Annotated in this window: 34 protein-coding genes and 1 tRNA gene (1 of these 35 only partly in view); 12 read left to right on the top strand and 23 right to left on the bottom strand. The window is 63.4% G+C overall.

Features of this window, described 5'->3' with window-relative positions; genetic code table 11:
- Positions 1–349: 349 nt before the first annotated feature.
- From AABB87_RS19210 to polA, 11 genes are all read right to left on the bottom strand, one after another.
- Entirely contained in the window at positions 350–1,858 is a 1,509-nt protein-coding gene (locus tag AABB87_RS19210; protein WP_341972888.1) for a tripartite tricarboxylate transporter permease, read from the bottom strand.
- Between the two features lie 10 nt (positions 1,859–1,868).
- Positions 1,869–2,333 carry a tripartite tricarboxylate transporter TctB family protein gene (locus AABB87_RS19205; protein ID WP_341972887.1) on the bottom strand — a complete coding sequence of 155 codons (465 nt, stop codon included), beginning with the start codon at positions 2,331–2,333 and terminating at the stop codon, positions 1,869–1,871.
- A 91-nt stretch (positions 2,334–2,424) separates the two neighbouring features.
- A complete protein-coding gene (locus tag AABB87_RS19200; protein WP_341972886.1) occupies positions 2,425–4,215 on the bottom strand; it encodes a GspE/PulE family protein in 1,791 nt (596 codons plus the stop codon).
- Complete coding sequence (locus AABB87_RS19195; protein WP_341972885.1) at positions 4,212–5,024, bottom strand: spermine/spermidine synthase domain-containing protein; 813 nt, start codon at positions 5,022–5,024, stop codon at positions 4,212–4,214. The genes AABB87_RS19200 and AABB87_RS19195 overlap by 4 nt, the downstream gene beginning before the upstream one ends.
- Before the next feature lies 1 nt (position 5,025).
- Positions 5,026–5,592, bottom strand: a complete 567-nt coding sequence (locus tag AABB87_RS19190; protein ID WP_341972884.1) for a DNA-deoxyinosine glycosylase — start codon at positions 5,590–5,592, stop codon at positions 5,026–5,028.
- Between the two features lie 22 nt (positions 5,593–5,614).
- A complete protein-coding gene (locus tag AABB87_RS19185) occupies positions 5,615–6,451 on the bottom strand; it encodes a TatD family hydrolase (protein WP_341972883.1) in 837 nt (278 codons plus the stop codon).
- A 17-nt stretch (positions 6,452–6,468) separates the two neighbouring features.
- Positions 6,469–7,347: a formyltetrahydrofolate deformylase gene (purU, locus tag AABB87_RS19180; RefSeq protein ID WP_341972882.1), complete on the bottom strand. Its 879-nt coding sequence runs from the start codon at positions 7,345–7,347 to the stop codon at positions 6,469–6,471.
- Positions 7,348–7,381: 34 nt separating this feature from the next.
- Positions 7,382–8,083 (bottom strand): lipoprotein-releasing ABC transporter ATP-binding protein LolD, encoded by a 702-nt coding sequence (gene lolD / locus AABB87_RS19175; RefSeq protein WP_341972881.1) that lies wholly within the window; start codon positions 8,081–8,083, stop codon positions 7,382–7,384.
- Complete coding sequence (locus AABB87_RS19170; protein ID WP_341972880.1) at positions 8,076–9,332, bottom strand: lipoprotein-releasing ABC transporter permease subunit; 1,257 nt, start codon at positions 9,330–9,332, stop codon at positions 8,076–8,078. Before AABB87_RS19170 ends, lolD begins: the two co-directional genes overlap by 8 nt.
- A gap of 137 nt (positions 9,333–9,469) precedes the next feature.
- A complete protein-coding gene (locus tag AABB87_RS19165) occupies positions 9,470–10,114 on the bottom strand; it encodes a PEP-CTERM sorting domain-containing protein (protein ID WP_341972879.1) in 645 nt (214 codons plus the stop codon).
- 136 nt (positions 10,115–10,250) lie between these two features.
- Positions 10,251–13,076 carry a DNA polymerase I gene (gene polA, locus AABB87_RS19160; protein WP_445944888.1) on the bottom strand — a complete coding sequence of 942 codons (2,826 nt, stop codon included), beginning with the start codon at positions 13,074–13,076 and terminating at the stop codon, positions 10,251–10,253.
- An 87-nt stretch (positions 13,077–13,163) separates the two neighbouring features.
- Here polA and AABB87_RS19155 point away from each other — a divergent pair, with 87 nt between their 5' ends.
- The 5 genes from AABB87_RS19155 (at position 13,164) to AABB87_RS19135 (ending at position 18,941) form a co-directional block, all read left to right on the top strand.
- The gene (locus AABB87_RS19155; RefSeq protein ID WP_341972877.1) at positions 13,164–13,565 is read left to right on the top strand and encodes a hypothetical protein; all 402 of its coding nucleotides are present in this window, start codon (positions 13,164–13,166) and stop codon (positions 13,563–13,565) included.
- A gap of 143 nt (positions 13,566–13,708) precedes the next feature.
- Positions 13,709–14,683, top strand: coding sequence for a homoserine kinase (locus AABB87_RS19150; RefSeq protein WP_341972876.1), 975 nt, complete (start codon positions 13,709–13,711; stop codon positions 14,681–14,683).
- Positions 14,684–14,762: 79 nt separating this feature from the next.
- Positions 14,763–15,596 (top strand): BPSS1780 family membrane protein, encoded by an 834-nt coding sequence (locus AABB87_RS19145; protein WP_341972875.1) that lies wholly within the window; start codon positions 14,763–14,765, stop codon positions 15,594–15,596.
- Between the two features lie 211 nt (positions 15,597–15,807).
- Positions 15,808–17,814 (top strand): PhoX family protein, encoded by a 2,007-nt coding sequence (locus tag AABB87_RS19140; RefSeq protein ID WP_341972894.1) that lies wholly within the window; start codon positions 15,808–15,810, stop codon positions 17,812–17,814.
- A 161-nt stretch (positions 17,815–17,975) separates the two neighbouring features.
- Complete coding sequence (locus AABB87_RS19135) at positions 17,976–18,941, top strand: class I SAM-dependent methyltransferase (RefSeq protein WP_341972874.1); 966 nt, start codon at positions 17,976–17,978, stop codon at positions 18,939–18,941.
- Between the two features lie 25 nt (positions 18,942–18,966).
- Here the strand turns inward: AABB87_RS19135 and AABB87_RS19130 are convergent, their stop codons facing one another.
- The 7 genes from AABB87_RS19130 to AABB87_RS19100 all read right to left on the bottom strand — a co-directional run bounded on the left by AABB87_RS19130 (position 18,967) and on the right by AABB87_RS19100 (position 28,263).
- The gene (locus AABB87_RS19130; protein ID WP_341972873.1) at positions 18,967–20,529 is read right to left on the bottom strand and encodes an FGGY-family carbohydrate kinase; all 1,563 of its coding nucleotides are present in this window, start codon (positions 20,527–20,529) and stop codon (positions 18,967–18,969) included.
- Positions 20,530–20,583: 54 nt separating this feature from the next.
- Positions 20,584–22,140: a glycerol-3-phosphate dehydrogenase/oxidase gene (locus AABB87_RS19125; RefSeq protein WP_341972872.1), complete on the bottom strand. Its 1,557-nt coding sequence runs from the start codon at positions 22,138–22,140 to the stop codon at positions 20,584–20,586.
- The gene (locus AABB87_RS19120; RefSeq protein WP_341972870.1) at positions 22,124–23,722 is read right to left on the bottom strand and encodes an FAD-binding oxidoreductase; all 1,599 of its coding nucleotides are present in this window, start codon (positions 23,720–23,722) and stop codon (positions 22,124–22,126) included. Before AABB87_RS19120 ends, AABB87_RS19125 begins: the two co-directional genes overlap by 17 nt.
- Before the next feature lie 177 nt (positions 23,723–23,899).
- Positions 23,900–24,952, bottom strand: coding sequence for an AraC family transcriptional regulator (locus AABB87_RS19115; protein WP_341972869.1), 1,053 nt, complete (start codon positions 24,950–24,952; stop codon positions 23,900–23,902).
- Positions 24,953–25,095: 143 nt separating this feature from the next.
- A complete protein-coding gene (locus AABB87_RS19110; protein WP_341972867.1) occupies positions 25,096–25,857 on the bottom strand; it encodes a peptidoglycan-binding domain-containing protein in 762 nt (253 codons plus the stop codon).
- A gap of 234 nt (positions 25,858–26,091) precedes the next feature.
- Positions 26,092–27,597: an ankyrin repeat domain-containing protein gene (locus AABB87_RS19105; RefSeq protein ID WP_341972866.1), complete on the bottom strand. Its 1,506-nt coding sequence runs from the start codon at positions 27,595–27,597 to the stop codon at positions 26,092–26,094.
- A gap of 192 nt (positions 27,598–27,789) precedes the next feature.
- Positions 27,790–28,263 carry a DUF2798 domain-containing protein gene (locus tag AABB87_RS19100; RefSeq protein WP_341972864.1) on the bottom strand — a complete coding sequence of 158 codons (474 nt, stop codon included), beginning with the start codon at positions 28,261–28,263 and terminating at the stop codon, positions 27,790–27,792.
- 89 nt (positions 28,264–28,352) lie between these two features.
- On the opposite strand from AABB87_RS19100, the gene AABB87_RS19095 reads away from it, so the two are divergent.
- The 3 genes from AABB87_RS19095 to AABB87_RS19085 all read left to right on the top strand — a co-directional run bounded on the left by AABB87_RS19095 (position 28,353) and on the right by AABB87_RS19085 (position 30,647).
- Positions 28,353–28,811, top strand: coding sequence for a MarR family winged helix-turn-helix transcriptional regulator (locus AABB87_RS19095; protein ID WP_341972862.1), 459 nt, complete (start codon positions 28,353–28,355; stop codon positions 28,809–28,811).
- Between the two features lie 302 nt (positions 28,812–29,113).
- A complete protein-coding gene (locus tag AABB87_RS19090) occupies positions 29,114–30,403 on the top strand; it encodes a sensor domain-containing diguanylate cyclase (protein ID WP_341972861.1) in 1,290 nt (429 codons plus the stop codon).
- Between the two features lie 168 nt (positions 30,404–30,571).
- Positions 30,572–30,647 (top strand) — tRNA-His (locus AABB87_RS19085).
- Between the two features lie 148 nt (positions 30,648–30,795).
- On the opposite strand, the gene AABB87_RS19080 is transcribed toward AABB87_RS19085, so the two are convergent.
- Positions 30,796–33,225: a UvrD-helicase domain-containing protein gene (locus tag AABB87_RS19080; protein WP_341972860.1), complete on the bottom strand. Its 2,430-nt coding sequence runs from the start codon at positions 33,223–33,225 to the stop codon at positions 30,796–30,798.
- Between the two features lie 45 nt (positions 33,226–33,270).
- On the opposite strand from AABB87_RS19080, the gene AABB87_RS19075 reads away from it, so the two are divergent.
- Complete coding sequence (locus AABB87_RS19075) at positions 33,271–33,687, top strand: YchJ family protein (RefSeq protein ID WP_341972858.1); 417 nt, start codon at positions 33,271–33,273, stop codon at positions 33,685–33,687.
- 39 nt (positions 33,688–33,726) lie between these two features.
- Here AABB87_RS19075 and AABB87_RS19070 read toward each other — a convergent pair whose 3' ends face one another.
- Positions 33,727–34,122 (bottom strand): hypothetical protein, encoded by a 396-nt coding sequence (locus tag AABB87_RS19070; RefSeq protein WP_341972857.1) that lies wholly within the window; start codon positions 34,120–34,122, stop codon positions 33,727–33,729.
- Positions 34,123–34,331: 209 nt separating this feature from the next.
- Here AABB87_RS19070 and AABB87_RS19065 point away from each other — a divergent pair, with 209 nt between their 5' ends.
- Together AABB87_RS19065 and rarD are read left to right on the top strand one after the other, a co-directional pair.
- Positions 34,332–35,042: a pseudouridine synthase gene (locus AABB87_RS19065; protein WP_341972856.1), complete on the top strand. Its 711-nt coding sequence runs from the start codon at positions 34,332–34,334 to the stop codon at positions 35,040–35,042.
- An 87-nt stretch (positions 35,043–35,129) separates the two neighbouring features.
- Entirely contained in the window at positions 35,130–36,020 is an 891-nt protein-coding gene (rarD, locus tag AABB87_RS19060) for an EamA family transporter RarD (protein ID WP_341972854.1), read from the top strand.
- Between the two features lie 4 nt (positions 36,021–36,024).
- On the opposite strand, the gene ahpF is transcribed toward rarD, so the two are convergent.
- The 3 genes from ahpF to lysA all read right to left on the bottom strand — a co-directional run bounded on the left by ahpF (position 36,025) and on the right by lysA (position 39,729).
- Positions 36,025–37,578, bottom strand: coding sequence for an alkyl hydroperoxide reductase subunit F (ahpF, locus tag AABB87_RS19055; RefSeq protein ID WP_341972853.1), 1,554 nt, complete (start codon positions 37,576–37,578; stop codon positions 36,025–36,027).
- 217 nt (positions 37,579–37,795) lie between these two features.
- Positions 37,796–38,359 (bottom strand): alkyl hydroperoxide reductase subunit C, encoded by a 564-nt coding sequence (gene ahpC, locus AABB87_RS19050; RefSeq protein WP_341972852.1) that lies wholly within the window; start codon positions 38,357–38,359, stop codon positions 37,796–37,798.
- 119 nt (positions 38,360–38,478) lie between these two features.
- A complete protein-coding gene (gene lysA, locus AABB87_RS19045; RefSeq protein ID WP_341972850.1) occupies positions 38,479–39,729 on the bottom strand; it encodes a diaminopimelate decarboxylase in 1,251 nt (416 codons plus the stop codon).
- Between the two features lie 108 nt (positions 39,730–39,837).
- Here lysA and AABB87_RS19040 point away from each other — a divergent pair, with 108 nt between their 5' ends.
- Positions 39,838–40,574, top strand: partial view of a LysR family transcriptional regulator gene (locus AABB87_RS19040; protein WP_341972849.1) — the 5' portion only. Its footprint extends 190 nt past the window's final position; 737 of the gene's 927 nt are visible here — the first part of the coding sequence; its start codon is at positions 39,838–39,840; its stop codon lies beyond the right edge, outside the window.

The following is a 40,574-nucleotide window of genomic DNA, read 5'->3' as shown; positions in this document are numbered from 1 at the left end:
TTATTAAAGAGCTCAAGCAACTCCGGCCTCAGCCTTCGTTAACTTGTTCGCTACCGACTTGACGTCAGCAGCACAGAAGCGAGATTATGACCTATTTTCTTTAAACCGGTCAAGCGTTTTAAAAACTTCTTTCGATATGTTTTTCAACGCTCTCACTTCACGCTACAAAACCGAATTCTCATTCAGTGCTGTCTCGTTGCCGAAACAAGCTTCTCTGTAGCGAAGCCCTCTACTGTAGCACAGGAATTTTGAGGGCCGCCGGAATTTCGGTAGAAAGTTGTGATGCGTGAGCAAGGCGAGGAAGGCCAGCCCTGCACTCACCTGGGAGCAGATCAGAAGGCACAGCGAATCAATCCTCCTGAAACGCTTCCTCACGTTTGCTCTTGATGGTCGGGAGCATGACCACCACGACCATCAGTAGAGCCGCAATCAACAAGCCTGCAGACAAGGGGCGAGACATGAAGGTGCTCCAGTCACCCCGCGAGAGCAGCAGCGCACGGCGCAGGTTTTCTTCCATCATTGGCCCCAGGATGAAGCCGAGCAGCAAAGGTGCAGGCTCACAGCTGAGCTTGTAGAGCACATACCCAACCAGAGCGAACAGCGCAGTCATATAGACATCGAAGCTATTGTTATTGAGCGAATAAGTGCCGATGCAGCAAAAGACCACGATGGCCGGGAACAAAAAGCGGTAGGGCACCGTGAGCAGTTTGATCCAGATGCCGATCAGCGGCAGGTTCAAGACGACCAGCATCAAGTTGCCAATCCACATCGACACAATCAGCCCCCAAAACAATTCCGGGTTGCTCGTCATGACCTGCGGCCCGGGCTGAATGCCTTTGATGGTCATGGCACCCACCATCAAGGCCATGACCGCATTCGGCGGAATGCCCAGGGTCAGCATGGGAATGAAACTGGTCTGCGCGCCCGCGTTATTGGCAGACTCCGGGCCGGCCACGCCCTGAATTGCGCCTTTGCCAAAAGGAATGCGTGGCCGTTTGGCGATTTTCTTTTCAAGCGTGTAGGCAGCGAACGAGGCCAGCAAGGCTCCTCCTCCTGGCAAGACGCCGAGCACCGAGCCAAGGGCCGTGCCTCTAAGCACCGAGGGCCAGGCCTCCTGAAAGTCCTGACGCGTGGGCCAGAGCCCCTTCACATCATTGGTAAAGACTTCGCGATCCTCTTCCGGCTGGCCGAGATTGGCAATGATCTCACCAAAGCCAAATACGCCCATCGCGATGACAACGAAGCCAATGCCATCGGTGAGTTCGGGAATGTCGAAGGAAAAGCGGGGCGTGCCAGAAATGACATCGGTATTGATCTGCCCCAGCAGCAAGCCCAGCAGAATCATCGCGATAGCTTTGATCAGTGAGCCTGAGGCCAACACCACGGCGCCCACCAAGCCCAGAACCATGAGCGAGAAGTACTCCGCCGGGCCAAAGCTCGACGCCATGACGATCAAGGGCTGCGAAAAGGCGGCAATGAACAAGGTGCCGACGCAACCCGCGAAGAATGAGCCCAACGCGGCCGCAGACAAAGCTGCCCCCGCCCGCCCCTGCCGTGCCATCTGATAGCCATCGATGGCGGTGACCACCGAACTGGATTCGCCCGGCACATTGATGAGAATGGCCGTGGTGGACCCACCGTACTGCGCGCCGTAATAAATGCCGGCCAGCATGATCAAGGCCGGCGTGGCGTCCAACGCGTAGATGGACGGCAGCAGCATGGCGATGGTGGCGACTGGCCCAAGGCCCGGCAACACGCCGATCAAAGTCCCAAGCACCACGCCGCCAAAGGCATACAGCAGGTTTTGCCAAGTCAAGGCGACATGCAAGCCCAAAGCCAAGTTGTCAAACAATTCCATGCCTAGCCCCTCAGCCGCCGAACATCACAGGCCAGACCGGAAGCTGCAGCTTCAAGCCCCAGACGAACAACACCCAGCTCATGGCCGTTAGAACCAGACTATTGAGCAAAGCATCTCTCCAGCGGAACTGATTGCCCGCCAGTGCCGACATGGTGATCAATAGGGGCAAGGTCAAGATCAGGCCCAGGCGCGGCAAAGCCAAGCCGAACACGATGATGGCGGCCACGATGATGAGCAGCGGCTTCCAGGCGATCTTGCCGATCGGGTCACCCCCATCGGATTCAATGCTCAGCGCCTTGAACAAGACCATGCCGCCCATCAAGGCCAACAACACACCCAGGAAGAATGGGAAATAGGCGGGCCCCGGCTGGGCTGAAGAGCCGAACTTGTAGCTCATGCTGCCCCAGGCAAAGGCAACGCCGACCAGCACAAAGATCAGCCCCGACCAGAAATCCCGCTGACTTTTGATTTTCATTTTTTCGCTTCCATTCCTCGAACATGCGGCGCCGATGAAGCGGCTCACACCACGGCAGGCAAAACCTGACCCCAAGACGCAAGACCAGGGCTCAAGTCTGCCACTGCGGCGTGCTGCGCAAGATCTCTTCCAGCGTTGTAGCCCCCTCAGCCACCTTCATGGCCCCTGCCAGGCGCAACGGCCGCAGCCCCTCCTGCATGGCCTGACGGCGCAGCGCTGAAATATCTGCCACGGGATGCAGATGCGCCTTGACGGACTCGCCAATGGTCAGCAATTCGTACAGGCCAGCACGCCCACGGTAACCGGTATGGCGGCATTCCAGGCAGCCCACCGGTTTGTAGGGCTTCACGCCGCCATTCATGCGCCAGTGTTTGAGCATCTCGTTCAAGGTGTCGCGCGTCACTGCCGGATCGGGCACCTTGCAATGCGGGCACAGGGTGCGCACCAGTCGCTGGGCCAGCACGCCGATCACGGTGGCGCTGATCAGATAAGAAGGTACGCCCAAATCGGTCAGGCGGGTGATGGCCGACGCCGCATCATTGGTGTGCAAGGTCGAGAACACCAGGTGGCCAGTCAAGGCGGCCTGAATCGCCATCTCGGCCGTGGCCAGGTCGCGGATTTCGCCCACCATGATGATGTCGGGGTCCTGGCGCATCAGGGCCCGCAGGCCTTCGGCAAAGCCCAGATCCAGCGCGCTTTGCACCTGGGTCTGGTTGAAGGCCGGCTCGATCATCTCGATCGGGTCTTCGATGGTGCAGACATTCACCTCTTCGGTGGCCAGGCGTTTGAGCGTGGAATACAGGGTGGTCGTCTTGCCACTGCCGGTGGGGCCGGTCACCAGAATGATGCCGTGCGGCTGCGTCACCAGCTTTTCCCAGCGCTCGTTGTCATGGCTAGAAAAACCCAGCTTGGCCAGATCCTTGACCGCAGTGTCGGGGTCGAAAATCCGCATCACCATCTTTTCACCGAAGGCGGTGGGCAGCGTGGACAGGCGCATTTCCACCTCATCCCCGGCCGGATTGCGGGTCTTGATGCGGCCATCCAGCGGCCGGCGGCGCTCAACCACGTCCATGCGACCCAGCAGCTTGATGCGCGAGGTCATGGCGCTCATCACCGTCGGCGGCAACTGGTAAACGGTGTGCAGCACGCCGTCTATGCGGAAGCGAATCACGCCCATATCGCGGCGCGGCTCCAAGTGGATATCACTGGCGCGCTGATCAAAAGCGTACTGCCATAACCAATCCACCACCTGGACCACGCCTTGGTCATTGGCGTCTAACTGTTTATTGCTGCGGCCCAGCTCCACCAATTGCTCGAAGCTGGCGGCCTGGCTGGACTCGCCCGCCTTGGCCGCCGCCCGCACGGACCGCGCCAGGGTGAAAAACTCGGTCGTGTAACGCGCAATCTCCAGCGGGTTGGCCACCACGCGCTTGATCGGCTTGCGCATATGCGATTCGATTTGCGCAACCCAAGAGGTATCAAAGGGCTCAGACGTCGCAATCGTCACATCGAGCAAGCCGACCTGCACCGGCAAGCAGCGCTTGGCCTCGGCATAGCCCACCGACATCACATCGCTGACACGGCCGACCTCCACCTTCAGCGGATCGATGCGCAGATAAGGCAGCTTGGCGCGGCCGGCCACCCATTCGGTCAGCGCATCGACATCCAAGGTCTTGCCATTGCTGAGTCGGGTCAAGCCGGCATGCCCCAGGCGCACCAAGGGATGCAAGGAACTGTCCCCCGCCGCAAAGCGCGATTGGGTGCGCAGCACCTGAGGCTCGTCGATCAAGCCGTCTTCCAGCAGCCAGTGCAGCATCGCCCGCCAGTCCAGCCGGCCTTCGAGCGGGCTGGCATTGGGTGCGGAGGTGGCTTTCACGCTCATGTTGTGGACTCGGCTTGCAGCTGTTGGATGATGTTCAAGGGCAAAGGCCGCACCAGACGCAACCACTTCCGCGCCGGCAGGCTGAACTGCGACTCGATATTAGCCGCTCTGCGTTCCAGTTCTTCGCGATCCGGCACCGACACACCTCGCGCCGCCACCACGATGGTGTTGCCCTCCTTGGTCGGCGCCAAACTCCACACCTGATCGGAGCCGAACACCTTGGCGATGCGCAGGGCGCTGCGGGTGAAGCTGGCATCGCGGCCGAACAGATTGACCGTCATCAAGCCACCGTCGCTCAACAAGTCGCGGCAATGGGCATAGAACGCTTCATCATCCAGAACCGGCGAGGCAGCGTCGTGATCGTAGAGGTCGATATTGAGCACATCGGCCGTGCCGGCTTGCTGGGGCTCCGCCACCCAGCTGGCGGCATCGGCATTGATGACCGTGAGCTTGGCATCGTCCTCGGGCAGATGAAACCAGGCCCGGCAGGCGCTGATCACGGTCGGATTGATCTCCACTGCCGTGGTGCGCATGCGCAGCATCTTGTGGCAAAAGCGCGTGATGGCCGCAGCACCTAAGCCCAGTTGCACGGCATGACCCTCGCGCAGCTGCGCGGACTCGCGCCACAGCATCCACACCATCATGCGCTGGATGTATTCCAACTCCAGCTGCTGCGGCTTGCGAATCCGCATGGCGCCCTGCACCCAGATGCTGTCCAGATGCAAAAAGCGCACGCCATCAAATTCCGACAGGGTGGCGGGCGCCCACACGGGTTTGGCGCCGCTCTTGTTTTTCTTATTGCTGATCATGTCACTCCAAAAGGCTATGGCGCTCAAACACCTCTCGCCAGGCCGCCAATTTGCGTTCCATCGTCCAGCTGGCGTGCGCCGGGCTGGTGGATGGCAGTTGATAGACGGGCAGGCCCAGGCTTGCGGTGATGCGTTTATACCGGGCCGATTCCCCGCCATTGTGGGCGATCGCCTGCAGCCGCGGCATCTTTGCCGCTAGTCCAAGCAAATCATTGGGCTGGGCGGCCTGTATCGCCGCGTCCAGGCTGCCCTGTCGCTCGCAGGAGGCGTAAACATCCCAGATCGCCAAGCCGCGCTGACGCGCAACGTCCAGGCGCTGCGCATAAGGCAGCGCCCGCAGATCCTGCTGCCACAAGGCCGACAAAATGGGCCAGAACTGATTGCGCGGATGACCGTAATAAGTCTGCGCGGCCAGCGAGGCCACGCTGGGGAAGCTGCCCAAGACCAGCAACTTCGCGCGCTCGGACCAGACCGGGGCCAAACCCTGCAGACGGACGGCATTAGGTCCTGGGGCTGATCCGGCTTGGGAAAGCTCCGCCGCGGCCCCAATAGCATCGGGAATAGACATCGAACGCTTGCTCGTCATCGTCTCAAGCGATGGTTGCCGCCAGCTTGGGCAGGGCCGCGCAGGCATTGGCACTGGTGATGGCGGCGGTTTGCGCCAAGGTCCAGCCGCGCAAATCGGCCAGGCTGGCGGCAATGCGTGGCAGCTCAGCCGGCTCGTTGCGCCCAGTCACAGCGCCCTGCTCCCGCTCAGCGGCGGTCTTGTACAACCAATGCGGGGGAATATCGGGCGCGTCGGTTTCCAGCACCAGGGCCGACTCAGGCAGGCTTTGGGCCAGGCGACGAATCTGCTGGGCACGCTCAAAAGTCAGCGTGCCGCCAAAGCCCAGCTTGAAACCCAGATCCACAAAATGCTGAGCCTGCTGGGCGCTGCCGTTGAAGGCGTGGGCAATGCCGCCCGAAACCGGCTGCCGCCGCAAACCCGCGAGCAGCTGATCCGCACTGCGCCGCACATGCAGCAGCACCGGCAAGCGGTGGCGACCGGCCAGCTTGAGCTGCTCGGTGTAGAAAAAGCGCTGCCGGGCGGCATCCAGGCCGGGCGCAAAGAAGTCCAGGCCGATCTCGCCCACCGCGACCAGGCGCGGGTCGTCGCCGTAGCGACCCAGCAACTCGTCCAGCAGGGTCAGGTCTTGCTCGCGGGCCTGCGGCGTGTAGAGCGGGTGGATGCCCAGCGCATAGCTCAGGCCATGGGCATGGGCCAACTCCCGCACCGTGTCGAAATTGAAGGCTGCCACGGCGGGCAGCACCAGTTGCCCCAGGCCGGCGGCCCGCGCCCGCTGCAGCACCGCGCTGCGGTCGGCATCAAACTCCGGCGCGTCGAGGTGACAGTGGCTGTCTATCCACATGCCGGCTGGATGCTGCATGCCTCAGCGGTCAGCGCTTAGCGGAAAACCACCGTGCGGTTGCCATTCATCAGCACCCGGTGTTCGGCATGCCATTGAATCGCCCGCGCCAGGGTCACACACTCCACATCGCGGCCAATCGCCACCAACTGCTCAGGCACCAGGCTGTGGTCAATGCGAGCCACTTCCTGCTCGATGATGGGGCCTTCGTCCAGATGCGAGGTGACGTAATGCGCGGTGGCGCCGATCAGCTTGACGCCGCGCTCATGCGCCTGGTGATAGGGCTTGGCGCCCTTGAAGCTGGGGAGGAAGCTGTGGTGGATATTGATGGCCCGGCCGGATAAATCGCGGCAGAACTCGGGCGAGAGGATTTGCATATAGCGCGCCAGCACCACCAGGTCGATGTCGTTGTCGGCCATCACCTCGCGGATCTTGCCCTCCTGCGCCTGCTTTTGCTCCTCCGTCGCGCCCAGCAAGGGGAAGTGATGGAAAGGAATATTGTGCGAGGCGGCCAGCTGATAGAACTCGCGATGGTTGGAGACGATGGCCGGAATCTCGATCGGCAAATGCCCGGTTTGCACCCGGAACAGCAAATCGTTCAGGCAATGGCCTAGCTTAGACACCAGCAACAGCACCCGTGTCTTGACCTGCGTATCCACCAGCTCCCAGTCCATTTGCAAGCCGGCAGCCAGGGGCGCGAAGGCTTCGCGCAAGCGCTCTTGCTCGGCTCCGGCGGCGCATTCGAACTCGATGCGCATGAAAAAGCGTTGGTGATCGGCATCGCCATGCTGGGCCGAGGTCAGGATATTGCCGCCATGCTGCAGCAAAAATCCGGTGACGGTGTGGACGATGCCCGCCTTGTCGGGGCAGCTCAGTTTGAGGATGAAACGCTTGGCGCTGCGAGGACTGTTGCTCATCGATGACTTCTCTAATTCTTCAATTCTTGAATACTCAGGCTGCTACAGCAGCGGCTTGTTGAACATGGCCACCCACCAGATTCAGCTGGGCCTGGCACTGTGCCGCCAGGCTCTGGTCGTGGGTCACCATCACAAAGGCCGTGCCCTGCTCACGCGCCGTGGCCAGCATCAGCTCGAACACGGCTTGCGAGGTGCTGCGATCCAGATTGCCGGTGGGCTCATCCGCAAGCACACAAGCCGGTTGCGTGACCAAGGCGCGTGCAATGGCCACCCGCTGGCGCTCACCACCCGATAACTCGGCGGGCCGGTGCTTGAGGCGCGCGGCCAGGCCAACGCGGCTCAACATCGCCGCAGCACGCTCACGCGCCTGGGCTTGCGGCATGCGGCGGATGCGCAGCGGCATGGCCACATTGTCCAGCGCGCTGAACTCGGGCAAGAGGTGATGAAACTGGTAGACAAAGCCGAGATGCTGGTTGCGCCAGTCGCCACGCGCGCTCTCGCTGAGCTGGCTCAGGTCCTGCCCCAGCAGGCTGACGCGGCCGGCCGAGGGCTTGTCCAGCCCACCCAGCAAATGCAGCAAGGTGGACTTGCCGGAACCGGATGCGCCAACGATGGCCAGGGTCTGCCCGCGAAACACCGTCACATCCACGCCGGCCAGCACGCGCACGTCCAACTCGCCCTCTTTGAAGCGGCGCTCCAGGCCCAGGCCTTGCAAAACAATCTGGGCTTCACTCATAACGCAGCGCCTCGGCGGGTTGCACGCGGCTGGCGCGCCAGCTCGGATAAATGGTGGCCAGGAAGGCCAGGATCAGCGAGGTGATGACGATGGGCCAGATGTCGGCGCTTTGCGGGTCGCTGGGCATCTTGTTGATCAGATAAATGCTGCCGGGCAGGAAGCTGGTGTTGAGCACCCGCTCGATGAAGGGCACGATCACATCGATATTGAAGGCCACCAACAGCCCCAGGCCAACGCCTGAAAGCGTACCGATCACGCCGGAGGTAGCGCCTTGCACCATGAAGATGCCCATGATGGAGCGCGGGCTGGCCCCCAGGGTGCGCAGAATCGCGATATCGGCCTGCTTATCGGTCACCGTCATCACCAGGGTGGAGACCAAATTGAAGGCCGCCACCGCGACGATCAAGGTCAGGATGATGCCCATCATGCGCTTCTCGACCTGCACCGCGTCATACCAATTGGCATTGCTGCGGGTCCAGTCACGCACCCGAATCTCCGGGCCCATGCTGCGCATCAACTCATTGCCGACCTCGCGAGCCTTGTAAACGTCTTTCAACTTCAGCTGCACGCCGGACGGGCCGGTGACGCGGAACAGCTTGGCGGCGTCGGCCACATGAATCAGGGCCATGCCGCTGTCGTACTCGTAATGCCCGGCATTGAAGGTGCCCACCAAGGTGAACTGCTTCATGCGCGGCACGGTGCCGGCGGGCGAGACATCGCCGCTGGGCGAGACCACCGTGACCTTGTCGCCGAATCGCAGGCCCAAGCTGCGCGCCAACTCCGCCCCCAGCACGATGTGCCAGGCGCCCGGTGTCAATTGCGCCAGGGCGCCGTCCTTGAGCTGGGCGGCCAGGGGCGTGACATGACTCTCCGCCTCGGGCTCGATGCCCCGCACGATAGCGCCGCGCATCTCGTCGCCGCGCGCCACCAACACCTGCGAGGCGATGAAGGGCGCAGCCGCCTGCACGGCCGGGTTCTCGGCCGCCTTGGCCGCCGTGGCTTGCCAGTCGGGCAAGGCGTCACCGTTGTAGCTCATCAGCTCCACATGGGCGATCACCGACAACATGCGGTCGCGCACTTCCTTCTGGAAGCCATTCATCACCGACAAAACGATGATCAGCGCCGCCACGCCCAGCGCGATCCCCAGCACCGACACGCCGGAGATAAAAGAGATGAAACGGTTGCGCCGCCCACCACGTCCGGCGCGGGTGTAGCGCCAGCCAATCTGCAATTCATAAGGCCAATTCATGCCCGGCATGCTAACTGAGGGAAGCCGGGCGCCGCCCCGGGGCGAAGCGCCTCAACGATAAGCCGCACATCAAATGGCAAGAAAAAAGCCCGCGCGGCGATGCGCCGGGCGGGCTTGAGCTGCGAAAGGCTGAAAATTCAGGCAGCTTTGCTGCAGCTACCGCTACCCTTGTCGAACCGGCGGGCAATGCCTCGCGAGCCCAGCAGCACAATCAGGCCCAGCGCCATCAAGCCATAGCTTGAGGGCTCAGGCACAGGGCTGATGCCCAGGCTCAGCGTGCCCGACAACCATTTGCCGTCCGTTGGCTCGACGCCGTTGTCCACGCCCTCAAAGAACTCCAAGCGCAGCAGGCCGTCGGCGCCGACCTGGAAGGCCAGGCCGTAATCGACCAGATTGGCACTGCCGCTGTAATGCGCGCTGCCGCTGTATTCATCATTGATGCCTGGCGTGAAGGCCACAAGGCCGGCGCCGGAACTGGGGCCCAAACTCAATTTGATGTGCGACAGCCAACTCGGGTCGAAGGCTTGCAACTGCAAATCCCAAGTGAGCGAGTTGATCAGCGCATTCGCCCCCACTTGCACGTTCAGCACCGTGTTGAGGGGAGAGCCCAGCGCATCTTTGCTGTCAATGCCGCTGACATCCAGCACCAGGCCGCTACCCACAAACGCCGCCGAACCGAGTAGTGGCGACGTTGACGCTGCAGCAGGCGTGGCGGCTTGCACAGGTGCCGACAAGCCCCAGGCCAAGCCACAGGCGGCGATCAGCCATTTGAAATCAGCCATGCGCGTGCATTTCATGTGCCACCCCATTTCTTGCCTGAACTTGCTTGATGAACGAAAGGCCGGCGCAATCCGCGCCTCAGCCGCTCGCAATTTGGCACAGCCCGCGTCAATTTGAAATGGGCTGAGGCCCCCGACTTCAGTGGGCCTCGTCCCAGTTGGCGCCCACGCCCACCTCGGCCAGCAAGGGCACGCGCAGCGCAGCCACACCGGCCATCAGGCGTGGCACCTCGGTTTTGACCCAGTCCAACTCTGCGTCAGGCACCTCGAACACCAGTTCATCGTGCACCTGCATGACGATGCGGGTCAGCTTGCCCTGCTCATCCAGGGCGGCCTGCACCGCGATCATGGCCAGCTTGATCAAGTCCGCCGCCGTGCCCTGCATGGGGGCGTTGATGGACTGGCGCTCGGCCCCGGCCTTGCGTGGGCCGTTGCCGCCCTTGATCTCGGGCAGATAGATGCGCCGCCCAAACAAGGTTTCCACATAGCCCAACTCCGCGGCGCGGGCCTTGGTGTTGTCCATATAGTGCTTCACACCGGCGAAGCGGTTGAAGTAGAGGTCGATGTAGTCGCGCGCGGCCTTTTGCTCGATGCCCAGAGACTGCGCCAAGCCGAAAGCGCCCATGCCGTAGATCAGGCCGAAGTTGATGGTCTTGGCATAGCGGCGCTGCTCGGTGGTGACCTCGCTCACCGGGGTGTTGAACACTTCTGAAGCGGTGGCGCGGTGCACGTCCAGGCCTTCGCCAAAGGCGCGCAGCAGGCCCGGGTCTTCGCTGATGTGAGCCATGATGCGCAGCTCGATCTGCGAATAGTCGGCGCTGACGATGCTGTGGCCGGGCAGCGCCACAAAGGCCTCGCGCACGCGGCGGCCTTCTGCGGTGCGGATGGGGATGTTCTGCAGATTGGGCTCATTGCTGGACAAGCGCCCGGTCACCGTCACCGCCTGGGCGTAATTGGTGTGCACCCGGCCGGTCTGCGCATTGATCATCAGCGGCAGCTTGTCGGTATAGGTGCTCTTGAGCTTGGCCAGGCTGCGGTATTCCAGAATCTTGGCCGGCAGCGGGTAGTCCAGCGCCAGCTTGTCCAACACCTCTTCATCAGTAGAAGGCGCGCCGGTGGCGGTCTTCTTGACGATGGGCAAGCCCTGCTTGGTGAACAAAATCTCGCCGATCTGCTTGGGGCTGCCCATATTGAAAGGCTGACCCGCAATGTCGTAAGCCTCTTGCTCCAGCGTCAGCAAGCGCTGACCCAGCTCATGGCTTTGCGCTTGCAGGCGGCTGGCATCGATCAGCACGCCTGTCGATTCGATGCGCGCCAGCAAAGCGCTGGTGGGCATCTCGATGTCGCGGTAGACCCGCAGCAAGCCGGCTTCGGCCTCGATCTGCGGCCACAGCTGCTGATGCACCTGCAGGCACATGTCCGAGTCTTCGCTGGAATACTCCGCCGCCTTGGCCACTTCCACCTGGGCAAAGGGAATCTGATTGACGCCCTTGCCGCACAAGTCTTCGTAGCTCAGGCCGGCGCGGCCCAGATGACGTTCACCCAAGGCGCCCAGGCCGTGGGTTTTGTGAGCTTCCAGCACATAGCTTTCCAGCATGGTGTCGTGCTGCACGCCGCGCAGCTGGATGCCGTGATTGGCCAGCACATGGGTGTCGTACTTGAGGTTCTGGCCGAGCTTGGGCGCATGGGCGTCTTCCAGCCAGGGCTTGAGCTTGGCCAGCACTTCCTCCAGCGGCAACTGAGCCGGGGCGTCCGGCCCTTCATGGCGCAGCGGAATATAGGCCGCCTCACCCGCCTTGACGCTGAAAGAAATGCCAACGATGCGCGCCCGCATGGGGTCGAGCGAATCGGTCTCGGTGTCCAGCGCGGCCAGGCTGGCGGACTGCAGCTTGGCCAGCCAGGCGTCAAAGCTGGGCCAGTCGAGGATGGTGCTGTAGTTGCGCTCTTGAACCGCGGCGGGCAATTGCGGCGCCGATGCGTCAACAGAGCCGTCGCCGAACAAATCGCCGCTGACTGCAGCCGGCGCAGCAGTCTTGGCGCCAGCGCCGGCCAACTCCTTCAGCCAAGTCTTGAAGCCGAATCGGGTATAGAAATCCTGCAAACCGGCTTCATCCACCGGCTTGAGTGCCAAAGCGTCCAGCTGCGGCCAGCCAGGCACAAAGCCGTTCAAATCGCAGTCCAGCTTGACGGTCACGAGGCGGCGGCCCATCGGCAGCCAATCCAGGGCTTTGCGCAGGTTCTCGCCGGCCACGCCCTTGACGGCGGCCGCGTTGGCAATCACGCCATCCAGCGAGCCGTGCTCGGCAATCCACTTGGCGGCGGTCTTGGGGCCGACCTTCTCAACGCCGGGCACGTTGTCCACCGTGTCACCCATCAGGGTCAGGTAGTCAATGATGCGCTCAGGCGGCACGCCGAACTTGACGCTCACCGCGGCCGGGTCCAGCACCTCGCAATCGATGGCCGGGCCACCCCAGGGCGCTACGCTGCCGGGCACGGCGGCGGCCTTGTTCATGGTGTTGATCAGGGTGGTGTCGCTCGTCACCAGTTGCGCCAAGTCCTTGTCGCCGGTGGACACCACCACGGCGTGGCCGCTTTCGGCCGCCACGCGGGCCAGGGTGCCGATGGCGTCATCCGCCTCGATGCCGGGCACTTCCAGCACCGGCCAACCCAGCAGCTTGACTACCTCGTGGATGGGAGTGATCTGCTCGCGCAGCGCATCGGGCATGGGCGCGCGCTGGGCCTTGTATTCGGGGTACCACTCGTCGCGGAAGGTCGGGCCCTTGGCATCGAAGACGCACACCGCATGTTCGGCCGCCACTTGCTCGCGCAAGCGCTTCATCATCGCCACCATGCCGTGAATCGCACCGGTGGGCACGCCCGCCGGGCCACGCAGATCGGGCAGGGCGTGATAGGCGCGGTACAAATAGCTGGAACCGTCGACCAGCAGAAGAATGGGTTTGCTCATGCCGCGCATTGTCGTGCAGGCGCGGGGTGCCAGCCCTGCCAGTGAGCGTAGGCGAGTTGCTGAGCTGGCGCGAACTAGAATGAGGCCATGGTTCGCTACATCCCTCATTCCGGCCCGGCTGCCCCTTCGACCCTGTTGGCTCAGTCTGCCTTGACAGCCCTGGCACTGCTGCTTTGCCTCAGCGCCGGCTTGGCCCGTGCCGAAGCGCCGGCTGACAAGCCAGCCCAGGCACCGGTGCTGAAGGATGAACCGGCCACCCGCAAGACCCCCGATGCCAAGGTTGAACAGACCGTGATCGAGGACGACAGCAACCGTGTTGAAGAGACGCGTGTGCGCGGCCAGACCCAAAAGGTCACGGTCCAGCCCAAAAACAGCCCCCTGCCCAGCTACGAGATCATCATGGGCGACGCCAGCCGCGACCCCTCGCAAGGCAATTCCGCCAGCCGCGGCGCAGCCGGTGCGCGAGTCTGGCGCTTGCTGACCTTTTGATGCTCAGCGGCCAGCCAGGCACGGCGCCCAAGTTGCACTGTTTGCCCTGCTCGCCCTAGTCGCCCAAATCGCCCTAATCGCCGAAGTCGATCTCGTCCGCCTCACCCTCTTCTTTGACGCACCGATAAAAGCGTTCTGTTGCCATGGCCGTATTCACCCAAGTCACCGAAGCCCAGGCACAAGCCCTGGCAACCCGCCTCCATCTGGGCCAGTTGCAATCGCTGCGCGGCATCAAAGCCGGCATCGAAAACACCAACTATTTCCTGGACACCGACAAGGGCGAGTTCGTGCTGACGGTGTTCGAACGCCTGAGCTTTGAGCAACTGCCTTTTTACTTGCAGCTGATGAAGCATCTGGCAGCGCGCGGCATCGCCGTGCCAGACCCGCAGGCCGATGCCCAAGGCCACATCCTGTTCGAGTTGCAAGGCAAGCCCGCCGCGGTGGTGAACAAGCTCAGCGGCGGCCACCAGTTGGCGCCCGATCTATTCCACTGCGCCCAAGTCGGCGCTGGCCTCGCCCACATGCATCTGGCGGCGCAAGATTTCCCGCTCGACCAGCCCAATCTGCGCGGCCTGGATTGGTGGAATGAAACGGTTCCCGTACTGCTGCCCTTCTTGGACCCGGAGCGCAGCAGCTTGATCCAGCAAGAGCTGGCCTACCAGCAAAGCCTGGCGGCCTCCGCCAGCTATGCCGAGCTGCCCTGCGGCCCCATCCACGCCGATCTGTTCCGCGACAACGTCATGTTCGATGGCCTGCCCGGCCGTGAACGGCTCAGCGGCTTCTTCGACTTTTACTTCGCCGGCGTCGACACCTGGCTGTTCGACCTGGCCGTGTGCTTAAACGATTGGTGCATTGACCGCGACAGCGGCCGCCTCGATGAGACCCGCGCGCAAGCCTTTGTGGATGCGTATGAGACCGTGCGGCCCCTGAGTGGCACCGAACACCGCCTGCTGCCCGCGCTCTTGCGTGCTGCGGCGCTGCGCTTCTGGGTCTCGCGCCTGTGGGACGTTTACCTGCCGCGCGACGCCAGCCTGCTCACCCCCCACGACCCCGGCCATTTCGAACGCGTGCTGCGTGAGCGCATTGCGCGTCCCTGGCATGCGCTGGCCAGCGCCTAGTTCGACCGTGGCTCGCACGCGCAAAGCCGAGCGTGCTTGTCCGGCCGCCTGAAACTCCCTACCCTTGAGCCTTTTGACCTTGAGCACTCCCCCTCCGATGATCTTGCACCTGCAAACCGTACCCAGCCGCAATGGCATGTTGTGGATACGGCATGGCTTCAAGGTCTTTCAGCGCAAGCCCATGGCCCTGGCCGGGCTGTTCTCGGTGTTTTTGTTCGCGGCCATGGTGATACTGATGTTGCCGGGCGCAGGCGTGATGCTCTTGCTGATGGCGCTGCCACAACTCAGCCTGGGCTTCATGCTGGCCACCCATCTGGTGCTGCAAAACAAAACGCCCACCGCCGGGGTCTATCTGATGCCCTTCCGGCTCACCAAGGAGCGCCGCAATACGCAGCTGCTGCTGGGTGCTTGCTATGCCTTGCTCACCATCGCCATCAGCTTCATCTCGAGCTGGGTGGACGGCGGCAGCATGGATGAGCTGCAGCAACTGATGGCCGACGGCGCCTCCGCCGAAAAGCTGTCCGAGGCGGCCGCCAACCCGGCCCTGCTGTGGGGCGCCATCACCCGCGTGGTGCTGGCGGCCGTGGTGTCTATCCCCTTCTGGCATGCGCCGGCCTTGGTGCATTGGGGTGGTCAAGGCCTGATGCAGTCCATGTTCTCCAGCACCCTGGGGGTGTGGCGCAACCGTGGTGCCTTTGCCTACAACGCCCTGCTGTGGGGCGCCCTGATCATGGCCCTGGGGCTGATCGGCAGTGTGCTGGCCAGCCTGCTGGGCCTGGGGCAGCTCGCACCCATCATCGCCATGGCTTGCGGCCTGCTGCTGTCCACGGTGTTCTACGCCAGCCTCTACTTCACCTTTATTGACTGCTATATGTTTGGCGCTCCGGGTGACTTGCTGAGCGACAAGACTTAAGGCCTTCAGCGCCCGCCGGAACTGATCCGAAACTGATCCGGATGGGCCATGTTTGCGACAACTTCGTCGCCGTTTTGTCATCAAATAGACACTAGCTTTCCCTACATTCACGGCCGTGCCTGCTCGGGTTTCCACCAAGTTACGTGGACACCCCCGCTCAGCGCCTCACCGCAAACCGCCCGCCGGTTTGAACAAACAATGTATGGAAGGAATGCAAGTGTCCAAACCCACCACGCTCGTCGCGACCCGCCGCCAGGCTTTGAAGTTCCTGGGCGCACCGATGATGCTGCCTTTGACCGGCGTCGCCGGCGTGAGCGCCAGCGCACTGCTGAGCGGCTGCGGCGGCGGCGATGACTTCGAGGCTGCGCAAATGGTCTCGGCCAGCTTCAGCTCCATGGCTGCCCCCAACTTGAGCAACCCGGCCGCCATGGCCACCACCTATGTGGCCTCCAGCTTGGACGTGAGCCTGAGCGACGGCAGCAAGCAAAGCTTCAAGCTGGCCTACGCCCCCTTCTTCATGACCGGTAGCCAAGTGCCCGACGGCAAGGGCGGCACCGTGCTGGCCGGCGCTTATGTGGACATCAAAAACCAGCCCATCATGGACAAGTCGGTGGCTGGCAAGGAGCGCCAGTTCTTCTCCGACTCGCCGGACGGCACCTCGCTGCTGAGCTTGGCCAACCCCACCGTCACCGGCATCAAGGGCAAGGCCGTGTTCGCCGTGGTGCAGTTCGAATACACCACCCGCGCGCAAGACGACAAGACCGATATGTACGGCAAGCTGCCGTCGCCGATCGCCGTCTTGACGCTGGATCAAGACCAGAGCACCGGCAAGCTGAGCCTGGTCAAGTATCACAATGTGGACACCTCCTCGGCCCATGGTCTGTGGATCACTTGCGGCTCCAGCCTCTCGCCTTGGAGCACCCATCTGTCCAGCGAAGAGTACGAGCCCGATGCCTTCAGTCTGCTGGTCAAGACCCCGAACAAGAGCCAAGCCGAGGCCCAAGCCCAATTCAAGGCCTATAGCAAAAACCTGTTCGGCGATGAGACCAAGGCCAACCCCTATCACTATGGCCATCTGCCCGAAGTGACGATCAATCCCGACGGCACCGGCAGCATCAAGAAGCACTACTGCCTGGGCCGCCTGTCGCACGAGCTGATCCAGGTCATGCCCGACAACCGCACCGCACTGATGGGCGACGATGCGACCAACAGCGGCTTGTTCGTCTTCGTGGCCGACAAGGAAAAAGACCTGTCTTCAGGCAGCCTGTATGTGGCCAAGCTTGGCGCGGGCTTCTCGCTGGACACGGCCGCCGCCGGCGCAGCGCTGAGCTGGATCAAGCTCGGCTCCGCCACCAGCGCCGAGATCGAAAAACTGGCCGACACCTTGAAGCCCAACGACATCATGGACGTGGCCTTCAGCGACCCCAAGGATGTCACCTTCACCAAGATCTGGATCGACGGTGGCAACCAGTGGATCAAGATCAAAGCCGGCATGGAAAAGGCCGCCGCCTTCCTGGAAACCCGCCGCTACGCTAGCTATTTGGGCGCGAGCATGGCCTTCACCAAGATGGAAGGCACCACCGTCAACGCCAAGGACAAGATCGCTTATTCGGCCCTGCAGAACATGCAGAAGTCCATGGTGCGCAATGGTGCGGGCTGGAACGAAGCCCATGGCGTGACGCTGGAAAAGGCCGTCAACGCCGGCGCCGTCTTGGCACACACCTTGGCCGGTGGCCAGAAGGACACAGCCGGCGGCGCCATCAACAGCGAATGGATGCCCACGCAAACCAAGGCCTTGCTGGTGGGCGAGGACATCGCCGCCGATGCGCTGGGCAATTTGGCCAACCCCGACAAGATCGGCGCGCCGGACAACCTGAAGTTCTCTGAAAAGCTGCGCACCCTCTTCATCGGCGAAGACAGTGCCTACCACGTCAATAACTTCGTCTGGGCCTATAACGTCGACACCAAGCAGCTGAGCCGCCTGATGTCCATGCCAGCCGGCGCAGAAGCCACCGGCCTGGGTGTGGTGGATGACCTGAATGGCTGGACTTACATCACCAGCAACTTCCAGCACGTGGGCGACTGGAGCAGCGGCCTGCACGCCAAGGTGCAAGCCACACTGGATCCGCTGGTGCGCGCCAACTACAACGACCGTTTTGCGTCCGCGGTGGGCTATTTGACCGCCGAGGCTACGAGCGTGAAGCTGAGCAAGGTCTAAGCAAGGACTCAGCAAGGCCAGGCGCTGATGTCGAGTTAGCGCCGCGTCTGTTTGCTCTTGCGCGAATGGCAAGGCCCGTGAGGGTCTTGCCATTTGTCGTTTCACGGCAAGCACCTTGCGCCAAGCTGCATACACTGGCACCCCCTCCCTGCCATCGCCCTATGCAAGCCCTGCTCGACGCCATCACCGCCCTGCCCGCCATTCCCAGCGACGCCTGCCGCATCTTTCATGGCCGCGGCGGCCTGTACCCGGGCTGTGAGCACTGGACGCTGGACTACTTCGCCCCCGTCTGGGTGCTGACCAGCTTCCAGCCCGTGAGCGAAGCCGAGCTTGGCACGCTGCAAAGCGGCCTGGCCCAGCGCCAGCAAGCCTTGAGCCCTGATCAGCCGAAACTGAATCTGATCTATCAATGCCGCCAGGAAGGCGACAACACCGAGACCCGCTTGCTGGCCGGCAGCGTGCCCTCGCCTCATATCGTCAGCGAAGCCGGCACCCGCTATCAGGTGCATGTGAGCCGGGGCCAAAACCACGGCCTGTTTCTGGACATGGCTGAGGGCCGGCGCTGGGTGCGCGAGTTCTGCACCCAGTTCCACGCCGCCAATCCGCGCGGGGGCGCCAAGGTGCTGAACCTGTTTGCCTACACCTGTGCGTTTTCGGTTGTGGCCCTGCAGGGTGGTGCGAGCAAGGTACTGAACCTGGACATGAGCGCCGGCGCCCTGTCCATCGGCAAACAGAACCACGCGCTCAACGATGTCGGCGCCGAGGCCATGGGCAAGGCCAGCTTTTTGCCGCACGACATCTTCACCACCTGGGGCAAGATCAGCCGCGGCGGCCCTTACGACCTGATCATCGTCGACCCGCCGAGCTTCCAAAAAGGCAGCTTTGTGGCCAGCAAAGATTACGCCCGCCTGATGCGCCGCCTGCCCGATTTGCTCATGCCCGGCGGCCACGCCCTGCTGTGCCTGAACACGCCCAAGCTGGGCCTGAGCTTTTTGACCGAACAGATGAGCGAGCTGGCGCCCGACTTGGTCTTGGTCGAGCGCCTGGCCAATCCGCCCGCCTTCGCCGATGTGGACGAAGACCGCGCCTTGAAGGTGCTGCTTTACCGCGCGCCGGCATTGGCCTGAACGTCTGGCCGCAGCCCCAATGCGCTCAATGCTTGGGGTAGTGCGTGATGTGGCGGATGGAACGGTACAGCGGCGACAAGCGCGCATACATGCGGCGGTAGACCTCGCGGTAGAGCCGGTCGTAAAGCTGCACCTTGTCGGCCTCGGGTTCAAACACCTGGCCGGGGCGCGACATCGCCGCCACTGCCTCGCCATGGTTCTTGAAAAAGCCCGCGCCCACCGCCGCATTGATGGCCGCGCCCAGGCCCGAGGCTTCGTAAGTGTGGATGCGCTCGGCCGGCAGGCCGAAGATATTGGCGGTGATCTGCATCACCCGGTCGCTTTGCGAGCCCCCGCCGGCCACCCGCAGGCGGCGGATGGGTTGGCCGTTCCGCCGCTCCAATTGCTCCTTGCCCTGGCGCAGGGCGTAGCCCAGGCCTTCGATGATGGCGCGGTAGAGGTGAGCGCGGGTATGCACATCGCCAAAGCCGATCACCGCGCCCTTGGCCTCGGGGCCGGGGAAGCGCACACCGGGGTTCCAAAACGGTTGCAGCACCAGGCCCATGGCGCCGGCCGGTGACTGCTCCAGCAGACCGTCAAACAGCAGCTCCGGTGCAATGCCTTGCTCTTGCGCCTGCAGCACTTCTTGCGCGGCGAATTCGCGCTTGAACCAGTTCACCATCCAGTAGCCGCGCTGCACGATGATTTCGGAGTTGTAGCGCTTGGGCATGGCGGCCGGATAGGCCGGCACAAAGGGCATGGGCTCGACATAGCGGCTATTGCTGGTGTTGATCGTGGCGGTGGTGCCGTAGCTGATGCAGCCCACCTCGGGGTCAATCGCGCCACAGGCCAGCACCTCGCAGGCCTTGTCGGCTCCGGCGGCAAAGAGGGTTAGCCCTTGCGGGATGCCGGTGTGTCGCGCGGCCTCGGCGCTGATCAGCCCCAAGGGCTCCGCCGCCTGCACCAGCTCAGGCATTTGCTCGCGGCGGCTGCGCAGGGCGCGCCATTTGATGTCAGATGCGGCCGCCCAGTCCTGGCGCTTGTGGTCGAAAGGCACATAGCCCACTTGCGAAGACACCGCATCGCGCAGCTGCCCTGTCAGCAGGTAGCTCAAATAGGCGGAGATCTGCACAAAGTGGCGGGTCTTGGCCCAGACCTCGGGGAAGTCCGCCGCCAGCCAGTTGCACTCGGCCTTGGATTGCAGCTGGTACATCATGTGTTCCAGCCCGCTGACCCTGATGCCCGCGCGCAGCCACCAGGGCAGCTTGGGATAGTTGTCGGTGCGGCGCGAATCCAGCCAGATGGTGGCCGGGCGCAGCGGGCGCATCTCGGCGTCCAGGCAGATCATCGAAGCGCGCTGGCAGGTCAGCGCCACGGCGGCAATGCGCTCGCGCAGCTGCGGATGTTCGGCCCACAAGTTCTGGCAGGCCTGGCCGAGGTTTTGCCAGAAATAGTCGCCATGCTGTTCGGCCCAGTTAGGCTGCTCAGAAAAATAGGGCGTGATGTGCTGCTGCGACTTGGCGATCAAATTGCCGCGCAGGTCAAACACAATCGCGCGCACGCTTTGCGTGCCTTGGTCAATCGCGAGCAGCAAATCAGGTGTGGCCATGGCGAGCTTGTGGTGAAGAGAAAAGGAAATGAGGGCAGCAGCTTTGATAGCAGCCTAGGCCGCCGCCTCAGCGCGATAGCTGCGCGCGATGATTTGCAGATAGCGCGCGCACTCGCCCGCCCAGGCCGCATCGTCCCAGCCCAGCTGGGCCTGGCACAGGGCTTTGAGCTGGGGTAGCAAGCCCTCACCCGCATCGGGCAGCAAATTGCCCAGGCGCAGGCGGCGCAGCATCAGGTCGTCGAGATGGGTCACCATCTCGTGCTGCAAGGCCCAACGGGCTTGGGCCAGCAGCGCCTCGCCCTGCGCCAGCGGCGCCAGGGGATGGCTCATGTCTGGCGGCTCCGCAACCACATGGTTGAAGCAGCGTTGTGCACGGTCGCGATGGGCGCGTTGATGGCTGGCTGCATCGATCAAGCCTGCCGCCTTGAGGGCATCCAGCGCGATCTGCCGGAAGGTGGTCAGCTTGCCGCCGGAGACCGAGATCACGCCCGGCGATTGCCACACCAAATGGTCGCGCCGCTCCTTCGAGGGCTTGAGCCCCTTGCCCGAGGCAATGATGGGCCGCACCCCCGCCATGGTGGACATGATGTCGGCCCGCGCCAGCCCCAAGCCCGGCAGCGCACCGTTAACGGCATTCAGCAGATAGTCGATCTCGGCGCTGCTGCAATGCGGCTCGTCCTGAATGTCTTGGCGATGATCGAGATCGGTGGTGCCGATGCAGGTCTGGCCACGCCAGGGGAAAACGAAGACCGGCCGGCCATCCTCCGGATGCATCAGGGTCAGGCAGTCCTGCACAGGCGCGCGTTCGGCCGCGACGAAGAGATGCGTGCCGCGCTGCTGGCGCACCCGGGGCCCGGTGCCGGAGAGGCGATCCGCCCACATGCCGGTGGCATTGAAAACTTGCTTGGCGCGGATCTCCAGCTTGGCGCCGCTGAGGGCATCTTGCAGGCTCAGTACGGCGCCTTCGGCCGTGGGGGTGATGGCCAGCACCTCGGTGTAGCTGCGCGCCTGAGCGCCTTCCAGGCAAGCCTCCTGCAGCACGCGCAGCACCAGACGGGCGTCATCCGTCAGGGCATCGGTGTAGCGCATGGCGCCCAGCAGATCCGCGCTTTGCAGCAGCGGATAGGCCTTGAGCAAATCCTGCCTCGGCACCCAGCGCTTGTCGCTGATGCCGGCCAACAAGTCGTAGACGCTGAGGATGAAGCTCATCGGCCAGCGCCCGGGGAATTTGCCTTTGCGGATCGGGAAGAGATAGGGCAAGCGCAGCACCATCTCGGGCAGTTCGGTCAGCAAGCGCTCGCGCTCCTGCAGCGAATGCCGGGTCAGGCGAACATCACCCTGCGCGATATAACGCAGCCCGCCATGCACCATTTTTGAGGAACGGCTGGAGGTTCCCCAAGCGAAGTCCTTTTGCTCCAGCAGCAGCACCCGCAGGCCGCGCCGGGCGGCTTCCAGCAAGATGCCCGCGCCGGTGATGCCGCCGCCGACCACCACCGCGTCCCAAGGCACGGCAGGGTCCAGCGCGGACAAGTCCTGGCGCTGATTCAGCAGGCCCGAGCCAGAAGCCGTCTGCGCGGAGCTGGCCGAGGTGGCCTTATGGTTTGAAGTCACCCAAGCACCCCTTGTTCAACAACTGCTCGCCATCGAAATAGTTGATGACCTGGCCGATCGCCGCCATGCCCAGCTCACCCTTCTCGGCCGGCAGCCAGGGCGCATGGTCGCGGCCCACGCCGTGCTGGTGGCTGATGGTGCCGCCCAGGGCGCTGATGGTGTTGGACGCCGCCTCCTTCATCGCGCGCCAGCGCGCCAAGGTCTGGGCGTAGCTGGGCGAGTTGCGGAAGAAATAGGTGGTGTAGATGCTGGAGCCCTGGCTGTACATATGCGAGAGATGGCTCAGCACATGGGCTTGCTCGCCTTCGCCGCAATGGCTGGCAATGGCCGCTTCGATGCGCTGCATCGCCTCTGTCACCTTGGACCAGTTGACGCAGGTCTCCAGCGTGTCGACCGAATAGCCATGCTCCCAAAAGCCGTGGCGCAGATAGGGCGAGCGAAAGCGGGAATGCTCCCACTTCTTGCCCATGAAGGTGCCGGCGTAAAAGCCGCCCGCCGGCCGCACATGGCGCTTGACCTCGCCGAGGATGAAGCGCGCCTGACGCGCGCTGCCGGTGGTGCCAAAGGTGACCATGCACTTGCCGTCGCGGCTGCCGCGCAGAGCGGCATAACGGTCCAGCAAAGCGGCCTGCCAGGCCTCGGCGCCCAGGCGCAGATGAGAGCGCGTTTCTTCGGCATTCGACAAGCGCAGCATCGACACCGCCACCTTGGCCTGCACCAGCCCACGCACAAAGCCCAGCGCCGACTCCCAGTCGGGCAAGAAGGCGACGTGGAAAGACTCATGCTCCGGCAGGCGCTGCACCCGCACATCGACCTCGGTGATGATGCCCATGCGCCCTTCCGTGCCCATGAAAATCTCACGCAAGTCAGGCCCGGCGGACGAGGCCGGAATGGCCGGAATTTGCATGCTGCCGCGCATGGTTTCGATGCGGCCGCCGGCAAACAATTGCTCGATGCGGCCATAGCGAATCGACTGCTGGCCGGAAGAGCGGCTGGCGACCCAGCCGCCCACGGTCGAGAGCTCAAAAGACTGCGGGAAATGCCCCAACATATAGCCGCGCGCGGCCAGCTGACGCTCCAGCTCCGGGCCCGGCGTGCCGGCGCCGAAGCGGGCGACTTGGCTCACCGGGTCGAGGTCGATCAAGAGATTCATCCGCGCCAGAGACAGCGTCAACACAGGCTGTTCGCTGGCCTGCGGCGTGATGTGGCCAGCCACCGAGGTGCCGCCGCCATAGGGAATCACCTGCACCTGCTGCGCTTGCGCCCATTGCAGCAAGCTCTGCACCTGGTCGGAATTTTCAGGCTGCGCCACGCCGTCCGGAAAAATGCCGAACTCGCCCGAGCGCATGGCATACCAGTCCGGCAGGCTTTGACCGCGGGCATGGCGCAGGCGCACTTCTGGGTCGGTAGACACCAAGGGATGCGCCGGCATGCGGCTGGGCGGCACGCTGGCCAGCACCTGCTGCAGCGTGGCGTCGGGCAATACCCGGCCGGGGCCGATCTTGGCCTGGATATGTTTCAGGCCCGCTTCCCGCAAGGGAAAGCTATTGTTCTCATCGCCCCAACCATTCCATCGCCGCATCGGTCTTGCCCCTTGAGTTTGGCCGCGCCTTTGTCGGCGCCGAAGTTCATGCTGGCGGATTGTGGTGCGCGGGTCGCCCTGGCGATAGACATTGGCGGTCAGGTTTTTGACATATCTCGCCAATGCACAAGCCCGCAGGGGCTCAGAACCCAAGAGCTGCGGGCAAACCCGCAGGGCTCATGGCGACAGGTGGTTCACACGCCCACCAACGGCCGCAGCCTGCTGGGCCGCCCGCCGAAATGCCAGCGGCGAGCCTTGGGTCCAGCGCCGGAAGGCTCGCGTGAAAGCGCTTTGCTCGGAATAGCCCAGCAGGCCGGCAATCTCGGCCAACTGCAGGCGCTGGTCCTGCAGATACTGGCGCGCCAGGCGCAGGCGCAGGGCCTCCAGCACGCCGCGGAACTGCAGGCCTTGGGCGGCCAGGCGGCGGTGCAAGGTGCGCGGCGAGATATGCAGGGCCAGCGCCGCCTGTGCCAAGCTGGGCTCGCCGCTCAGCAGCATCTGGGTCAGGCACAGGTCCAGCTGCCTTTGCAAATCATCACGCGGCCCGAGTTCGGCCAGCAAAGCATCGGCCTGCTGGCTCAGCATCTCCAGCAGCGCCGGATCGGGCGAGCGCAAAGGGTGCTGCAAAACCGCGATGGGCATGGCGATGCGGGTGCTGGGCTGATCAAACAGCACCGGGCAGTCAAAGTAATCCAGATAGGGTTGCAGATCCGCCGGCGCCGGGTTGACGAAGCTGACATAACGCAGGCCTAAACCGCCCTGCACCAAGTCGCGCGAAAACTGCACCAAGGCCGTCACCGCGCATTCATCCACCAGTGGGCCGGGGCGGCCCTGCTCCACGCCCCACTCGAACACCACCGCTTCGGGGCTGGCGATCAGGCGCAGCGGATTGACGTCGTAGAGCAGACGCTGGTACTGCTCAAAGCGCGCCAGGGCCGCACCCAGATCACCGCAAGCCAGCAAAACATAACCCAACATACCCAGGTGCCGCGGCGTGATGGTGCTGCCCAGGTGCAGGCCCAGTAGCGGGTCGTTCAAGCGCTGCGCCGCCTTGGCCAGCAAGGCGCCCCAAGCCTGCACGTCATAACGTCCCGGGCCACCCCGATCCACCGCCGGCTTGGGCGCGCCGAGCAGACTCTCGGCATCCAGGCCCATGCGGGCCAAATACTCGTAGAGCAGATGGACGTAGGTGACGGGAACAATCCCTTGCGGGACGGGCGGGCTGATCATCAAGGGCAAAGAAGGGCTGTACGACTCGACGCGACGAGGCAGCGCTTAAAAAAGCGCTGCGGGTGATTGGGCAAGGCCCGCAGTTTAAGCACCCGCGCCCAGGTCAGCGGGCGGGCCTCCCGGCCAGCCTGCTCAAACGCTGATCAAACCCCGATGGGAAGGCGGCGGTTCAGCCCGGCCAGGTCGCGGCAGAAGAACTCATCGCGCAGATAGGCGGGCTCGTATTCACGCACGTCGTAATGCACCCAAGTCGGCGCGATATCGGCCGGCTCCAGCGACTTGCGATTACGCGCCAGCCAGCCAATTTGCGCATTCGCCTTTTCAACCAGCAGGCCGCGGATCGCATTGCAGCGCTCCATGTCCTCGCGCTTGCCCATGCCGGGCGGCAGCACCGTGTCGATGTCCACCGCCTTGCCATGGTGATTGGTGGTGGTGCGGCCCTTGCGCTCGTTCTCCACCGCGCAGCGGTAGCCCGAGGAGAAGAGGAACTGCACATCCTCGCGATAGGCAAACAAGGCCCGCGCCGCCCACAGAATGAGGCGATGCACGCCTGGGTATTCGTAGCGATGGAACTGCTCCAGGCCCTTGCCACCGGGCATGTACAGGCCTTTGAAGCGGCCCTGGCCGAAACCATCACACACGCCGCAAGGGCAGCGCAGTTGGCGGAAGTCGATGGGGAAGCGATCGGCGAAGGCGTCGATGGCCTGAAAGGTCGCGCGGTCCACCACGCCGCTGGGCTGGCTCAGCCGCATCACATCGCGCTGAAAGGCCTTCACTTGCAAGGCCGTGCCGGGCCCGAAGTCACCGTCCAACAGCGTGCCGCGAAAGCCCGCCAGCCGCAATTGCAGCTCAGCAACATCGTCGCCCCGAACGCCCTGTTGCAAGACCCGATCGCCATAAGCCATGACTGCTCCTTTTTGCTGCACTCGCTTGCCCTGGGCAGCATTCGGTTGCGCCTTGCGAGCGGGCGGCAACGAAGCGCGGCACCCACCCAAGGCAGGGCTGACGGTAGGCGGGTGGCGCGCTGCGGTCAAGCCCGAGGGGCGCAAAGGCTGGGCGGCCTGTCCTCTACCTTCCGGACAGCCCGCCAAGCCGGGCCGGGTCAGCGCGCAGGCGCTTGACCGGCCGCAGCGCCGTGATCAGGGCAGCGCAGGCGAATCAGGCCTGGGCGCGCCCTGCGCCACCAAGGCCTCCACGACACCGGCATAGTCGCCGTCCGGCGCGGGCATGTTTTCGGCCGCATGCAGGCAACTGTCCAGCGCGTTGCCGCCGAAGCCATTGCGCTCATCCCAATGCGCGCCATGCTGGATCAGCAGGCGCACGAGGCCGACGTCGCCACGAAAGGCCGCCTGGTTGAGCGCACTCGCGCCCCAATCGCCCCGGCAAGCCACCGGCCAGCCCAGTGACAGCATCAGTGCGACGGCAGCATGGGCGCCGCGCTGCGCCTGATCTGGCAGCAGGCGCAGATCGGCCTCATCCAGTTCCTCGATGGCCTGCGGATGCTGGGCCAAATAGGCTCTGGCGCCGGCTTCGTCAGCAGCGGCACAGGCGGCCAAGAAGGCAGCGCGGTTCTGCGGCACAGCACCTACGTGCGCGAACTCATCACTCAGTAGCGCACCATGAGCCTGCAAGAGCGGGAGCAAGTGGCGCTCGCCCAGGCGCAAAGCATGTTCCGCCACCGTGCGCCCCGCGCCGTCGCGCGCATTCACCTCAGCGCCGGCCTCCAGCAAGAGCCGCAGGCAGTCGCTCGAACGACCGCGGGTGATGGCGTGATGCAGCGGCGTGCTGCCGCCCGGGCCGGCCTCGTTCGGGTCGGCGCCCAACGCCAGCGCTTGGGCCAAGCCGGCCGGGTCTTCAAAGTCCAGCTGACGCAGCAAGGCATTGGTGCCAGTCCAGCGTGCCCCCGCTTGCGCCAGGGCGACCAGAATGCGGCGGTCACTTTGCTCGATGGCGTGATACAGCGATTCGTCATCATTGGGCTCAGCACCGGCCGCCAACAGGCGCTGCACCATCTCGAAGCTGGCGGCCCGGTCCACGGCACCGTAGAGGATAGGCAGTGGCTGCTCGCCGGACTCCGGATCCAGCAAGCCGGCATTCGCGTCTGCCCCTTGCGCCAACAGCCAATCCAGGCAAGCCAACAAGCCGGGGCGGTAAGCCGGCAACCGCGCCAGCGAGGAGAAGCACACCCACACAATGGGCGGCGCCTGCAGTGGCGCCACGGGCTGCATCAGCTGAGCCGGATTGAGGAGTTGGCGCAGCGCGGCAAGGTCGCCGGTCAACAAGGCGGTCTGCAAGGCGGTCTGCAAACCAGGTCTGTGGTCTTGACTCAACCAGGCCTGCGCACGCTCGGGCTGTGGCCGAGTAAACCCTTCCCCGATGGCCAAGTTCAACAACTGCGCCAGCCAGGCAGCTTCATCCAACTGCGGGCGCTGCGCCACAGCTTTGATGAGTTGAGGCCAACTGGCAAAGCCGTGTTCGCGCGCCAGCACCAAATGGGCTTGACTGAGGCGCGGCGGCGCCGGCAGGTGATAAGGGGCGGCGCGCTGCAGCGCCAAGAGATCGCCGGCTTGCCAAGCGCGCAAAAGCTCGCGGGCTTGACGGCGCAGTTGGCCCAGATCCGGGCGTGCGGGCAAAGATTGGCTCATAAATCCTCCATGCGTGGCGCCTGTGATCCGCGTTTCATTCAGGCCGCACAAAGGTGGGCAGACATCGACAAGGGCAAGACGGGTGGGCTCAGCCCTTAGCCGCGGATCCGCAGGCGCCCCGTGTTGGCGCCGACGCGCATGATGGCAATGCGGCAAGGGCCTGTCAAATCAGGCCTGTCGCCCCGAGGTGCTTCAGCCTTGGGTGGCCACTCGCAGGCGATCCAAGCGTGGCTTCATGTAAAAGCCCATGAACAAGCCGATCAGCACACCCACCGGTAATGAACGGCTGAAAGCCATCCACCAAAGCCCTGCGAACTCAGAACTGCCCGCGCCACTGATCAAGGTCAGCGCCAAAGCCAAGATGCTTTCAATCATGAGCGCCGCCAGCATGGAGACCAGCACGGTGCGCGCGAACTTGGACAGGGTGGTGAACAAAACCTCCACCCGTTTTTCCAGAATACCCAGCAGCACCAGAACCATAGGCAGCACCAAGAGGCAAGTCACAAAACCTCGCGCCCAACGCGGCAGGAAGAGTTCACCAAAGCCGACATTGGCCCAGGTCATGACGGCGCTGAGCAGCAGGGCCACCGTCGGCAGCAAGATCAAAGCCGGCGGGATTTGCGGAAGGCCGCGGCGGGAGGAAGACTTTTTCGGCTGAGTGTTCATGCTTGTACCTATCATTGACAAGTTCAACATTCTATAGATGGTTGATTATGTCAACAATATCCAAGGACAAGTCTGAGTCCTCGCATTCCGTGTCAAACGACACGTTTGAGGTCAGCGCCTTCGTGCGCCTGATGGCTTTGTTCGGCGCCGCCCAACAAGTGCTGAGAACCCGTATGCAGGCGGATGCCGAGCTTGGCCTAGGGCCCGTCGATATGGCTGCCCTGTGCCTTTGTCATAAGAACCCGGGCGGCACCCAGCAGGATCTGGTCAAGGCCATGGGCAAGGACAAAGGCCAGATCGCCCGCCTGACCGGCGAGCTGGAAAAACAAGGCCTGCTGCTGCGCACACCCGATGCCCAGGACGGGCGGGTGTGGCGCTTGTCCGTCACCGCCGAGGGCGCAAAAAAGTGCACATGGTTCTTCGCCATCGAGGCCGAGCTGGCACAGGCACTGTTCGGGGAATTCAACAAGACCGAGCGCGCCCAACTCGACAATATGCTGACGGCGCTGCGAGGCCGCATGGACGAGGTGATCGCCACCTTGGAGTAGGCGCTCAGCGTATCGCCTCAAAGGTTTAGGCGCCGGCACAGCGAATTGCCGCGCAGGAACGTCTTGAGCGTCTGCCTGCGAAATAGCGAGCCGGTTCCTGCCGTTTGAGCAGCACTTCACGAAAGCAGCCACTTCGCCGCTAGCGCATCGCCTGCTTGGCCTCGCGTCACAAGAACCGTCCAGATGATGAATTAGGATCAAGATCCCGAGGCCGGCAGGATCGCTGACGGGAAGCAGCAAGCAGCAAGCAAAACTATTGGCGTATTGCGCGCCCTTTCGACTCAGCCGATTGCCTCAGCCCCATGCCCGACGAACAGCCGTTTCGCCCGCTGACCTCCTACTTGATCCGCAAAACCACCATGTGGGCCAGCATCTGTACGCTGCTGCTGGCCACGGTGCAGGGTTGGCTGAGCTACCAGACCGTGACGGAGCGCGGCATTGCCAAACTCAAGCAGGTGGCCGTGTCGCAGGCGCCTGCTTACGCCGAAGCGCTGTGGCGGGTGGATGTCATCAGCATGCGGCTGATGCTCGAAGGCCTGAGGCAGACGACAGACATTGGCTATGCGGAGATCCGGGAGCCTTCCAACTACGCCACGACTTCGAACAAACGCGAATACAAAGCCGCCGTTCAAGACGGCGACGCCCACTGCAAGAGCCGTTGCGCATCCACCACCGTGCCACTGCTGCGCACTGGGCTACAAGAGCCGATCGGCGAGCTATTCCTGACCATCGACCCTCGGCTCGTCTACCTGGAGGTGGGACGCACCGTCGCCGCGGTGCTGATTTCCAGCGCCTTGAGCACCTGCTTGCTCCTAGTCGTCATCATCTTGGTATTGAAGCGCGATCTGCAGCGGCCGCTGACCCGCTTGAGCAGTTTCGTGAACGATCTGGCGGCCGCCGAGTTGACGCAAAAACTGGACTTGCAACGCCCACCACGTCGGCACCGAGACGAAATCGACCAAGTGGATGAGGGCTTCCAACTGCTGCAAGGCCGCCTGGCCCAACACATCCAAACCCTGGAAGAAAAGGTTGCCGACCGGACCGCACATCTGGCCCAGGCGCTGGCCGAATTGCAGACCCTGTCGACGACCGATGCGCTGACGTCCTGCCGCAACCGGCTCTACTTTTCCCAGCAACTGGGCACGGAGATCCAACGCGCCCAGCGCTACCAAAGGCCGCTGTCCGTGGTGTTCTGCGACATTGACCACTTCAAGCAAGTTAACGATCTGCACGGCCACGCAGCGGGCGACCAGTTACTCAAAGCGACCGGCCAACTCTTGCGCGGCGAGCTACGGGTGAGCGCCGATTGGGTGGCCCGTTATGGCGGGGAAGAGTTTGTCTTGGTCCTGCCGGAAACTGCTTTGAGCGACGCCATCGCGCTGGCCGAACGCATCCGCCAGAAAATTGCCACAGGACCCGGCATTCACCTGCCCGATGGCAGCGAACTCAAGCGCACCATGAGCTTCGGCGTCGCCGAGTTGGCGGCTGACGAGACGGAGTCCGCCCTGCTCCAGCGCGCCGACCATCTGCTTTACGAAGCCAAGCGTGGCGGGCGGAATCGGGTTTGCGCGGCCGCGCCGGTGGCGGCTTGATGCCCGCGCCCAGTGGTCGCCAAGGCTCGGATGCAGCATCAATGACAAAAATATTGCAGCAAATTGGCCTAAACCGAGGCCAAGCGGCCGGATTAGGGTAATGACTGAGTTAACATACAGCCCGCTATCAGCGCAGGGTGAATCCGCTTCACCCGATCAGTTTCAAGGGTGGCTGTAGCTCAGTTGGTAGAGTCACGGATTGTGATTCCGTTTGTCGTGGGTTCGAGTCCCATCAGCCACCCCAAAGACAAAGCCCCCAGGTGCAAGCCGTGGGGGCTTTTTCATTCCTGCGGCGCAAGACCAGCAGCTCTGCTGGCATTACGGCGGCCCGGCGCGCATGTGCGCACAAAAGTCAGTTCACGCGCACTGCGGCCACTCGAGCAGCTACCGCCTCAATCAATCGGCGTCAGCTTGGCCACCGACAGCGCCAGCCACTTCATACCGTGGCGGCCGAAGTTGACTTGCGCGCGGGCATCCTGGCCCGAGCCTTCCAGCGTCATCAAGACGCCCTCACCAAACTTGGTGTGGAACACGCCCTTGCCGACCTTCAAACCACCAAACTCGGCAGCCACCTTTTCGGCTGCAGCCGCCTTCATGCTGCGCGGCACGGGCGGCTGGGCGTACTCCGCCTTCTCGCTGCGCCCTGCTCCGACTACGGACTTCAAACCCGAGCCGCGTGACCAGGCGTCTTGATACTCTTTGGCATAGCCCGAGCCAAAGCCCTGATTGCGCGGGGTCAGCCATTTCAGCGAAGCCTCGGGCAGTTCATCAAAGAAGCGGCTCTTGACGTTGTAGCGGGTCTGGCCGTGCAGCATGCGGGTCTGGCTGAAGCACAGGTAGAGGCGCTGCCGGGCGCGGGTGATGGCCACATACATCAGGCGGCGCTCTTCTTCGACACCGTCGTGGTCGGTCAGGCTGTTCTCATGCGGGAACAGGCCTTCTTCCAAGCCGGTGATGAAGACAGCATCGAACTCCAAGCCCTTGGCCGAGTGCACCGTCATCAGTTGCACCGCGTCCTGCCCGGCTTGGGCTTGGTTGTCGCCAGCTTCCAGCGAGGCGTGGGTGAGGAAGGCGGCCAGGGGCGACATGATCTCGCCCGTCTCAGCATCCGGCGTGGCGAAGTTGGCGGGGGCGACAGCCTGCGGGAAGCCGTCCGAGATCGCGCCGGGCGAGAGCTCATCCACCGGCAAGGCCACGGCGTCTTTGCCAAAGCCCTCCTGGGTCACAAAGGCCTCGGCCGCGTTGACCAATTCACCCAAGTTCTCCAGCCGCTCAGCGCCGTCCTTGTCATTGCGATAGAACTCAGCCAGGCCGCTGGTTTCCAGGATCTGCTCGATGATCTCGCGCAGGGTCAGGCCTTGCGTGAGATTGCGGGTGCTGTCGATCAGGCTGGTGAAGCCCATCAGATTGCTACCGCCCTTGCCGGCCACCGCGCCCACGCTTTGATACAGGCTGCGGCCACTGGCGCGGGCGGCATCTTGCAGCAACTCAATCGTGCGGGCGCCGATGCCGCGGGTCGGGAAGTTCACCACGCGCAGGAAGCTGGTGTCGTCGTTGGGGTTCTCAAGCAAGCGCAGATAGCTCAGCGCGTGCTTCACCTCGGCACGCTCAAAGAAGCGCAAGCCGCCGTAAACGCGATAAGGAATGCCTGCATTGAACAGCGCCGACTCGATCACCCGCGACTGCGCATTGCTGCGGTAGAGGATGGCGATTTCCTTGCGCGACAGGCCTTGGCGATGCAGGGCCTGGGCTTCTTCGATCAGCCATTGCGCCTCGGCGAAATCGCTGGGCGCCTCGTACACGCGCACCGGCTCGCCGGGGCCGGCTTCGGTGCGCAGGTTCTTGCCCAGGCGCTTGGTGTTGCGGCTGATCAGCTCGTTAGCGCTGTCGAGAATATTGCCGAAGCTGCGGTAGTTGTGTTCGAGCTTGATGACCTTGGCGACGCGGTACTCACGCTCAAAGTCCACCATATTGCCGACCCGCGCGCCGCGGAAGGCGTAAATGCTTTGATCGTCATCACCCACGGCGAACACGGCCTGCTGCTTGCTTGGCGGCGCGAACATCTTTAACCAGGCGTATTGCAGCTTGTTGGTGTCTTGGAACTCGTCCACCAACAGATGCTGGAAGCGGCGCTGGTAATGGTCACGCACGGCGGCGTTATCGCGCATCAGCTCGTAGGAGCGCAGCATCAGCTCGGCAAAGTCCACCACGCCCTCACGCGCGCATTGGTCTTCGTAGGCCTGGTAGATCGCCACCATGGTGCGGCTTTGCTCATCGTGCGGCTGAATATCGCGCGGGCGCTGGGCATCCTCCTTGGCCGAGGCGATGAACCAGCTCACTTGCTTGGCCACATAGCGCTCTTCATCCAGTTTCATCGCCTTGATCACGCGCTTGATGGCGGACACGGTGTCGCTGGAATCCAGAATTTGAAAGCCTTGCGGCAGGCCGGCCAACTTCCAGTGCGCGCGCAGGAAGCGGTTACACAGGCCGTGGAAGGTGCCGATCCACATGCCGCGCACATTGACGGGCAGCATGGTGCTCAGCCGCGTCTGCATCTCCTTCGAGGCCTTGTTGGTGAAGGTGACGGCCATGATGCCGCCGGGCGATGCCTGGCCGGTTTGCAGCAGCCAAGCGATGCGGGTGGTCAGCACCCGGGTCTTGCCCGAGCCCGCCCCGGCCAGAATCAGCACCGGCTCGGCCGGCGCCGTGACGGCAGCCAGCTGTTCGGGGTTGAGGTTTTTCAGCAGGCCCGCGGGCTCGGCTGCGAAAGAAGGCGCGGCGGCCTCGGCAAACAAATGGTCATCAGGCAGAGGCAGGTTCATCCGTGCATTTTAGAGACCCACGGCCTTCAGGCATGATGCGAGCCGATGAAAGATCCGAACACGCCCTGCCCCTGCGGCAAAGCCCTGCCCCACACCCTGCCCTACGCAGCCTGCTGCGGCCGCTTCCACAGCGAATTCGCGGCCAGCGGCCGACTTACCGCACCTGACGCCGAAAGCCTGATGCGCTCGCGTTACACGGCCTACACCCTGGACTTGCTCGACTATCTGCGCGCCAGCTGGCATCCCGACACCCGGCCCGCGCTCTTGCAGCCCAATGAGCCCGGCCTACGCTGGCTAGGCCTGCAAGTGAAAAAGCATTTTCAAGGCCAGGACGCCGACCATGCCTTTGTGGAGTTTGTCGCGCGCAGCAAGCTGGGCGGCCGCGCCCATCGTTTGCAGGAGGTCAGCAGCTTTGAGCGCGTGGAGGGCGTCTGGCTGTACCGCGATGGCTTGTTGAGCTGAGGAAGCTGAGCCGAAACGATCAGATCCGCGCACGCCGCCTCAGGCGAATTCCTGGCGCACGCCGCGCGTGTTGAGGCAGTAGGCCAACCACACCAAGCCGGCACTCAGGCCCAAGCAAACCAGCGCCAGCGCAATATTGGCGCCGGTCAACCAAGGCAAGGCCGGCAGGCTGGGCACCAGGGCCAGCAGCAAACCCAGGCAGAGCTTGCGGCCCCACTCAAAGCGCCGCAGCAGCCCCTGGCCGCCGGCCAGCGCCAGCACCGACACCAGCAGCAAACTGGGCAAGCCGATCAGCCCGACCAAGCTGCGCGCCGCGGGCGAGAAGCCGAGCAAGTAGCCGCACAGCCCCAAACCCGCCAACCCCAAGCCCATCAACAGCCAGGCCACCGCGGTGACGAGGGGGGAACGGTATCCAACGTGGAAAACTTGCGGCATGGCGATCTACTCCGATGGCGACACGGGGCATGATGCGCGGTGTCTGTGTCAGCATTCTTTCGACCGGGCCTGGTCAACACCACCCCCTCTTTTTGGGGACCGCCAGTAACAATTTGTGTCGCCATGCCGATGCATCCCGCTCAGAGTGCAAACACGGGCAATGCGCCGCACAAACCGGCAAAGCGTCAGGGAAAGAAATCACAAGTTCAATGTTGCCAATCATCCACATCGACGAGCACCTCGTGGCCATCAACAAGCCCGCCGGCATGCTGGTGCACCGCACCGGCCTGGATGCGCAGGAAAGCGTGTTCGCGCTGCAGCTCTTGCGCGATCAGTTGGGCCGCCAGGTGTGGCCGGCGCATCGGCTGGACAAAGGCACCTCGGGCCTGCTGCTATTCGCACTGGACGCACAGACGGCCTCCAGCCTGGGCCAGATCTTTGAGCAAGGCTTGGCGCGCAAGACCTACCGTGCCCTGGTGCGCGGCTGGCCAGCCCAGACGCAAGGCCAGATCGACCACCCGCTGGCACGTGACCCCGAGTTGCCATCGAAAGGCCAGCAGATGCTGGAGTCACGCACCGACTGGCAACGCCTGGGGCGCGTGACATGGCCCTTCAGCACCGACCCGCGCTTTGCCGACACCCGCTTCGCCTTGCTGGAGGCCTGCCCTTTGAGCGGGCGCCGGCATCAGATTCGCCGCCACTTCAAACATCTGACGCACCCCATCATTGGCGACTCCACCCACGGCAAAGGCCCGCTGAACCGGGCCGCGGCGCAATTCCTGGGTCTGCAAAGGTTGTGGCTGCACGGGATGAGTCTGGCCTTCACCCATCCGGTCACCCAGCAAACCATGCAGTTGCAGGCCCCGCTGGGGCCGGAGTGGCAGGCGCTGCAGCAGATGGGCGACTGGCAGCATGACTGACAATGGGTACCAGTCCAACCCGGTGGCGGCAACTTTTGCGCACGCGCCGACGCCACCGCACCATGAATCCATGAGAAAGCCCCGCCGATGAATCAAGGCGTGATCTATGCCGCCCTGGCCTATCTGGCCTGGGGCCTGTTCCCCTTGTACTTCCGGCAAATCGCCCAGGTGCCCGCACTCGAAGTGATCATGCACCGCACGCTGTGGTCGCTGGTCTTTGTGCTGGGCATCTTGCTGGTCTTGCGGCGCTGGGCCTGGCTGGGGCCGGTGCTCAAGTCGCGCCAGCTCTTGGGACGCTTTGCGATATCGGCCCTGCTGCTGTCCTGCAACTGGCTGGTCTATGTGTGGGCGGTGCAGAACAACCATGTGCTGGACGCCAGCCTGGGCTACTTCATCAACCCGCTGGTCAATGTGGCGCTGGGCTTCATCTTCTTGCGTGAACGGCCTCGGCCCTTGCAGTGGCTGGCCGTGGGCCTGGCGGCAGCCGGTGTGCTGTGGCTGGCCGTGCAGACCGGCCATATGCCTTGGGTGGCATTGACCCTGGCGCTGAGCTTTGGCGTCTACGGTCTGATGCGCAAGGTAGCCAGCTTAGGCGCGCTGGAGGGCTTGGCGCTGGAAACCATGTTGCTGGCGCCCATCGCGGCGGTGGCCTTGGGCTGGATGAGTTGGCAGGGCCACAGCGCCTTGGCCGAGGGCAATGCCAGCACCTTGGGCTGGCTGCTGTTCGCCGGGCCGCTGACCGCCGTGCCGCTGCTCTTGTTTGCGGCGGGCGCGCGCCGCATCCCGATGAGCACACTGGGCCTGCTGCAGTACATCTCGCCCTCTTTGCAGTTCCTGCTGGGCGTGTTCCTGTTCAACGAGGGCCTGCAGCCGACCCGCCTGATTGGCTTTGCCCTGATTTGGGCGGCGCTGCTGGTCTACAGCGCCGAAGGGCTGTGGGTCAGCAAGGCCCGTGGCCGCGCTGACCCCGCCGCTTAGCTGCTTAGTTGCGCATCAAGTGGTCGAAAGCGCCCAGCGCGGCCTTGGCGCCATCACCAGCGGCAATGACGATCTGCTTGAAAGGCACGGTGGTCACGTCACCCGCAGCGAACACGCCGGGCAGCGAGGTCTGGCCCTTGGCGTCGACGATGATTTCGCCGTGCTTTGACAGCTCCACCACGCCCTTCAACCATTCGGTATTGGGCACCAAGCCGATCTGCACAAACACGCCCTCCAGCGCGATGTGATGCGCCGCGCCGCTGATGCGGTCGGTGTAGCTCAGGCCATTGAGCTTGCCCTCAGCACCGGTGAACTCAGTCGTTTGGGCGCTGGTGTGGATGCTGACATTGGGCAGGCTCTTAAGCTTGTTGACCAGCACCGCGTCGGCCCGCAAGGCATCACCGAATTCCAGCAGGCTGACATGGGCCACGATGCCGGCCAGATCGATCGCCGCCTCAACGCCGGAGTTGCCGCCGCCAATCACCGCCACGCGCTTGCCCTTGAACAGCGGACCGTCGCAATGCGGGCAGTAGGCCACGCCCTTGTTTTTGTACTCGACCTCGCCGGGCACATTGACATTCCTCCAGCGCGCGCCGGTGGAGAGGATGACGGTCTTGCTCTTGAGTGAGCCGCCATTGGCCAGCTTCACCTCGATCAGCTCACCGGGCGCGGCTGCGGGGATCAGCGCTTCGGCGCGCTGCAGATTCATGATATCAACGTCGTAGGCTTTGACATGTGACTCTAGCGCCGCCGCGAATTTCGGGCCATCAGTCTCCAGCACCGAGATGTAGTTCTCGATCGCCAAGGTGTCATTGACCTGGCCGCCGAAACGCTCGGCGGCCACGCCGGTGCGAATGCCCTTGCGGGCCGCATACACGGCTGCCGCAGCACCGGCCGGGCCGCCGCCCACGATCAGCACATCAAAGGCCGGCTTGGCGCTGAGCTTGGCCGCGTCACGCGCCGCAGCACCGGTGTCCAGCTTGGCGACGATTTCTTCCACCGTCATACGCCCTGAACCAAACACTTCGCCATTCAGATAGACCGAGGGCACGGCCATGATCTCGCGGGCATTGACTTCGTCTTGGTACAGGGCACCGTCGATGATGACGGTTTGCACGCGCGGGTTCAGCACGGCCATCAGCGCCAAAGCCTGCACCACGTCCGGGCAGTTATGGCAGCTCAGGGACATATAGACCTCGAAGCGATAGTCGCCGTCCAGGGCCTTGATCTGCTCGATCACTTCAGGCTCGACCTTGGGCGGGTGGCCGCCCACCCACAGCAGGGCCAGCACCAGGGAGGTGAACTCATGGCCCATGGGGATGGCGGCAAAGCGCAGGCTCATATCGGTGCCGCTGCGCTTCAGGCTGAAGGAAGGCTTGCGGGCGTCTTGCCCGTCGGTCGTCAGCGTGATCTTGTCGGACATCGCGGCGATGTCTTGCAACAAGCCCAGCATTTCGCTGGCACTGCTGCCTTCGTTCAACGAGGCCTTGATTTCAAACGGCTGGGTGACGCGCTCAAGATAGGCCTTGAGCTGGGTCTTCAGGGTGTCGTCCAACATACGTCTTATCTCCTTGGGTTCAGGCGTGGCCAAGCAAAGCCACTCTGAAAACACCCACAGGGATGGACGTTTTCAGCGGGGCTTGAGAAGCCTTGGGGTGACTGCAAGCCCGCTGGGGCTTGCAGTGAGATCGGTCATGCGATCTTGAGGAACTAAGTCCAGCGGGGCAGTACAGCGCGGCGAATCTCCGCATGCGGCTGGCCTGCCCCTTGGGACATTAGATCTTGCCAACCAGATCCAGCGAAGGCGTCAGCGTCTTTTCGCCTTCCTTCCACTTGGCGGGGCAAACCTGGCCGGGGTTCTTGGCCACGTACTGGGCAGCCTTGAGCTTGCGCAGGGTTTCCTTGACGTCGCGGGCGATGGCGTTGTCATGCACTTCGACGGTCTTGATTTGGCCTTCGGGGTTGATCACGAAGGTGCCACGCAGGGCCAGGCCGGCTTCTTCGATGTGCACACCGAAAGCGCGGGTCAGTTGATGCGTCGGGTCGCCGATCAGGGGGAACTTGGCCTTGCCCACGGCGGGCGAAGTCTCGTGCCACACCTTGTGCGCGAAATGCGTGTCGGTGGTGACGATGTAGACCTCAGCGCCGGCAGCTTGGAACTCGGCGTAGTTGTCGGCCGCGTCTTCCACTTCGGTGGGGCAGTTGAAGGTGAAAGCAGCGGGCATGAAAATCAGCACCGACCACTTACCGGCCAGGCTGGCTTCGCTCAGGTCAACAAACTTGCCATTGTGGAAAGCGGTGGCCTTGAAGGGCTGAACTTGGGTATTGATCAAAGACATGGCTGTGTTTCCGTCTTGGTTAAGGGATGACGGAATCATATCGAGAACAGCTAGGTCTTAGTTTTGATTAATCAAATGACCGCCATTGGCTTAGCCTATGCGGTCATTCGATCAGACCCTCACAGGGCTTCCAGCGCCAGCAGTTCTTCCACGCTTTGGCGGCGCCGGATCAGGCGCTCAGTTGCACCGTCCACCATCACCTCGGCCGCCAAGGGGCGGCTGTTGTAGTTGCTAGACATGGAGGCGCCGTAAGCGCCGGTGTCATGGATCACCAGCAAGTCGCCCACCTGTGCGGCAGGCAGCTCGCGCAGTTGCACCACACCGCCCTCGCCCTGGGTGAACACATCGCCCGATTCACACAAAGGCCCGGCGACCACGGTGGGCAGAATCGCACCGGGCTGCCCCGACTGCGGCAACACCGACATGGCGTGGTAGCTGCCATACATGGCCGGGCGCATCAGCTCATTGAAGCCGGCATCGACCAAGGTGAAGTGATTGGCGCCGGCCTGCTTGGTGGCGCGCACCTCGGCCAGCAAGACGCCTGACTCGGCCACCAAGTAGCGGCCTGGTTCAATCTCCAGCGCCAGGGCATGGCCCAGCAGCGCTTCCGCCTGCTTGCGCGCCGCGTCCCAGAGGCCGAAATAGTGGGCGGTGTCGATCACTGGCTCACCCGAGCGATAGGGAATCGACAAACCGCCGCCGGCCGAGATGGCTTGCAAATCATGGCCGGCCGCCTGAGTCTGACGCACCAACTCGACCATGGCGCCGCAGACTTCGGAGAGGTGGCCGTAGTCCACCCCCGAGCCAATGTGCATATGCAGGCCCACCAGTTGCAAACCATGCTGGGCGATGGCGGCCAGAGCGGCAGACAGATCGCTGTGCCAGATGCCGTGCTTGCTGTGCTCGCCGCCGGTATTGGTCTTGTTGCTGTGGCCGTGGCCAAAGCCGGGATTGATGCGCAACCACACCGCGTGGCCGGGCGAGGCAGCGCCCAGCTGATGCAGCATATCGATGCTGCCGGCGTTCACCGGGACTTGGTGCTCAACCACCGTGGCCAGGGTTTCGCGGTCCAACAAATCGGCGGTGAAGACGATTTCCGCATGCACCCCGCCGCCAGCGCGAAAGCCCGCCGCCAGTGCCCGCAACAACTCACCGCGCGAGACCGAATCCACCTTCACGCCCTGCTCACGCAGCAGGCGCAGAACATGGGTGTTGGAGCAGGCTTTTTGCGCGAAACGAATGGTGTCAAACGCAGACAAGGCGGCCACACGGGCGCGAATGGTGTCGGCGTCATACACCCACAAAGGCGTGCCAAAGCGCTGCGCGAGAGCTTGCAAACGGGCGGGAGTGAAAGAGGTGGGGATGCTCATGGACGTGGCCTGCTGATCGATCTAAGTTGCTGGCCATCATGCCGCCGGCAACCCATTCATTCAAATGCTTTATATTTCAATGGTCATTCAGATTGGATATACAGCAGCATGAGTCTGGCCATCACCCACCGGCATATCGAAGTCTTCCGTGCCGTGATGACGGCCGGCAGCGTGACCGGCGCCGCCACCCTGCTGCACAGCTCGCAACCCACTTTGAGCCGGGAACTGGCGCGCCTGGAATATCTGCTGGGCTACGCCTTGTTTGAGCGCGGCCAAGGCCGGTTGCGGCCGACAGCACGCGCATTGGCACTTTTCGACGAAGTGCAGCGCTCTTATCAAGGCCTGGATCGCATCAGCAGCCGCGCCCAGCAATTGGGTCGCGCGGACCAAGCCCTGCTGTCGGTGCTGTGCCTACCGGCCCTGAGCCACGCCTTGCTGCCCGGCGCTTGCCGGCGCTTCTTTGCCCGCCATGCCAGCGCCCGCCTGTCGATCACGCCGCAGGAGTCCCCCCTGCTAGAGGAATGGATGAGCGCCCAACGCTTTGATCTGGGCCTGACGGAGCAGACTCAAGCCGTGCCCGGCACCGAGTTGCTGCCGCTATTGAGCCTGGATGAATTGTGTGTGCTGCCCGCCGGCCATGCCTTGCTGGCCAAAGCGGTTTTGACGCCGGCAGATTTCGAAGGCCAAGATTTCATCAGCTTATCGGCCGAGGACCCCTACCGTCAGCAGTTTGATGCCCTCTTTGCCGCCCAAAGCGTGCAACGCCGGCTACGCCTGGAAACCCACAGTGCGATTGCCGTTTGCGCCATGGTTCAGGCCGGCTTAGGCCTGGCCATCGTCAACCC

The sequence above is a fragment of the Roseateles sp. PN1 genome (assembly GCF_038419725.1).
Lineage (GTDB): Bacteria > Pseudomonadota > Gammaproteobacteria > Burkholderiales > Burkholderiaceae_C > Paucibacter_A.
Note: the sequence above shows the minus strand (reverse complement) of the source record. Positions and strands in the feature narration are given on the sequence as shown.

What these genes read in the sequence shown, in the direction of transcription:
- AABB87_RS19100 (WP_341972864.1), bottom strand. Translation starts at nt 28,263, where the DNA reads ATGAACACTCAGCCGAAAAAGTCTTCCTCCCGCCGCGGCCTTCCGCAA.
- AABB87_RS19155 (WP_341972877.1), top strand. Translation starts at nt 13,164, where the DNA reads ATGGTTCGCTACATCCCTCATTCCGGCCCGGCTGCCCCTTCGACCCTG.
- AABB87_RS19140 (WP_341972894.1), top strand. Translation starts at nt 15,808, where the DNA reads ATGCAAGTGTCCAAACCCACCACGCTCGTCGCGACCCGCCGCCAGGCT.
- AABB87_RS19135 (WP_341972874.1), top strand. Translation starts at nt 17,976, where the DNA reads ATGCAAGCCCTGCTCGACGCCATCACCGCCCTGCCCGCCATTCCCAGC.
- purU (WP_341972882.1), bottom strand. Translation starts at nt 7,347, where the DNA reads ATGAGCAACAGTCCTCGCAGCGCCAAGCGTTTCATCCTCAAACTGAGC.
- AABB87_RS19080 (WP_341972860.1), bottom strand. Translation starts at nt 33,225, where the DNA reads ATGAACCTGCCTCTGCCTGATGACCATTTGTTTGCCGAGGCCGCCGCG.
- AABB87_RS19105 (WP_341972866.1), bottom strand. Translation starts at nt 27,597, where the DNA reads ATGAGCCAATCTTTGCCCGCACGCCCGGATCTGGGCCAACTGCGCCGT.
- AABB87_RS19115 (WP_341972869.1), bottom strand. Translation starts at nt 24,952, where the DNA reads ATGATCAGCCCGCCCGTCCCGCAAGGGATTGTTCCCGTCACCTACGTC.
- AABB87_RS19150 (WP_341972876.1), top strand. Translation starts at nt 13,709, where the DNA reads ATGGCCGTATTCACCCAAGTCACCGAAGCCCAGGCACAAGCCCTGGCA.
- AABB87_RS19110 (WP_341972867.1), bottom strand. Translation starts at nt 25,857, where the DNA reads ATGGCTTATGGCGATCGGGTCTTGCAACAGGGCGTTCGGGGCGACGAT.
- AABB87_RS19130 (WP_341972873.1), bottom strand. Translation starts at nt 20,529, where the DNA reads ATGGCCACACCTGATTTGCTGCTCGCGATTGACCAAGGCACGCAAAGC.
- AABB87_RS19070 (WP_341972857.1), bottom strand. Translation starts at nt 34,122, where the DNA reads ATGCCGCAAGTTTTCCACGTTGGATACCGTTCCCCCCTCGTCACCGCG.
- lysA (WP_341972850.1), bottom strand. Translation starts at nt 39,729, where the DNA reads ATGAGCATCCCCACCTCTTTCACTCCCGCCCGTTTGCAAGCTCTCGCG.
- AABB87_RS19075 (WP_341972858.1), top strand. Translation starts at nt 33,271, where the DNA reads ATGAAAGATCCGAACACGCCCTGCCCCTGCGGCAAAGCCCTGCCCCAC.
- rarD (WP_341972854.1), top strand. Translation starts at nt 35,130, where the DNA reads ATGAATCAAGGCGTGATCTATGCCGCCCTGGCCTATCTGGCCTGGGGC.
- AABB87_RS19190 (WP_341972884.1), bottom strand. Translation starts at nt 5,592, where the DNA reads ATGTCTATTCCCGATGCTATTGGGGCCGCGGCGGAGCTTTCCCAAGCC.
- AABB87_RS19195 (WP_341972885.1), bottom strand. Translation starts at nt 5,024, where the DNA reads ATGATCAGCAATAAGAAAAACAAGAGCGGCGCCAAACCCGTGTGGGCG.
- ahpF (WP_341972853.1), bottom strand. Translation starts at nt 37,578, where the DNA reads ATGTTGGACGACACCCTGAAGACCCAGCTCAAGGCCTATCTTGAGCGC.
- AABB87_RS19090 (WP_341972861.1), top strand. Translation starts at nt 29,114, where the DNA reads ATGCCCGACGAACAGCCGTTTCGCCCGCTGACCTCCTACTTGATCCGC.
- polA (WP_445944888.1), bottom strand. Translation starts at nt 13,076, where the DNA reads ATGAGCAAACCCATTCTTCTGCTGGTCGACGGTTCCAGCTATTTGTAC.
- AABB87_RS19065 (WP_341972856.1), top strand. Translation starts at nt 34,332, where the DNA reads ATGTTGCCAATCATCCACATCGACGAGCACCTCGTGGCCATCAACAAG.
- AABB87_RS19170 (WP_341972880.1), bottom strand. Translation starts at nt 9,332, where the DNA reads ATGAATTGGCCTTATGAATTGCAGATTGGCTGGCGCTACACCCGCGCC.
- AABB87_RS19120 (WP_341972870.1), bottom strand. Translation starts at nt 23,722, where the DNA reads ATGCGGCGATGGAATGGTTGGGGCGATGAGAACAATAGCTTTCCCTTG.
- AABB87_RS19165 (WP_341972879.1), bottom strand. Translation starts at nt 10,114, where the DNA reads ATGGCTGATTTCAAATGGCTGATCGCCGCCTGTGGCTTGGCCTGGGGC.
- AABB87_RS19200 (WP_341972886.1), bottom strand. Translation starts at nt 4,215, where the DNA reads ATGAGCGTGAAAGCCACCTCCGCACCCAATGCCAGCCCGCTCGAAGGC.
- ahpC (WP_341972852.1), bottom strand. Translation starts at nt 38,359, where the DNA reads ATGTCTTTGATCAATACCCAAGTTCAGCCCTTCAAGGCCACCGCTTTC.
- AABB87_RS19185 (WP_341972883.1), bottom strand. Translation starts at nt 6,451, where the DNA reads ATGCAGCATCCAGCCGGCATGTGGATAGACAGCCACTGTCACCTCGAC.
- AABB87_RS19205 (WP_341972887.1), bottom strand. Translation starts at nt 2,333, where the DNA reads ATGAAAATCAAAAGTCAGCGGGATTTCTGGTCGGGGCTGATCTTTGTG.
- lolD (WP_341972881.1), bottom strand. Translation starts at nt 8,083, where the DNA reads ATGAGTGAAGCCCAGATTGTTTTGCAAGGCCTGGGCCTGGAGCGCCGC.
- AABB87_RS19210 (WP_341972888.1), bottom strand. Translation starts at nt 1,858, where the DNA reads ATGGAATTGTTTGACAACTTGGCTTTGGGCTTGCATGTCGCCTTGACT.